This window comes from Pseudooceanicola batsensis HTCC2597 (assembly GCF_000152725.1).
GTDB classification, from domain to species: Bacteria; Pseudomonadota; Alphaproteobacteria; order Rhodobacterales; family Rhodobacteraceae; genus Pseudooceanicola; species Pseudooceanicola batsensis.
Genome location: NZ_CH724131.1, coordinates 81,394 through 136,918, shown reverse-complemented (window position 1 = coordinate 136,918; position 55,525 = coordinate 81,394). Strand labels below are relative to the sequence as shown.

Sequence of the window (55,525 nt, the reverse complement as noted above, 5' to 3'; positions counted from 1 at the left end):
CGTTGCGCGGCAACAGGTTGAGGCGTCCGGGATCGAACGCGAAGAACAGTGTCAGGGCTGTTCCGAGATCGAGTTCCTGTCGCGCCGCAATCCACCGCAGCACGGCGACGTCGGTCTTCATCGGTTCGATTCGCCGGATGAAGCTGCAAAGCATCTCCGGTTTCAGTTTCTTCAGCATGGAGATTTGGCGGTCAGGCGCCATTCCCATCCAGTCTTTCTGCACAATCGCAAGCATTTGCCCGGCCTTCCCAGTTCGGGATTATCTTTTTTTGTTCCCACGGCATGATGCCGATATTGGAAACGTTACATCCGAATGCGGCGAAACTTTGACGGCACAACCTTTACGGTACGACAAGATAAACATTTGCGATTTTGATTTTATGAAAAAGGTCAATTCTCACCACCTGCGGTGGAGATATTGGCTCATCGCCGTGATCCCGCTATATCGCAGGGATGTTTGCAGATTTCCTTTCGCGGCTGGTCCGCCCCGATCCCGCGCCGCTCGACGAACTCGATGCGCGGCTTGCCCTGACGGCCCTGCTGGTCCGGGCCGCCCAAAGCGACGGCCGTTTCGATTCCGACGAACGCGACGTGATCCGGCGGATCGTGCAGGACCGCTACCGCCTCGACCCCTGGGCCGCGGGGCAGTTGCTCGCGGAAGCCGAGCAACTTGAGGGCGAGGCGCCCGACACCGTCCGCTTTACCCGCGCGATCAAGGAATCGGTGGCCTACGAGGACCGGCTGGGGGTGATCGAGGCGCTGTGGCGCGTGGTTCTCGCCGATGGTCAGCGCGACCCCGAGGAAGACGCGCTGCTGCGCCTGACCGCGTCGCTGCTGGGGGTGAGCGATCAGGACAGCAACGCCGCGCGGCTCCGGGTCGCGCGGGGATGATCGCCTCGCTGCCGATGTACGACCGGCCGGAGACGGCCGGGGCGAACGATCGGTTCTGGGATGGCGTGCGCGAACACCTCGCAGAACGCGGCATCGCGGCGCCGGAACGGCTGAGCCGGGGCGAGGATCTCTGGTCCTGCTGGGAAAACCCCGATCTGTTCCTGTCGCAGACCTGCGGCCTGCCCTATCGCAGCCGCCTGCACGGCAAGGTCCGGATCGTCGGAACGCCCGATTACCGGCTGGAGGGCTGTCCCCCGGGGCATTACGCCTCGTGGATGATCGTCCGCGCCGACGACGACCGGACCGAGCCGCACCACTGGCGGGAGAAGCGCTTCGTCTTCAACGAGGCACGGTCGCAATCCGGCTGGGCCGGTCCGCTGGCCCACGCCCTCCGGCTTGGGTCCGGCTTCGCGTCGATGCGGGAAAGCGGATCTCATGTCGCCTCGGCCCGGGCGGTGGCCGAGGGCGAGGCCGACATCGCCGGCATCGACGCGCAAACCTGGCGCATGATCGAGGCCTGCGACCCCTGGGCGGATCGTCTGAGGCGCATCGGAACCACGCCACCGACGCCCGGCCTGCCGTTCATCACGGGGCCGCACACGCCGCCCGAGACCGTCGCGGCCCTGCGTGCGGCGATCGGCGCGGCCATCGCCGCGCTCTCCGCGGGGGACCGGGCGGTGCTGCATCTGCATGACATCGTGACCATCGACGCGGCGGATTACCTGGCGGTGCCGACGCCGCAGGCATAGGTCTCGCGGTCCTGCATTCCGCGCCGTCATATCGGTCGCGACGGTTGCATTCGGGGCGTTTGTACGTCCTATTTGGCGGACCCCGATCCGGAGACGCCCCGCCTTGCCACACTCACCCGTCATCGAAATCCGCGACTTGCACAAGAGTTACGGCGCGCTGGAGGTCCTCAAGGGCGTCTCGCTGACCGCGCGGCGGGGGGATGTCGTGTCCCTCATCGGGTCGTCCGGCTCGGGCAAGTCCACGCTGCTGCGCTGCGCCAACCTGCTCGAGGACAGCCAGGAGGGCGAGATCCTGTTCAAGGGCGAGGCCGTGCACTGGCGCGGTTCGGGACTGGGCCGACGGCCGGGGGACGCAAAGCAGGTGCTGCGGATCCGCACGAACCTGTCGATGGTGTTCCAGCAGTTCAACCTGTGGTCCCACATGACGATTCTGCAGAACGTCATGGAGGCGCCCGTGACGGTGCTGGGCCGCGACCGCGCCGAGGTCGAGGAAAAAGCGCGCGGCTATCTGGCCAAGGTGGGCATCGGCGACAAGGCGGACGCCTGGCCGGCGCAGCTCTCGGGCGGGCAGCAGCAGCGGGCGGCCATCGCACGGGCGCTCTGCATGGAACCCGAAGCGCTGCTCTTCGACGAACCGACCTCGGCGCTGGACCCCGAACTCGAGCAGGAGGTGGTGAAGGTGATCAAGGACCTCGCGGCCGAAGGGCGCACCATGCTGCTGGTCACCCACGACATGCGGCTGGCGGCGGACGTCTCGGACGAGGTGGTGTTCCTGCATCGGGGGCTGATCGAGGAACAGGGCGCGCCGGACGCGCTTTTCGGCTCTCCGGGTTCGGAGCGGCTGCGACAGTTTCTGTCGGCGACCACCTCGGCGTGACACCGCGCGGGGGGCGGCATGTCCTGCCTGTTTTGCCGTCTGACGCATCGTAAAGGGGCGGCTTGCGCAAAAATAAGGCGAAAGCCTCTTGTCTTGGCCGTTTTTGTTGCCAAGGCTGTCGCACCATGAGCGGCGAGACAGCCGCAAGAACAACCGGGAGTACCGAATACATGAAGACACTGATGATGACCGCCGCCTTCGCGCTGTCCGCCGGCATGGTCACGGCAGAGAGCCACTCGATGACTGTCCGCCTCGGCACGGAAGGCGCCTATCCTCCGTTCAACATCATCGACGACAACGGCGAAGTGGCCGGGTTCGAACGCGAGGTCGGAGACGAACTCTGCGCGCGGGCCGAACTGACCTGCGAATGGGTGACCAACGACTGGGATTCGATCATTCCAAACCTCGTCTCGGGCAACTACGACGTGATCATCGCCGGCATGTCGATCACCGACGAACGCGACGAAGTCATCGATTTCACGCAGAACTACTTTCCGCCCGCGACCTCGTCCTATCTCGCGATGAGCGAAGACGCCGATGTGGAAGGCGGCGTGGTGGCCGGGCAGACGGCGACGATCCAGGCCGCGCATGTGGCCGAGAGCGGCGCCACGCTGATCGAGTTCGCGACGCCGGACGAAACCATCGCGGCCGTGCAGAACGGCGAGGCCGACGCGGTCTTTGCCGATACCGACTTTCTCAAGCCCTTCGTCGAGGAATCGGACGGCGAGTTCATGTTCGTGGGCGAGCCGGTGCAACTCGGCAAGGGCATCGGGCTCGGCCTGCGCGAAAGCGATACCGAGCTGAAGGAAAAGTTCAACGCGGCGATCTCCTCGATGAAGGAGGACGGGTCGCTCAACGAACTGCTGGTCAAGTATTTCGGCGAAGATACGCAGACTTACGAATGACACGGGCCGGCGGGGTCCGCGAGGCCCCGCCCCTTTTCTAGCACGACAAGATGTTCGCGTACTGCGCCGATCCCGATAGCCTCGAAGGCCTGCGCTGGTTTGCCTGTTACCTGACCACGGGCAAGCACATGCTGTTCTATCAGAGCTTCGGCTTCGTGATCGTGCTGATGCTGATCACCGCGCCGATCGCGCTCGGCGTGGGGTTCGCGGGGGCGCTGGCCTCCCGCTCGCATGTGGCGCCGCTGCGCTGGCTGGGGACGGGCTATACCTCGCTCGTGCGGGGGGTGCCGGACATCGCATTCTTTCTCTTCATGCCGCTCGCGCTCGATCAGGGGCTGGAATGGCTGCGGCACAAGGCCAAGTGCCCGGACTGGGACGGCCCGATCCGGCAGGGCAGCGACTTTGTCGTCTGCGCCGAGGCCAAGCTGCCCCTGTCCTCGTCTCCGCAATGGGTGCATGAGTACTACGGCATCGTCCTGGGCATCGCCGCCTTCGCCTTCGTCTTCGGGGCCTTCGCGGCCTTCGTCCTGGCGGGCGCGATGAATGCCGTGCCCAAGGCGCAGATGGAAACGGCGGAAGCCTACGGCATGACCCGCCGGCAGGCGACCTGGCGGGTGCTCGTGCCGCAGATGTGGATCTATGCCCTGCCCGGCCTGTCGAACCTGTGGATGATCCTGATCAAGGCGACCCCGCTTCTCTTCCTGCTCGGGATCGAGGACGTGGTCTACTGGGCGCGGGAGCTGGGGGGGCGCAAGACCTCGGCCTATGACTATCCGCATGGCGACTGGCGGCTGTGGTACTTCCTGGGGCTGCTGGTCTTCTACCTGCTGCTGACCAGGATCTCCGAGATCGGCTTTGCCCGCCTCGCCCGCCGGCTGTCGCGCGGCCAGGCAACCCTGGCGGGCGCCGAGGGGGCACGGGCATGAGCTGTCTTCAGACCATCGCGGATTACGGGCTGCGGTCGATCGGCATCGGCGAACGGCTGCTGCCGCGCTCGGATTTCACGCTCTGCCAGCAGTTCACCCTGATCGGGTCGGGCCTGATCTGGAACATCTACTTCGCGGTCTTCGCCCTGGTGCTCGGGTTCGGGCTGTCGCTGGCACTGGCCTTGGCGCGGAACGCGGCCACGCCGGTGCTGAGCAAGCCCGCGCAGTGGTTCATCTTTGTCTTCCGCGGCTCGCCCCTCTTCATCCAGTTCTTCCTGTTCTACGAGGCGTTCACGCTGCTGCCCAAGAACGGGATCGACCTGAACCTCGGCTTCGTCGAGATCACCGCCGGCACCCGCTGGCTGACCCGCGCGGGCGCCGGGGCGCTGATCGTGCTGTTCCTCAATACCTCGGCCTATGCGGGCGAGATCTTCTATGGCGCGCTGCGATCCGTGCCGAAGGGCGATCTGGAGGCGGCGGATGCCTACGGTTTCTCGGGCTGGAAGAAATTCCGGCGCATCACCTTTCCGACGATGCTGCGGTTGGCCTGGCCCGCCTATACGAACGAGTCGATCTTTCTGACACATGCGACCACGCTGGTGTTCTTCTCGTCTTTTCCGGCTTGGCAGCAGAAGGGTGACGCGCTCTATTACGCCAACTATTTCGCGGACAAGACGTTCAATCCCTTCGTGCCCTATCCGATCCTCGCCTTCTACTTCATCCTGCTGAGCCTCGCGATCATCCTGTTCTACGGACGGGTCTACCGGCACCTGAACCGGTACCTGCCGCAGGAGAGGCGGCCGCGGCTTCGGGTCCGGCCCCAGATGGTGCGCTGAGCCATGAGCCTTGGACATGTGCGGACCTTCCGCGTCGCCGCCGCCGACCTGAACGGCCAGATGCGGGGCAAGCGGCTGCCCCGGTCGGCCTTCGACAAGCTGGCCGAGGGATCGGTCCGGATGCCGCTTTCGGTGCAGAACGTCGATATCTGGGGGGCGGACATCAAGGACAGCCCGCTGGTCTTCGACAGCGGCGATGCGGACGGGGTGCTCTTGCCGACGGACCGAGGGCCGGTGCCGATGCCCTGGCTCGACACGCCTTCGGCGCTGGTCCCGATGGAGATGTACGACGACCGCGGCACGCCCTTTCCCGGCGACCCCCGCCATGCGCTGAAATCGGTGCTCGAGCGGTATGCCATGCATGGCTGGACGGTGCGGGCGGGCATCGAGATGGAGTTCTACCTGGTGGACGACAGCGGCGCGGCCCTGCTCCCGCCCGAGAACCCTCAGTCCGGCCGCCCGCTCCAGGCCAACGCGATCCTGTCGCTGCGCCAGCTCGACGCCTTCGACGCTTTCCTGTCCGCGGTCTACGAGGCCTGCGACGACATGGAGATCCCGGCCCAGTCGACCATTTCCGAGGCCGGGCTTGGGCAGTTCGAGATCGACCTCGACCACCGCGAGGCGCTGCGCGCTGCCGATGACGCCTGGCTCTTCAAGGCCCTGATCAAGGGGATGGCGCGCAAGCACGGCATGGCCGGCACCTTCATGGCCAAGCCGCTGGAGAACGAGGCCGGCTCTGGCATGCACGTGCATTTCTCGATCCTCGACCGGCAGGGGCGGAACATCTTCGATGATGGCGGCCCCGAGGGCACGATCCTGCTGCATCACGCGGTGGCGGGCTGTCTCGAGGGTCTCGCCCCCTCGACGCTGGTCTTCGCGCCGCACGGGCCCTCCTACGACCGTTTCGTACCGGGCGCCCATGCGCCGACCGGCGCGGCCTGGGCCTACGAGAACCGCACCGCCGCGCTGCGGATCCCCGGCGGGTCCAATGCGGCCCGCCGGATCGAGCACCGCGTCGCGGGTGGCGACAACAATCCCTATCTCGCGCTGGCGGCGATCCTCGGGGCGGCGCTGATCGGGCTGGAGGACGGGCTCGTTCCGCCGCCGCCCATCTCGGGCAACGCCTATGACATGGACCTGCCGCAGATGCATGGCGACTGGCTGACGGCGATCGAGGCCTTTGAACGGGACCCGCTGATCGAACGGATTTTCCCCGGTCAGCTGATACGCAATTTCGCGCTGACCAAACGGCAGGAAATGGCCCGCATCTCCGAGGTGCCGCCCGAGCAGCACTGGCACACCTATCTCGAGACCGTGTGATCCGCGCCCGGCGGCTCGCGACACGGCCCCGGCGGCGTTCCCGCCCTTGCCGCCGCCCCGCGCCTCAATTACGGTCTGCGCGAACCAAGCATCTGGTGTTTCATGCTGATCGGCATTCTGCAATGCGGCCATTTCCCCGACGAGCTGTTGGGGGAGACAGGCGATTATGACGCGATCTACGAGCGTTTTCTTCATGATCAGGGCTTCGACTTCGCCCACTACCCGGTGGTCGACGGGGTCTTTCCGGAGGGTCCCGAGGCCTGCGACGGCTGGCTCATCTCGGGCTCGAAGCACGGCGCCTACGAAGACCATCCATGGATCCCCCCGCTGGAAGAGCTGATCCGCGCCATCCACGATGCCGGACGGCCGCTGGTGGGCATCTGCTTCGGGCACCAGATCATCGCCCAGGCGCTCGGCGGCAAGGTCGAGAAGTTTCCCGGCGGCTGGTCCGCCGGCCGCAAGATCTATCACTTCGCCGACGGCGACCGGGCGCTCAACGCCTGGCACCAGGACCAGATCACCGATCTGCCCCCGGGCGCGGTCCGGCTTGCCTCGTCCGACATCTGCGTCAACGCCGCCCTCGCCTATGACGACCGCATCTATTCGATCCAGCCGCATCCCGAGTTCGGACCGGTCGAGATGAAGGGGCTGATCCGCGTCCGCGGCTCGCTCCTGCCCGATCACGTTCGCGCCGCCGCCGAGGCCGGTCTCGAGGCGCCCGTCGCCAACGAGGCCGAGGCCGACCGCATCGCCGCCTTCTTCCGGAAGGCCGGCGCATGAGCGACGACTGGACCACGCAGATCCCGGCGGCCGCGCAGGCCTATCTGGAAAACCGCCGCCTCGACGAGGTGGAGTGCATCATCTCGGACCTGCCGGGCATCGCCCGCGGGAAGGCCGTGCCGGCTTCCAAGTTCGCGCGCCAGCAGTTCTTCCATCTGCCCAATTCGATCTTCTTCCAGACCATCACCGGCGACTGGGGCGAAGCCGCCGGCGACGAGGGCTTCATCGAGCCCGACATGACCCTGCGCCCCGATCTCTCCACCACCAGCGCCGCGCCCTGGACCGGCGACTGGACGCTGCAGGTGATCCACGACGCCTACGACCGCAAGGGTAATCCGATCCCGTTCTCGCCCCGCAACGTGCTGAAACGGGTGGTCAGCCTCTACGAGGCGCAGGGCTGGAAACCGGTGGTCGCGCCCGAGATGGAATTCTATCTCATCGCGCGCAATCTCGACCCGGCCAAGCCGATCCTGCCGATGACCGGCCGCTCGGGGCGGCCCGCCGCCGCGCGCCAGGCCTATTCCATGACCGCCGTGGACGAATTCGGCCCGGTGATCGACGACATCTACGACTTTGCCGAGGCGCAGGGGTTCGAGATCGACGGCATCACCCAGGAGGGCGGGGCCGGCCAGCTCGAGATCAACCTGCGCCACGGCAACCCGGTCAAGCTGGCGGACGAAGTCTTCTATTTCAAGCGTCTGATCCGCGAGGCCGCGCTGCGCCACGACTGCTTCGCCACCTTCATGGCCAAGCCGATCGGGGACGAGCCCGGCAGCGCCATGCATATCCACCACTCGATCCTCGATCTCGAGACCGGGCGGAACATCTTCACCGGCCCCCAGGGCGGCGAGACGGACGCCTTCTACAGCTTCATCGGCGGGCTGCAGCACCACCTGCCGCAGGTGATCCCGCTGCTGGCACCCTACGTCAACAGCTACCGCCGCTACGTCAAGGATCACGCCGCGCCGATCAACCTCGAATGGGGTCGCGACAACCGGACCACGGGCATCCGGGTGCCGATCTCCGACCCCGCCGCGCGCCGGGTCGAGAACCGGGTGGCGGGGATGGACTGCAACCCCTATCTCGGAATCGCCGCCTCGCTCGCGGCGGGCTATCTCGGCCTGATGCGCGAGGAACGGGCCGAAAAGCAGTTCCGCGGCGACGCCTACGAAGGCGAAGGCGACTTTCCCCGCACCCTGGGCGAGGCCCTGAACGAAATGGAAGAGGCGACCGGCATCGCCGAAGTCCTGGGCGAGGAATTCCTGCGCGTCTACTCCATCGTGAAACGCACGGAATACGAGGAATTCCTCGGCGTCATCAGCCCATGGGAGCGGGAACACCTCCTGCTCAACGTCTGATGCCCTCGCCGCCCGCTCCGAACTCCGGGACAGCGCGCCGCCCCCCTGCTTCTTTGGTCCGGAAAATATCCTCGCCGAAGGCATCGCCCGCAGGGCGATCCCCCGCGCCCGCGCCATGAACCTGCTCCACGCCAACGACCGCGCGGGCCGGTATCCTCCCAGCTACTACGCCGCGACCGCCCCCCTGCCCGACGAGGCTCCCGCGCTTCGGGGCCGCCATCGCGCCGACCTCTGCGTGATTGGCGGCGGCTACACGGGGCTTTCGGCCGCGCTGCATGCGGCCGAGGCCGGGCTGTCGGTCATCCTGCTCGAGGCGCAGCGCCTCGGGTTCGGCGCCTCGGGGCGCAACGGCGGGCAGCTCGGGTCGGGCCAGCGGCAGGACCAGATGGCATTGGAGAAGATGGTCGGGCTCGAGGACGCGCGGCTCTTCTGGCAGCTCGGCGAAGAGGCCAAGGCCTTCACCAAGTCGCTGATCGCGAAGCACGATATCGACGCCGCTCTGAAACCCGGCATCGCCTGGACCGGGGTCAGCAAGGGCGACGTGCATCACCTGCACGACTATGCGGCGCATCTGAACGCGCGCTACGACTATCCGCATGTCCATATCCCGGACGAGGCGGAGTTCCGGCGCATCATCCCCTCGCCCGCCTATGCCGGCGGCGTGATCGACCGGGACGCGGCGCATCTGCATCCGCTGAAATACGCGCTCGGCCTGGCCCGTGCCGCGCGGGCGGCGGGGGTGCGGATATACGAGCGGTCCGAGGTCCGGCGCCTCGACCACGGCGCCCCCGCCCGCGTGCGGACCGGCTCGGGCCATGTCGAGGCCGATCACGTGATCCTGGCCTGCAACGGCTATCTGGGATCGCTCGACCGGAGGGTGGCGGCCCGCGTGATGCCGATCAACAATTACGTGATCGCGACCGAACCGCTCGGCGACGCGGCGGCGCGCGTGCTGGGCGAGGATATCGCCGTCGCCGACAGCAAGTTCGTGGTGAACTACTACCGGCTCTCCGAGGACAGGCGCCTGATCTTCGGCGGCGGCGAAAGCTATGGCTACAGGTTCCCCCGCGACATCGCCGCCAAGGTCCGCAAGCCGCTGTCCGAGATCTATCCGCATCTGCGCGATGTGCGCATCGATTATGCCTGGGGCGGAACTCTGGCCATCACCATGAAACGGCTGCCCTTTTTTGCGCGGCCGGCTACCAATGTCCTGTCGGCCTCGGGCTATTCGGGCCACGGCGTGGGAACGGCCACCCATGCGGGCTGGCTGATGGCCCGGGCGATCCGGGGGCAGGCCGAGGGATTCGACGCGATGGCGCGGCTTCCGGTCCTGCCCTTTCCCGGCGGCCCCGCCCTGCGGACACCGCTTCTGGCGGCGGCGATGTCCTGGTTCGCGCTGCGCGACCGCCTGGGGGTGTGACCGCGCCCGCGTGTCGCGGAGATTTCATTTGGCTGTTGCCCGGTCATCGTTTAGTTTTTCCGAAAGAAGAGTTCAGGAAAGCCGAAAAGATGACCCTGCCGCCCAGCGTATACGACGCAGAGCCCATCCCCGACGCCGCCCGGGCCGAGATCGAACGGCTTCTGCAGTCGGGCGATCTCTTTCGCTACACCGCCCCCGAGAACGCGCCGGTCACCCTGCTGGAGACCGAATTCGCCGAGATGATGGGAACCCGCTATGCGCTGGCAGTCTCGTCCTGTTCCGCGGCGCTCTTCCTGTCGCTCAAGGCGCTCGGCCTGCCGCGGGGGGCGCGGGTGATGATCCCCGCCTTCACCTTCGCCGCCGTGCCGTCCTCGATCGTTCATGCGGATTGCGAGCCGGTGCTCTGCGAATGCGGCGACACCTACCGGATCGACCTCGAGGATTTCCACGCCAAGCTGCCCTCGGTCCAGGCGGTCATCATCTCTCACATGCGCGGCCATACCTCGGACATGGATGTCATCATGGCGGCCTGCGATGCCGCCGGCATCCCGGTGATCGAGGATGCGGCGCATTCGCTCGGCACGCTCTGGAACGGACGCAAGATCGGCACCATCGGCAAGATCGGCTGCTTTTCCTTCCAGTCCTACAAGCTGGTCAATTCCGGCGAGGGCGGGATCCTGATCACCGACGATGCCGATGCCGTCGCCCGGGCGATCATCATGTCGGGCGCCTACGAACACATGTGGAAGAAGCACCGGGCGCGGCGCGGCGACAATTCGACCGATCTGGTCGATGCGCTGGAACGCTGGCAGAACAGGCTGCCGCTCTACAACCTGCGCCTGTCGAACCTCAGCGCAGCGATCGCCCGGTCGCAATTGCCCGAGGTCGCGCGCCGGGTCCGGGACGGCCGGCGCAATCACGATCACGTCGCGGCCATCCTGCAGCAGTCGCCCTGGCTGACGGTGCCGCCCAAGCTGCCGCAGGAAGAGCGCGCGCCGGATTCGCTCCAGTTCAACCTCGTCGGCATGACCGACGACGAGACCCGTGCTTTCCAGGAGGCCGCCGCCGCGCGGGGCGTGAAGGTGCAGGTCTTCGGCATGTCGACCGACAATGCCCGCGCCTTCTGGAACTGGCAATTCCTGGGCGAACTGCCAGAGTTGCCGCGCACCCGGGCGATGCTGATGCGGGCCTGCGATACCCGCCTCCCGGCCCGGCTGACACTCGCGGAATGCGGCACGGTGGCCGAGGCGCTGACATCCGCGGCAGAGGACGTCATGGGCGAGGTCAAGGCCTACGGCACCTGACGCCGGGCACCACGCCCGGCGTGCCGATTACGTCCCCGCCCTCAGCCTGCGGTCTCCTGATGCCGCAGGTAACGGGCGAATTCCGGATCCTGCGCCACCCATCTGCCGTTCAGCTTGTGGACCAGCCGGTTCCGCGTCAACGTCTGCAGCGCGCCCGAGACGCGCCCCTTGCTGACCGTCTCCTCGCCGAGCGCCTTGGCGAAAGCCTCGCGCGCAGCGGTCGAGGTCAGCTGCTGGCCGCCCCGCGCGATCTCGAGCAGGACGGCCCGCGGCAGGGGGGCGAGATCGGCCCAGATGCGCGGATAGCCCTGCCGTTCGGCATAGTCCTCGACCAGCATGGCATGGGCCTCGCGCAGGCCCAGCCCGGGGCGCAGCGCCATGGTTTCAAGCGCGCGCCGGAAGGCGTAGGGGGAGCGTCCGACCTCTTCGAAGAAGGCCATCGCCTCGGTCAGGTCGGCCGCCCGGCCCGAGGCCGCCTTCTGGGCCTTGAGGATATGCGCGACGAAATCCATGCCGAGCGGCGGCATGGTTTCCTGCAGCCCGTATTGCAGGAACGGCGCCTCTCGGGCACTGAAGAGCGCCTGCAGGCCGTCGAGGGAGGACCCGGTGAAGACCGCCTTGATCGCCGGTCGCCGCTTGTCGAGGCTCGTCCGCAGCCCGGCCACGAAGTCGCGATGCTCCGGTCTGGCGAGTTCCTGCACCTCGTCCAGAAGCAGCAGGGCGGGCTTTTCGGGCGAGGCGGGAAGCTCGCCCAGCAGGTCGTCGAGCTTCAGCAGGGCGGCGGCGGGCGGCCGGTCCGTCTGGCCGAGAGGAACGTCGATCTCGCCGCCGATGCCCATGGGGGCCACGCGCAGCCTGGGCCGCATCTGCTGAAGCGCGGCGCGGGTGCGGGTCCAGAGACCGGGCGTCTCGAGCACCGCCCGGATGGCGTGGGCGGTGACGATGGCCGGCGGCTCGGGTGCCTGCCAGTAGCTGACATATACCACCGTGAGCCCCCGACGGGCGGCCTCGGGCGCAATGTCGTGGATCAGGAACTGGGTCTTGCCGGTTCTGCGGGGACCGAACAAGGTCAGCGCATCCGCCCCTCCCCTGAGGAACAGCGACAGGACCGCGTCGCGGAATTCGGTCCGGGGAAAATGCCAAAGGTCGGTCTGCATGGGTCTGATGGTATGCAGATGGTCTGCGTTTGTACAGACTCATGCAGACCGGCGGATGGTCTGTGTCTCTACAGACCCACGCAAACCTCGGGGCCTTGCCGGGCCGGGACTGCCGCCAGGGAAAGAGATTGGGCCACGCGCGATGTCCAACCCGGGCCCCGACCAGGTTCTCGTGACAGCGGAACTGCGGGACGAGCGGCGGCGTGGTGTGGCGCGATCGTCCTCGGGTCGCGCCCGCGGCGGAGCTTGGCGCGGGACGAGCCGGAGAGCCCCGGCCCGGACCGGGGATGACGGTGGAGTGGAGTGGCGGGCGCCGGCCTCAGTCCACGAAGGCCTTTTCGACCACGTACTCCTTGGGATCGGAATTGGCGCCCTCGCGCAGGCCGTAGCCTTCCAGCAACTCCTTGATCTCCAGGTTGAACGCGAGATTGCCGCAGACCATGGCACGGTCGTTCTCGGGAGAGATCGGCTCGACACCCAGATCGGTGAAGACCTCGCCCGAGCGCATGCGGTCGGTGATGCGCCCCATCCGGGGGCTCTCTTCGCGGGTGGTCGTCGGGTAATACCGCAGCTTGGAGAGGTTGTCCGCCCCGATCAGTTCGTTCAGCAGTTCGTCCTTGCGGATACCGTCGATCAGTTCGGCGCCGTAGGCCAGTTCGCCGACCTCGCGGCAAGTGTGGGTGATGATCACCTCGTCGTAATCCTCGTAGGTCTGCGGGTCGCGCAAAAGCGAGGCGAAGGGGGCAAAGCCGGTGCCGGTGGCGAAGAACCAGATGCGCTTGCCCGGCAGCAGGGCGTCATGGACCAGCGTGCCCACGGGCTTGGGGCGCAGGATGATCTCGTCGCCCACGGCAAGATGCTGGAGCCGCGAGGTCAGCGGGCCGTCCTGCACCTTGATCGAGTAGAATTCCAGTTCCTCGTCCCACGATGGCGAGGCGATGGAATAGGCGCGCAGCAGCGGGCGGCCGGTGTCGCCCATCAGGCCGATCATCACGAATTCGCCCGACCGGAAGCGCAGCGAAGCCGGCCGCGTGCAGCGGAAAGAGAACAGACGGTCTGTCCAGTGCTTCACATGGGTCACGGTCTGCGCGTCAGGCAGCGTCGGAACTTTGGGGATCGCTTGTTCTGTCACGGTCGCCTCGGTCATGTCGTCTCGGGCCATCGGTGCCCCCTCTAGCGTTTCATTCAGACAATGGAAAGCGGCTCAGCCGGTGCGCAGCCGCGACTGATAGTCATGGGCGCGCCAGTCGGAGCGGAAGCGCCACTGGTCCGCGGGCTGCCGTGCGGCCAGATCGTCCGAGATCTCGACCTCGTCGAAGCCGGAGCGCCGGGCCATGGCGTACTGGTCGGCGATCACATGCCCCGCCGCGCGCAGCTTGCCGGCATAGCCCCGGCGGCGCAGCACGCGGGCGATGGTGAAACCGCGGCCATCCGCAAAGCTGGGAAATGCCACCCGGATCAGGCGCGGGTCTGCGTCGAGGGAGACCTCTTCCGGATCGGTCTCCGGGGGCAGGTCGAGGATCTGGTCCTCGCCGATCTCCGCGGCCCAGTCCGAGCCCGCGAAACCTTCGTCCGTCACGATCACGGTCATGCCGCGCCTCCTCTGACCATCTTGCCGTCCACGAAGTGGATGCCACATTCGTTCTTGTCCTCGCCCCGCCAGCGTCCGGCCCGGGGGTCTTCTCCCGGCGCCACGGGCGAGGTGCAGGGCGCGCAGCCGATCGAGGGATAGCCCCTCGCCACGAGCGGGTGCCTGGGCAGGCGGTTGTCTTCCATATAGGTCCGCACATCCTCGGGCGCCCAGTGGGCCAGCGGGTTGACCTTGATCCGGTGCGGGCCGTCGGCCTCGAAGAATTCCAGATCCGAGCGCGTCGCCCCCTGGAACCGCTTGCGCCCGGTGATCCAGCCGTCGAACTCCCTGAGCGCACGCTGCAGCGGCCGTGTCTTGCGCAGGTCGCAGCAGGCGTCCGTATCGACCGTATGCAGAAGGTCGTCGGGGTCTTCCTTCTGCAGATCCAGCGGATTGGCCCGGACGATCCGCAGGTCCTTGAGGTGCAGCCGTTCCGCCAGATCCGCCTGATAGTCCAGCGTCTCGCGGAACAGCATCTGCGTGTCGATGAACAGCACCGGCGTGGAGGGATCGACCATCGAGACGAGGTGCAGCAGGGCCACGGATTCGGCGCCGAAGGACGACACGAGCGCGATTTTCCCGGCCTCGGGGTCGCGCAGGGCCCCCTCGAGCACGGCGGTCGCACCGTGGTGCCGGTAGCGGTCGTTGAGCACGCGCACCCGCTCCTCCTGCTCGGGCAGGACGGGCGCGCTGAAATCCATCGCGGCTTCAGGCGGCATGGGTCTTCGCCTTCTCGTCCTCGTAGAGAGCGGCCTTGAACGGATCCGCGCCGAGGCGGCGGTAGGCCATCAGGAAGGTTTCCCCCGGGCCCTCGCGCAGGTCGAGATAGGCGCGCACGATCCGCTCGATCGCGTCGGTGATCTCGTCATAGGCGAAACCGGGCCCGGTGCGCGAGCCGATCTCGGCCGTCTCGGTGCCGTCGCCGCCGAGGGTGATCTGATAGTTCTCGACCCCCGCCCGATCGAGCCCGAGGATGCCGATATGGCCGACATGGTGATGCCCGCAGGCGTTGATGCAGCCCGAGATCTTGAGCTTGAGCGGCCCGACGTCGTGTTCCAGCTTGAGCTGGTCGAAGCGTTCCGCGATCTCCTGCGCGACCGGGATCGACCGCGCCGTGGCGAGGGCGCAGTAGTCCATGCCCGGGCAGGCGATGATGTCCGAAATCAGCCCCACGTTCGCCGTGGCCAGATCCGCCGCGCGGAGCGCCTCGTGCAGGGCCGGCAGGTCGGACTTGTGGACATGCGGGAAGATGACGTTCTGTTCATGGCTGATGCGCAGTTCGTCGTGGCCGTACCTCTGCGCGAGCTCGGCCAGCGCGCGCATCTGGTCCGAGGTCGCGTCGCCGGGGGTCGCCCCGTGCTTCTTGAGCGAGACGGTCACGATGGCATAGCCCTCGGACTTGTGTTCGGCGAGGTTGGTGTCTGCCCAGGCGCGGAAGACCGGATCGCGGTCCCGCGCCGTCTCGTAGGCCTCGACCGGCGCGTTGCGGAAAGCCGGCGGGGCAAAGTGCTCCTCGATCCTGGCCAGCATCTCCTGATCGACGCCTGAGAACAGCGGCTTGAGCTCGGCAAACCGCGTCTCGACCTTCTCGCGGATCGTGTCGATGCCGTTCTCGTGGACGGTGATCTTGATCCGCGCCTTGTACTTGTTGTCGCGGCGACCGAGCGTGTTGTAGACGCTGACGATCGCCTCGAGATAGGGCAGCAGGTCCGCGGGCGGAAGAAAGTCGCGGATGACCTTGCCGATCATCGGCGTCCGGCCCAGCCCGCCGCCGACGAGCACCTCGTAGCCCGGCTCGCCCCTGTCGTTGCGTACCATGCGGATGCCGATGTCATGCGCCTTGACCACCGCCCGGTCGTTCGGAGACCCGGTGACGGCGAACTTGAACTTGCGCGGCAGGAACTGGAACTCGGGGTGGTCGGTGGACCACTGGCGGATGAGCTCCGCGACGGGACGCGGATCGGCGATCTCGTCCGCGGCGGCGCCGGCGAAATGGTCGGCGGTCACGTTGCGGATCGTGTTGCCGGAGGTCTGGATCGCGTGCAGTTGCACCTCGCCCAGTGCGTCGAGGATGTCCGGCACATCCGGCAGCTTGGGCCAGTTGTACTGGATGTTCTGACGGGTGGTGAAATGGCCGTAGCCCTTGTCCCACCTGTCCGCGATCATGGCCAGCTGGCGCATCTGGTCGCTGCGCAGCGTGCCGTAGGGGATGGCAACCCGCAGCATGTAGGCGTGCAACTGAAGGTAGAGACCGTTCATCAAGCGCAGCGGCCGGAATTCGTCCTCGGTCAGCGATCCGTCGATCCGCCTTGCGACCTGGGCGCGGAACTGCGCGTTCCGCTCGTCCAGGAAGGCTTGGTCGAAATCGTTGTAGCGATACATGGTGCGGGTCCTTTCGGTGCCCCGGCCCCCGTGCCGGGGCCTCGTGGGCGCGTTTCGGTTCTGCATCTGGTCGGCGGCGGCGTGCCGGCCGGAGGGGGTCAGCTCCGCGAGGGGCCCTCGGCCTGCTTGCCGTGGCGGTAGTTCGAGGGGCCGGTCCGGCGGAAATCCTCGCGGAAATGCGTCGGCTGCGGGCCGGCGTCGCCGGGCGCCATATCGGCGAGATAGGCGCCCACGATCTCGGACTGGCGGCGGCTGGCGTCGAGCAGCCGCACCTCGGCCACGGCCTCGTCGGTCAGCAGTTCGGCCTCGTTCAGATCCCGGGTCCAGCGGTCGTCCTCGGTCAGGTAGACGACATCGCCTTCCAGAAGGGCGTTGGCGGTGACGACTTTGGGTGTGAAGCTGCGCGGCATCAGGCCTGCTCCCGTCTTTCTGTTGCGGCTCCGGCGGCGATGCCGGGGATCACGGTGACCTCCGCGCCGGCGGCGCGAACGGCGGTTTCCAGTCTCGCGGCGCCGGGACGGGACGACAGATAGAGAACGTGCCGCCCTCCCTTCGCCCGCCGCGCCAGGAGTTGCGGCAGCGGTGGCACGGTGGCCGTCTCGTGCAGCGTGATGAAGTCGGCCTCGCGGCGGGCCAGTTCGAGAATCCCGGGGGCGATGTCATCGTCGTGGACCACCACGTCGGCCGTATCGAGCGCCCGGCGGGTCTTCATTACCAGAAGATCGGGATCGTCCGAACCGGTCCAGGCCAGCGTGACCCGGTCGGGCCGCGCGTTGCCGTCGCGATGCGCCCCCAGCAAGGCCGCAAGGGCGGAGCGCAGGTCCCGGCCGGCGGCATGCGCCTCGGGACCGGCCCGATCGAACCAGTCGGCCCAGAACTCGCGGCGCGGCGCGCCGTGGGGCAAGGCCTCGGCCTCGTCCCGGAAGGCGGCGGCGGCGGCGGCCAGAGGACCGGTCGAGACCGGCAGGTCCTCTTCCAGCCGGGCCTTGATCCGGCGGGCCAGCACGGGGGCCGCCCCTTCGGTGCCGATGGCCACGGTCACCGGCGCGCGGTCGACCATGGCGGGGGTGATGAAATCCGATGCGCCGAGGTTGTCGACCACGTTCGTCAGAACGCCCGCCGCACGGGCGAAGGCCAGCGTCCGGGCGTCCATCGCGTCGTCCTCGTCGGCCGCGTAAACCAGCGAGGCGCCGTTCAGGTCGCCGCGCTGCAGGTCGCGCCGGGCCAGCCGCAGGCGGCCCTGACGCGCCCAGGTGTCGATTTCCGGGGCGGGATCGCGCGAAAAGACCTCGATCCGGGCGGGCGTCTTCATCAGCAGGCGCAGCTTGGCCAGCGCCGCCGCCCCGCCGCCGGACAGCAGGACGCGCGCCTCCGCCATGGCCAGGAAGATCGGAAAGTGCTGCATCGGGTCGCCTTTCGGGCTGGATTGACACCCCTGAGAATAGGAAATAATTCCCCCTCAGCACCATGGGCGCAGGCAAATAAGGACACCGTCCCGCCACCCGCCCCGTTTTGGTCCGGAATCCCGGTGCCGAAGGGAAAACAGGAATGGCTGACCGGATGGATGAGCTCGACCGGAAAATCCTTTTGCAATTGCAGCAGGACACGACCCCCTCGATCGAGGAAATCGCGCGCAGCGTGGGCTCTTCCAAGACGCCGGTCTGGAATCGGATCCGCAAGATGCGGGACCGCGGCATCATCAAGCGCGAGGTGGCGATCCTCGACGCCGACGTGCTGGGGTTCGAGGCCTGCTTCTTCGTCCTGATCCGCACGTCCGAGCACGACGCCGAGTGGCAGAACACCTTTCTTCAGGCGCTCAGGGACCGGGCCGAGGTGCAGGAGGCGCATCGCCTCGCCGGGGATATCGACTATGTGCTGAAGGTACGCGTCCCGAATGCCCGCGCCTACGACACGTTCTATCAGGCGCTGATCTCGGAGGTGAAGATCCACAACGTCACGGCACTGCTGTCGATGGAAGAGATCAAGTCGACCACGGCGCTGCCGCTCTGACGGGCCGGACGGACGCCCGGCCCCGATCCCGCACCTGCGGGCATGCTCAGGGCTCGAGGCCCAGCCGGGTCCTGATCCGGGCAAGAATCTCGCGCAGCTCTTCCGGGCTGTCGCGGACCTGCTCGACGCCGGACTTGAGCAGGGTCTTCTGCAGATCGCCGATCTCGGAGGCGTCGATCATCTCGATCACCCGGTCGACGTCGAAACCCTCGACGGTCAGCACCTCGGCCAGTTCCTCGACGCTCATCCCGGTCTCCTCAGCGATGGCCCGCAGGTCCTCACCGGCCTCGGCCGCGGTGTCGGCGGTCGCATCCGCGGCAGCATCGGCAGCGGTCTGTGCGACTGTGGCAACATCCTCCGCAGCATCAGCCGCGGCCTCGGCCGCATCCGCGGCTTCGTCGGCCGCCTCCCTGGCACTGTCGGCCGCGTCCCCGGCCTCCGCTTCCACCGTTGCGACATCGGCCTCGGCGGCCTCTTCCACGCTGTCCGAAGCGCCGTTCGCCATCTCGGTGGCCCGATCGACGGTCTCCTGCGCCGCTCCGGCGATCGTGTCCGCCGTCTCGTCGACCGTGTCCGCGGCGATGGCCGCAGCGCTACCTGCGCTTTCGCCGACGGTGTTCGCGGCCTCCGAAACCGCCCCCGAGACGGCGTCGGCCACGGCATCGGCAGAGGCGGTCGCCGCCTCTCCGGTCTCGGCCGCGGCCCCGGAGGTCTCTTCCAGGGCCTCGGGCGCGGTGATTTCCGCCTCGTCCGCCGCGACCGTGGTCTGTGCCTCCGACATCCCGGCCTGCTGGCCGGGCATCCGGACGACCCCGGTGGCGATCAGCGCGCCGACGACCACGACCAGGGCGACGACAATTGCCAGTATCTTGCCCATTTCTCATTCCTTTCCAGAAAGTTGAATCGCAGTTCCAGCACGTGACACGGCCCGTCGCGGCATTCGTCCGGAATCGGATTTGCGTGGAGCAATCGCCCATTTGCCGCTTGAAAGAAAGCCCCGTCGCGACTAGTTTACGCGCTCACGTTATTAGGCCATGAGAGGACCAGAGAGATAGCCCGCAGACCCCACAACGCGCCGCCGACCCGTGACACGGGCCCCCGCGTGAACGACCGAATCCGCGCCCCCGAAGTCCGCCTGATCGGAGCCGAGGGCGAAAACCTCGGTGTCGTCACGCCCGAACGCGCCATGGCGCTGGCCGAACAGGCCGAACTGGATCTCGTCGAGATTTCGCCCAATGCCACGCCGCCGGTCTGCAAGATCATGGACTTCGGCAAGTTCAAGTACGAACAGCAGAAGCGGGAATCCGAAGCCCGCAAGAAGCAGAAGACCATTGAGGTGAAGGAGGTCAAGTTCCGGCCCAACACCGACACGCACGACTATGACGTCAAGATGCGCAACGTGGTCAAGTTTCTGGAAAAGGGCGACAAGGTGAAGGTCACACTGCGGTTCCGCGGCCGCGAGATGGCGCACCAGAACCTCGGCCGCGAACTGCTGGAACGGGTCGCCGAAGACGTCAGGGAGATCGGCAAGGTCGAGAACATGCCCAAGATGGAAGGCCGCCAGATGATCATGATGATCGGACCGGTCATCAAGTGACCGCCGGCCATCCTCCTGCGATACGGGCGGCCCTGCGGGGCCGCTTTTCGTTTCCGCAGGGGGGGAGGAGCGATCGACGCTGTCCTCCACCGGGGCAGGTTCCAGAAACGCTCTCCGCAATCTTCCTGACCCGGCCGTGCGAGATTGTTCCGGCGCACCGATCTCGTGTCGCCCCGCAGCCCCCTCAGGTCCGCCCCGCCCTGGGTTGCGGCCGCGAGGGGATCTCCTTGAGCAGGCCGCCCACCCCCATTCCGGCGATGTCGTCGGCCGTCACCGGCAGCGCACAGGCGATGCGTGCCAGCACCCAATCTGCCCCGTTCAGCGCGGGAGAGCGGGCGCAGCCGGGCAGGCCGATGACAGGCCGGTCGTTCAGCTGACCGAGGAACAACAGGTTGCCCGGGTCCACCGGCATCCCGAACCGCTCGATCCGGCCGCCCGCCGCGCGGACGGCCTCGGGGGCGATGTCATGGGGGTCGGAGGTCGCCGAGCCGGTCAGGATCAGCGTGAGGTCGGCGGCGGCACCGCCGGTCAGGGCCGACTCGATCTCGGCCTGCCGATGCGGGACGGTCACGACCTCGCCGAGCGTCATGCCGAGCGCCGCGAGGCGGCTTTCCATCGCCGCCACCCCCTTCTCCCCTGCCCCGCCGGGGATCTCGGTGACGATCAGGCGCGCCGTGGCCAGCCGGACCGGCGCGACCCGGATGGCGGCATCGCCGCGCAAGAGCGTCTCGGCCTCGTCCACCGCGGCAGCGGGCACGGCATAGGAGATGATCTTGACCGTCGCGACCATTCCGCCTTCGCTCATCTGCCGATGATCGGGAACCGTGGCGAGCGTGAGCATCGGATCGATGCGGTTCAGTTGGTTCAGCCGGTCGGGGTCCAGTCTGGCCACACCGGGCGCGGTGGCCAGCAGGTTGACGCGGCCGGTGAAGGCCCGCGTCAGCCTCAGGTGCGCGGGCCCGGGGTCCGGCACGAGCGCCTCGGCGATGCGGGCGGCGGCCTCGTCCTCGGGCACGTCGCCGGGTTCGGGACGGGCGACGATGACCTCGTCCAGCCCGAGTGCCGCCAGGCTGGCGACATGCTCTCCGGTAAGGATCAGGCCCTTGCGCAGCTTGCCCGACGAAAGCGCGACCGAATGCGCCAGCGTCGCGCCTTCGGCCTGATGCAGGGGGACCGGTCCGAACTTCACCTCAGGCGCCTTTCCTCAGAACCTGCGTGATCTCGGCCATGATGGCGACGGCGATCTCGGCGGGACCCGCCGCGCCGATGTCGAGCCCCACGGGGGCGTGGATGCGGTCGATCTCGGCGCCGGTGAAGCCCTTTTCCTCAAGCCGGGTGACACGCTTGGCATGGGTGCGGGTCGAGCCGAGCGCACCGATGTAGAACGCCTCGGAGCGCAGCCCGATCTCGAGCGCGGGGTCGTCGATCTTGGGATCATGCGTCAGCAGCACGAGGGCCGTGCGGGTATCCGGCGCGATATCGGCCAGGACCTCGTCGGGATAGGCGTCGCGGATCGTCTCGCCCGGAAAGCGGCTTCCGGCGGCGAAGGCGGGACGCGGGTCTATGATCAGCGGATCGTAACCAGCAAGGCGCGCCATGGGGACCAGCGCCTGCGCGATGTGGACCGCGCCGACGATGGTCATGCGCAGCGGCGGGTTGTGGATGGCCACGAAGGTCGCGCCATCCTCGAGAAAGCCCGAACGATCCGCACGGAACCGGTCGGTGAAGTCGTCGCGACCGGCGAGGCGCCCGCTCCAGTCGGCGGTGTCGACCACATGGGCGACGGGGGTCCGGGCGGCCCGCGCTGCGCACAGGTCCTCGAGAGTGTCGACCGGCAGGCCCTGCGGGAAGCCGACCGGCTGCAACAGGATGCGGATCGTGCCGCCGCAGGCGAGGCCCACGGCAAAGGCATCGTCGTCCGAGACACCGTAGGTCAGGACCGCGCTCCTGCCGCTGTCGATCGCGTCGAACGCCTCGGTGATCACCGCCCCCTCGACGCATCCGCCGGAGACCGATCCGGCGAGTTCCCCCTCTCCCGACACGGCGAGCATCGCCCCGACCCGGCGGGGGGCACTGCCCCAGGTCTCGACCACCGTGGCAAGCGCCGCGCCCTTGCCGGCCTGGTGCCACGCGAGAGCCTGTTCGGGTATCTGGTCCATGTCGCGATCCTCCGATCGCGACTCTGGCAGATTATTCGGCCGGCCCCAAGGGCCGCCGTGCATCCCGCCGGGATCCGCCTGCCGGGACCCCGGCCCCGGTCGCATAAAGGCAATCGAAAGACCTTGAGGGTAGGGTCGAAACACACGGCCCGTTTCACCTTCATGGTGCGCCCCATCCCCGGCCGGGCCGAAGAAAGGCCGGGCAGTTCGACTGCCCGGCCCCATACCGTTCCCATCGACGGCGATCAGCTTCCGGAGAGGAGTCCGGTGATGCGGCGTACCGCGGCCCGGCGGTTCGCCCGCTCCGCATCGGCGGTCCGGACCTTGAGGTCCGTTTCCCCGTAGCCCTGGATCACCATGTTTTCCGGCGGCACGTCGAAATACTCGGTCAGGGCGAGAGCCACGCTTTCGGCCCTGCGGTCGGACAGCGCGAGGTTGTAGCTGCCCGACCCCACGGCGTCGGTATGCCCCTCGATCAGGAAGATCTCGCCCGGGTTCTCCTCGATCCGTTCGCGCATCAGCTGACCCAGCCGCGCCAGTTCCTCGGCCTCCGCGGGCCGGATCACGGCAGAGCCGGTTTCGAAGTTGATGTTGTCCACGTCGATTTCGGGAACCAGCTGGCGCACGGCATTGATGTTGCGCACCTGGCTGAGCGAAAAGCGCCGATCAACCGCCTCGGGCGCACGGGCCTGAAGCGCCGCCCGAAGCTCGTCCTCCTGGGCCGACTGGAAGTCGATGCGGTTGCGGGTGTCGGTCACCTGCGGCAGTTCGTTCACCTCGACCTCCTGCGAGTCCCGGGTGTCGTCGAACAGCACGACCTCCTGCCCGTCCGGAAGAATCCGGGTGCGGCGCAGGACGGTGCCGTCCGCCGCGCGGATCGTCTCGATCGTGACGCCGTCGTCGCGGGTTGCGACCGTGCGGGTCGAGCCGTCGTCATAGGCATAGGTCTTTACGTCCGTGCCCGGCTGGAACATCAGAACGTCGTCGTTGCGATAGACCTTGTAGCTGCCGTCGGGCTGCTGCACCACGACCCGGTCGCCGGAATTCGAGACGACCTCGGAGCCGTTCTTGAGGATCTCGTTCACGGCCAGCGCGCCCAGCCCGAAGAGGGCGATCTTGCCAGCGGCACTGAGCCCCTCGGAGTCGGAGGTGTTCGCAGTGGTCGTGGCAGTCGCACCCGTGTTGGCCTGAGGCGCGTCGACGTCGGTCTGAAACTCCTCGGTCGAGGCACGGGCACTGTCTTCGGTCACCTCGTTCTCGACCAGTTCGGCACCCTCGGTACCTTCGGCAGCCGCCGCCATGGCCGCGCTCTGTGCTTCGGCGGCGCGCGCCTCGGCCTCGGCCTGGCGCTCGGCGAGCTCCTCGTTGTCGGCGGTCAGTTGCTCGACGTCCTGGCGCAGACCCTCGACGGTCCGTTCAAGCTCGGAAGCCTCCTCCGAGGTCTCGGCGGTCTCGTTCGCCGTGCCCTCTTCGTCCGGCGATCCGGCGGGGGCGGGATTGGCGACCTCGGTCTCTTCGGTCCGTTCGCCTTCCGCAGCTTCTTCGGCGGCCTCTGCGGTTTCACCGTCTGCCGTGCCTGTGGCAGAGGCGTCCGCCCCGGCCGTCGTGGTGGCGTCGGCATCGCCGGCAGGCGCATCCGTTGCATCGGCTGCCGTGTCGGCGTCGATGGCGCCTTCGGCGGCGTCCGTCGCCTCGGCCGTGTGGGAGGCCGGCTCGTCATGCTGCGCGGCTTCGGATGCGGCGGCGTTCTCCTGCGCGGGGTCGGCGGCGGCGTCGGCCGGCGGTGTCTCCTCGGCCATTTCCGGCGCGTCGCCCACGGTGGCTTCGGCCTCGGCCTCGGCCTGGGCGGTCTGCGCTTCGGCATCGGCCCCGGCAGCCGGCGCCTCTGCTGCGCCCTCGGTCTGGGCGGCCGGTGCGGCGGCGGTGTCCTCGGACTCGTCCGCCGGGGCCTCGGCCGCGTCTTCATCCTCGTCCGCGCCGGTAAGGTCGTTGATGCCATCGGTCATGGCGCCGACGGCGCGGTCCAGCAGACCTTCCTCCTCGACCTCTTCCTGATTGCCCGCCTGATCCGAAGCCTCGGCCTGCTGGGCCTGCCCCTGCTCGGCGGCTTCGGACTGGCGCTCGGCCAGTTCGGCACGGAGTTCGTCCAGTTCCTCCTCGGACATGTTCGAGGTATCGCCCCCCAGTTCGGCCTCGAGCTCGGCCGCGGTCTGGGCCATGGCGACGGGCGGAAGGGTCAGGCTCAGGCTGAGCACGATTGCGGTGGTGGATTTCAAAAACCTGGTGTTCATTTCTGCGGTCCTTTCCATGCCGCACGCGTGGCGGCGTTCGAAAGGCTAACGCGGCAGAGGGCCACGAGGTTCAATGATATCGGATAGCAACAGACCTTTCAGGAGCTTAGGGCCGATATCAGGCGATCCTTCTCGCCCCGGTCGTCGGGACGCGACAGCGCCTCGGCAAGGTCCTCGATCGAGGCGATGGAATGGCCGGCGCGAAAGCTGTCGACATGCGGCAGCATCGCCGCGATACCGCGCGCCCGCGGCGCGAAACCGTCCCACCTGAGCAGAGGATTCAACCAGATCAGCCGGCGGGACGAGAGATGCAGACGCTGCATCTCGTGGCCGAGCGCCCCCGGGTCGCCCCGGTCGAGCCCGTCGGTGATCAGCAGGACAACCGCCCCCTGCCCCGTCACGCGCCGCGACCAGTCGCGGTTGAAATCGTGCAGGCAGTCGCCGATGCGAGTGCCGCCCTCCCAGTCCTGCGCCTCGGCCCCGGCGGCGGCCAGAGCGGCATCCACATCGCGGGTCCCGAGGTGCCGGGTGATGTTCGTCAGGCGGGTACCGAAGGTGAAGGCATGGACCTTTGCCCAGCCGTCACCCTTCTGGTTCGCGAGCGCGTGCAGGAAGTGCAGGACCATGCGGCTGTATTGCGACATGGAGCCGGAGATGTCGCAGAGCGCGACGAGGGCGGGCCAGCGCGGCCGCGGCAGGCTGCGGTGCAGGTCGCGCACCTCGCCCCCCTGGCGCATGGCGGCCCTGAGGGTGCGGGCCGCGTCGATCCGGGCGCCGCGCGGGCTGGACTGGCGGCGCGACGGGATCGGTCTGACCGGCAGGGTCAAGCGGGCCAGCATGCGCTTGGCCCGCGCGATCTCATCGGTCGACATCTGTTCGAAATCGAGCGTCCGCAGCCGCTCTTCCTCGGACATGGTCAGGGAGGCGTCGATCTCGATGCGGTCGGTGTCTCCGCCATCCTCCTCGGGCTGCTCGACGGGGTGATCGGCCCCGTCCAGAAGCGCCTCGGCGGCGCGTTTCTCGGCGGCCTCGGGCTGGCGCTCCTCGGCCACGCCGCGCACGGCCGGGAGCATCATCGCCATCATGTGCTCCATGTAGCGCGGATCGCGCCAGTAGAGCCGGAAGAGCTGGGAAAAGACCTGCCGGTGCTGCGGCCTGCTGACGAAGCAGGCGTGCAGCGTCCAGTAGAAATCCTGCTTGTCGGTGAACCCCGCCGCCTCGACTGCGCGGATGGCGTCGAGCGTGCGACCCGGCCCTATGGGCAGGCCGGCCTTGCGCAGGGCGCGGGCGAAATGGGTGATGTTCTCGGCCAGTTTCGGGTTCTCGGGCAGATCGAGCGGGGCGTATTCCGGCATGGGTCACGCGGGCGGGGGATTTTGCATCCCCCGCCACCCCCTGCAGAGTATTCCGGCAAGATGAAGCATCATGGCCCGCGATTCATCCGGCGGGGCCGAGGGTGGCGCGCGCCTCGTCGAGGAGGCGCTTGGCCTCGGACCCTTCGAGCCTTGCGATGTCGTCCTGGTACTTCAGGATCGCACCGAGGGTGTCGGCGATGGTCTGGGGCGACAATTCCACAACATCCAAAGCGAGCAGGCATTTGGCCCAGTCGATGGTTTCGGCGACGCCGGGGCGCTTGAAGATATCCTCGGTGCGCAGGCGCTGGACGAAGGCCACCACCTCGCGCGAGAGGCTTTCGCCGGCGGCGGGGGCGCGGGCGCGCAGGATCTCCATCTCGCGGGGGAAGTCGGGGTAGTCGACCCAGTGATAGAGGCAACGGCGCTTGAGCGCGTCGTGCACCTCGCGCGTGCGGTTCGAGGTGACGATGACGATCGGCGGCTCGGGGGCCTTGATGGTGCCGAGTTCGGGGATCGTGACCTGGAAGTCCGACAGCGCCTCGAGCAGGAAGGCCTCGAAGGGCTCGTCCGTGCGGTCGAGTTCGTCGATCAGGAGGACGGGGGCGCCGGCGGGGTCGGGCCGCATCGCCTGAAGCAGGGGCCGTTCGGTGAGATAGTCGGCGCTGAAAAGCTCGGCCTGGAGCATCTCGCGGTCGGCGGCGCCCGCCGCTTCGGCGGTGCGGATGGCCACCATCTGCGCGGGAAAGTTCCATTCGTAGACGGCCGAGGCGGCGTCGAGCCCTTCGTAGCACTGCAACCGGATCAGGCGACGACCCAGCCCTGCGGCGATGGCCTTGGCGATCTCGGTCTTGCCGGTGCCCGGCTCTCCTTCGAGGAAGAGGGGCCGGCCGAGCCTGAGCGCGAGAAAGACCACCGTGGCGAGCGCACGCCCGGCCACGTAATCCTGCCCGGAAAGCATGGTCTGCACGTCTTCGATGGTTGTCGTCTGGGTCATGGGATCCTCCGCCGCGACAGAACTGCATGGGCGAGGCGTGCGGTCAAGGCCACGAGATGTAGCGGCCGGTTCGGCAGCGACGGCGACACGTTGACGACCGCGCGGTCAGATGCGAAAGTCGCATCAACGAAACAAGGGCGCACCGGGCGGGCAGGTCCGGATCCGCGCCGAGAGTGGCGACCGGGACAGGCGGCGATGAAACGACGGCCCCAGCAGGCGGGGATGCGGCGATGCGTATCACGGCTGTGACATGCGTGAAGAACGAGGGTCCGTTCCTTCTCGAATGGATCGCGTTCCACCGTATCATCGGCGTGACCGATTTCCTGTTCTATTCCAACGATTGCGACGACGGCACGGACCGGATCCTCGAGGCGCTGGCGGCGGCGGGGGTCGTCAGCCACATGCCGAACCCGGCCGAGGGGCGCAATTATCAGATGGAGGCGCTCAAGGATGCGCGAAAGCAGCCGGTCGTGGCCGAGGCCGACTGGCTCTGGGTCGCGGACGTGGACGAGTTCCTGAACATCCATGCGGGAGACCACACGATTCCGGCGCTGATCGCGGCCTGCGGCGATCCCCAGGCGATTTCGGTCAACTTCCAGTTCTTTGCCAATGCCGGGGTTGAACGGTTCGTCGACCGGCCGGTGATCTCGCAGTTCTCCTACAGCCACAACCCCGACATCTGGTGCGGCGACTTCGCGATCGAGGTCAAAAGCCTGATCCGGAGGGACTTTCCCCTTCAGTACTACGGCGCGCACCGGCCCTTCTTCCGCGCCAAGCTGCCGCCGAAGCGGCGACCGCGCTGGACGGACGGTTCGGGCCGGCCGGTGCCGCACAAGTTCCTGGTGGCGGCGAACGACAGGCGCATCCGCAAGTTCCCGGCCCCCGGGGCGCGGCATTTCGCGACGCTGAACCACTATGCGCTGCGGTCGCTCGACAGTTACCTCGTCAAGAACGACCGCGGCGATGTGAACCGCGAGCATCGCGCCTTCGACGACACCTACTGGCGCGAGAGGAACGACATGGCCTTCGAGGACCGGTCGATCCGGCGCTACCTGCCCCGGCTGGAGGCCGAGATCGACGTGCTGAAGGCGATGCCGGGGGTGGGCGCGCTGCATGAGGAGGCCTGCAAGCGGCACGAGGCCAAGCGCGACGCGCTGCTGGGCAAGCCCGAGTTCATCATGATGCAGGCGCAGCTGAAGGCGGCCGGAACGCTCTGCCCGGCGGAGGAAAGGCTGCGCGCCACGCTCGGCCTGCCCGCGCTGCCCTCGCCCTTCGGGAGGAACGCGGCATGAGCGGGGCCGCAAGGGTCGTCAACCTCGGGCTGCCCAAATCCGGGACGACGACGCTGGGGCGGGCCCTGCGGCGGTCGGGCATGACCACCGCCGATCACCGCATTCAGGACCGGCAGGCGACCGCCCAGGCCTCCGCGGGGGCCTATGTCGCCGATCTGCTCTATGCGGGGTATTTCGGCTCGGGCGATCCGCTGGAGAAACTGGCCGGGTTCGATGCGCTGAGCGAGATCTCGGTGCTGCGCGAACGGCAGCCGGCCTGGCCGCAGATGGATCACGGGATTATCTCGGCGATCCGCGACAGGCATCCGGAGGTGTATTTCGTGGCCAGCTGGCGCGACCCGCGCGAGATTAGCGAATCGATGCTGAACTGGACCAACATGGTGGCGCGGATGGAGCGCGCGGCCCTGCCCGGCCTGCCCGTGGGCTACGGCGCCGGAGAGGCCGAGCGCATCCGGTGGATCGAGGCGCATTACGCCTTTCTCGAGACCGTCATGTCCGGGGACAGGCGGTTCCTGATTCTGGACGTCGCGGCCCCGGACGCGCGCGAACGGCTGGCGGGGTTCCTCGGCCGCGACCTGCCGTGGTGGGGCCAGGCCAACCGCAACCCGCGGGCCAAGGCATCGCGGGACGGGGCCACGGCCGGATGAAGATCCACCTGCATATCGGGCTCGAGGGCTGCGGGACGATCCGCCTGCAGGACATCCTGGCCGACAAGCGGGCGCAGCTGGAAACCAAGGGCGTGCTGTTTCCCCGCTCTGCCGGCGCCAAGAACCACACGCGGCTCTTCATGGCGACCTCGGCCCCCGACAACGTGGACCCGCTGCGCTTCAACCGTGGCTTCATCACCGAGGACAAGCAGAACGCCCTGCGCGATCAGCTTGTCGCCTCGCTGCGGAAAGAGGTCGCGCGGGCCGATCCCGAGGTCATGATCCTGTCGGCCTCGCAACTGGCCTCGGGCCTCGTCGAGACCAGCGAACTCGAAGGGCTGCGCGACCTGCTGGCCGAGTTCGGCACCGACATCACCGTGACCGCCCATGTGGACGAACCCGCGAGGCTTCTGGCGCGGGCCTATGCCGCGCAGGTCATGGAAGGACGTGCGCGGGGGCTCGAGCTCGAGCTGCGTCTGCTGGAGGCAGAGGACTGGTGGGAGGCCTGCCTCGCGGCGATGCCGGAACCGGTGCCCGAGCAGGGCATCTTCCTGCGCAACCAGGCGCCGGCGTTCTGGCTGGATTACACGCGGCTCGTGCAAAGGTGGGAAGAGGTCTTCGGCAGCGGTTCGGTGCGGCTGCGCAGTTATGACCCGGCGCTCTGGCGGTCGACCGGGGCGGTGCAGGAACTGCAGGCGGCGTTCGACATCAGGGACCAGATCGGCAAGGCCGGGGCGGTCGAGGCGACCGCCGAGCCCTCGGCGGAATGGGTCGCGCGGTGCCGCCAGATGAACGACGCCCTGCTGCGGCTGCTCGCGCAAGGCAAGCACGTTCTGCCGCGACCGGTCTGGAAGCGGTTCCTGGACGATCTCAGGGTCGACGGGCCGGCGATCGACCCGGGCGCGCTGGCCTCCGTGTCGCGCCGCTTTGCCCCGGACCTGGCCGAGCTCTGCAAGGCGCATCCCGGCCTCGATGCGGACCATCTCGTTCCGCCGGCGATCGGGCCGGACTGGGATGAGCCGCCCTCCCGCAACGGATTTCGCGCCTCGCAATACCTGCTCGCCTCGCTCTGGCGGATCGAACGGGCGACCGCGGAACACGCCAGGACGATGATGGCGGATGTGGCGGAACTGAACGGCGCGGCCCCCCCGGAGGACAAGGCGGAGGCGCTCGCCGGCCTGTCGCCCGAGGCGCGCAGGATCATGACTCCGCTGGCGATCGAGAAGTTCGCGACGCTCGCCCGGTCGAGCTTCCGGCCGCACAACCGGCTGGGCCAGGTGAACGAAGAGCACCTGGACGCCCCCTTCTCCCCGGCGCCGCCCCGCCGGCCGCCCCACGGCAGCAGCGGGCGCGTGATCGTCGGCTGCATGAAGAACGAGGCGCCCTATATCGTCGAATGGATCGCCTATCACCGGGCTGTCGGGTTCGACAATTTCCTGATCTACACGAACGGCTGCACAGACGGCACCGACGCCATCCTGAAACGGCTGGACGAAATGGGTGTGGTCCACCACCGGGACAACGACGGCTGGACAGGCAAGTCGCCGCAAACCCACGCCCTGGACGCAGCATTGAACGAGCCGGTGCTGCGGAACGCGGAGTGGATCGCCCATATCGACGTGGACGAATTCGTGAACGTGCGCTGCGGCAACGGCACGCTCGACGACTTTCTCGCGCGGGTGCCCGACGCCACCAATGTCGCGATGACCTGGCGGCTCTTCGGGCATGGCGGCGTGACCGAAATCGCGGACGAGCCGGTGATCGGCCAGTTTACCGAATGCGCGCCGAAGTTCTGCCCCAAGCCGCACACGGTCTGGGGCTTCAAGACGTTGTTCAAGAATATCGGCGCCTATGCCAAGCTGTCCTGTCACCGGCCCAACAAGCTGAGCGAGGAGAAGGCCGCCCAGGTCCGCTGGGTCAACGGGTCCGGCCTGAACGCCACCCGCGAACTCGCCCGGAACGGCTGGCGCAGTTCGAAACGGTCGATCGGCTACGATTTGATCCAGCTGAACCACTACGCCCTGCGCTCGGCCGACAGCTATCTGATCAAGCGGCAGAGAGGCCGCGCGCTGCATGTCGACCGGTCGATCGGGCTCAACTACTGGATCCGGATGGACTGGTGCGACCACACCGACGTGACGATCCAGCGGAACCTGCCCCGGCTGCGGGCCGAGATGGACCGCCTGCTGGCAGACCCGGAGTTGCGGCGCCTGCACGAGACGGGCGTCGCCTGGCACAGGTCGAAGGCGGCGGAACTGCACCGCATGCCCGAATTCCAGGATCTCTATGACCGGGCCCTCTCCATCCGCCTGAACGAGATGGAGCGCGTGGCTTATGCGCTGGCACAGGATCTCGAGAGTTGATGACGACGACGGAAGAGTTTCCCGACCACTCCGAGCAGTTTCCGGGCTCGAGCGACCCGCTCAAGCGGGCGGAGCTGGCCGAGATGGGGCGCCCCTCTCATGTCACCTCGCACGGGGTGCGGTTTCCGACGGACATGCCGCCGCTCTTTCCCCGTGTCCGCAACCTGCTGGCCCACGACGAGTATGAGGAACGCGAAACCAAGGCGGCGCTCAAGGTGGTACGGGCGGGGGACCGGGTCGTCGAACTGGGGGCCGGCATCGGGTACATGTCGGCCATCGTCGCGAAGAACTGCGCGCCCAGCCAGGTGCATGCGTTCGAGGCCAACCCGGCGCTGATCCCCTGCATCCGTCGCGTGCATTCCGAAAACGCACTCGACAACATCACGGTGCACCACGCCCTTCTGGACGAGGAACGGGGGTCGCGAAAATTCTATGTCAGGCGGAATTTCGTCGCCTCCTCGACCGACCGAGAACCGATGCAGGGCGTGGTCGACATCGCGGATGTCCCGGTTCTTCCCGCGCGCCAGACCATCGCCACGCTCGCGCCCGACGTGCTGATCTGCGACATCGAAGGGGCCGAGGTCTATCTTCTGCCCCAGTTCGACCTGAGCCAGGTCCGCGTGGCCATCGTGGAACTGCACCCGCAGCACATCGGCCTCAACGGGGTGAAGACCGTGTTCGATACGATGCATGCGGGCGGGCTGGTCTACAACCCCCGGCGGTCGATGGCCAAGGTCGTCACCTTCTCGCGGCCCGAATGATGCGCTGCCTCGCGATCCTGACCGTCCGGAACGAGGCCGCATTCCTGCTGGAATGGCTGGCCCATCACCGCGCCTGCGGCTTCACCGACTTCCTGGTCTTCTCGAACGACTGCCAGGACGGCACGGACAGGATGCTCGACCGTCTGGACGAGATGGGGCTTGTCACCCATGTGCGGAACGACGGGCCCTATGACCAGGGCGGCATCCAGTTCACCGCCTACAAGGCCGCGGACCGGATGGAGATCGTGCAGGAGGCGGATTGGCTGCTGACGCTGGACGTGGACGAGTTCGTCAACATTCATGTCGGCGACCAGACCCTGAGCGCCCTCTTTGCCGCCCTGCCCGAGGCGACGGCCATCACGCTGACCTGGCGTCTCTTCGGCTGCGGCGGCCAGGCAAGCTACCGCGACGAACCGGTCACGCAGACCTTCACCAAAGCCGCCCCGGCGGTGATGTACTGGCCGTGGCGCGCGGCGATGTTCAAGACGCTCTACCGCAATGACGGCACCTACCGGAAACTCGGGGTGCACCGGCCGCGGGCGCCGGATCCGGACCGCCTGCCGGGCGCGCGCTGGTTCGACGGCGAGGGGCGCGCGCTCGACGACAAGTTCCGCACGACCCGCATCTTCAGCACTTACGGCCGGCCGAACTACGGGCTGGTCCAGCTGAACCACTATCCGCTCGGCGCGATGGAGAGCTATGTGCTCAAGGCGGCAAGGGGCCGCGCCGTGCATTCCGACCACATGCTCGGCGTGGATTACTGGGTCGAGCGGAACTTCACGCAGGAGGAGGACCGCTCGATCCTCGGGATGGCGCCGGCGATGACGGAGGAACTCGACCGTCTCCGGGCCGATCCGGTGCTGGCCGACCTGCACGCCGCGTCCGTCGCCTGGCGGCGCGACCGGTTCGAGACGCTGATGAAACAGGAACCCTATCGCGCGCTCTTCGGGCGCCTGCTCATGACTCCGCCGACGCGGGCGGTGCCATTGAACGAGGCGCGGTTTCTGGTACGCTACGCCAATCTCGCTCGGCAGGAGGGTGCCGAGGGTTCGGCATAGGTCCGCCGACGCCCTTATTTCAAGCGTCGCAGCCCATGGCCCTGCCCGAATCCCGAGACAGATTGCAGCCGGGTAGACGGCACAGAGGATAAGTATGGACGGGAATTTTCCCCACGGCGACCTTGCGGGTCTCGACAAGCCCGAGTGGACGCGACGGATCATGGAACAGGCGGACAGCCGCGGGGCCTCAGACAGGCTCGGACGCCGGCATTTCGCCGCCTTCGTCAAGTCGGGTCCGGTGCTGCTGGTCAGCTTCGAGACGGTGCAGGGGATGCGCGGACTGACCGATTCTGCCCGGCCCATCGGCTGGCAGCTGTCGCAGAAACTGGGCTGGTCCAGCCTGCTGCTGGCCTGCGACGGCGACACCTGGTTCCGCGCGAAAGAGGTCTATGCCTATTTCGACCAGCTGGTGGACGAGGGCTTCTTCGACGAATTCGAGACGGTGGTCTTCTACGGCGCGGGCCCCTGCGGCTACGCGGCCGCGGCCTATTCCGTGACCGCACCGGGCAGTCGCGTCGTCGCCGTCCAGCCGCAGGCGACGCTGGATCCCCGGGTCACCGAATGGGACGACCGCTTCACGCACATGCGCCGCACCGATTTCCGCGACAGATACGGCTTTGCCCCCGACATGATCGACGCCGCGGAACGCGCCTATGTCATCTACGACCCGGCCGAGCCGCTCGACGCGATGCATGCCGCGCTCTTCACCCGGCCGAATGTCACCAAGTTCCGCATGCCCTACATGGGCGAGGCGCTGCAAAGCCACCTGCTGTTCATGAAGCGGCTCTTTCCGCTGATCCAGGCGGCCGCCGAGGACCGGCTGACCGCGCGCTACTTTGCCGGGCTCTACCGCGCGCGGCGCAACCACCTGCCCTACCTGCGCCGCCTGCTGACACGGCTGGAGGCGAAGGAACGCTCGGGGTTGGCCGTGCGGCTCTGCCGCCACGTGACCGAACGCTTCTCCGCACCGCGTTTCGCGCGGCGGCTCCGGCAGCTCCAGCAGGCGGCGGCGGAATAGGCGGCCCGGGCTTTCCCTTTGTCGCGCGCTTGTGTAATCGCGTGACATGACCCGCTCGATCACGATCCGCCGCCCCGACGACTGGCACCTGCATCTGCGCGATGGCGCGATGATGGAAGCCGTCCTGCCAGAAACCGCCCGGACCTTCGGCCGCGCCATCATCATGCCGAACCTCGTACCGCCGGTCGTGACGGGGGCGCAGGCCGCGGCCTACCGCGACCGCATCCTCGCCGCCCTGCCCGAGGGAATGCAGTTCGAGCCGCTGATGACGCTCTACCTGACCGAGGACACCGACCCCGAGGACGTGGCCGCCGCTTATCGCGACGGGATCGCCCGGGCCGTGAAACTCTACCCGGCGGGCGCCACGACCAATTCGGCCTCGGGGGTGCGGGACTTCGACAAGGTGCGCCCGGTGCTCGAAAAAATGGCCGAGATCGGCATGCCGCTCTGCATGCATGGCGAGGTCACCGCGCCCGAGGTCGACATCTTCGACCGCGAGGCTGTGTTCATCGATACGGTGCTCGACCCGATCCGACGCGCCACGCCCGGGCTGCGCGTCGTGATGGAGCATATCACCACCTCGCAGGCGGCCGATTACGTGCGCTCGAACGACACCGACCTCGGAGCGACGATCACGACGCACCACCTGTTCATCAACCGCAATCACATCCTGGTCGGCGGGATCAGGCCGCATTACTATTGTCTGCCCGTCGCCAAGCGCGAGGAACACCGCCGGGCTCTCGTGGTCGCGGCCACATCGGGCGACGCGCGGTTCTTTCTCGGGACCGACAGCGCGCCGCATCCCGATCACCTCAAGGAACATGCCTGCGGCTGCGCCGGCTGCTTCACGGCGACCAACACAATGCCGCTGCTGGCGCACATCTTCGAGGCCGAAGCGGCCCTCGACCGGCTCGAGGGCTTCGCCTCGCTGCACGGTCCCGCCTTCTACGGCCTGCCGCCGAACGAGGATACGATCACGCTGACCCGGGGTGACAGGCCCACGGTCTTCCCCGAGAAGATCGAGGGCGGCGCCGGTCCCGTCACCGTCTTCGACCCGGGCGTTCCCGTTCACTGGTCGGCCTGATCCTCGGCCCGACCCAGATATCCCCGCCGGTAGCATCCGGCGTCTCAACCGGCAGAAAGGTCCGATCATGATCCCCAGTTCCTACCCCGCACAGGACGAGATCGCCCGCCTCACCGCAGGCATGCTGCTGGATATCGAGGCGGTGCATTTCAACTCCTCCGATCCGTTCACCCTGGCTTCGGGCCTGCCGTCGCCGACCTATATCGACTGTCGCAAGCTCATCTCCTTTCCGCGGATCCGCTCGACGCTGATGGATTTCCTGACGCTCACGGTGATGCGCAACGCCGGGCTCGAGGCGTTCGACAACGTCGCGGGCGGCGAAACGGCCGGCATCCCCTTCGCCGCCCTCGTGGCGGAACGCATGGCCCTGCCGATGACCTATGTCCGCAAGAAGCCCAAGGGCTACGGTCGCAATGCCCGGATCGAGGGAACCATGTCCGAGGGGCAGCGCGTGCTGCTGGTCGAGGACCTGACGACGGACGGCGGCTCGAAGATCTCCTTCGTCGATGCGATCCGCGAGACCGGGGCGAGCTGCGCGCATACGGCGGTGATCTTCTACTACGGCATCTTTCCGGAAACCGGGAAGACGCTCGGCGACCACGGCATCACCCTGCATCACCTCTGCACCTGGTGGGACGTTCTCGAGGCCGCCCGCCGCCGCGAGGTGTTCGATCCCTCGACGCTGGACGAGGTCGAATCCTTCCTGCGCACGCCGCGGGCGTGGCAGGACGCCCGGATGAAGGGCTGACGATTCGAACCGGTGCCGCGCCCGGGGACCGGCCCCGGCCCGGTCCGGTCCGGGGGTCCGGCCCCGTGATCCTATCCGAAAGCTGTAGATTCGGTCGCAAGGCGGTATTTTTTCAGCAGGTCCCGAGCGTGACCGATTTGCACAGCACCGCACCAGATAGCTGATTGCCCAAGACAAGCGCCACCAGATATGGTAGCCAAGAAACATACTTCGTTATCCACAGGATATCCAGATTGCCTGCTCCGCGCCGGCTCCGCTATCTGAAATCCTTACCGGCGGATTAACGCATCGGCAGCGATCTTGGGGACTGACCGGACGAACCGCCGGGCGCTGGATACAGGCATGAAATCGGGGGTGCGGGTGCGTCGACGGACGCATCCGGCCGTCCGGTTGCAGGACACGGGTTTGGGCACCAAATGAACGATCTTTCGTACTTCAACGCCAGCGGGCAGACCACGCCGGATATCGCACAGGCCGACACGGTTCCGCATTCGATCGAGGCCGAACAGCAGCTGCTGGGCGCGCTTCTGACCAACAACGACGTCTACGACCGCATCGCCCAGCTCATCGGGCCCGAGCACTTCTACGAACCGGTCCACGGCCGCATCTTCGAGGTCTCGGCCGCGCGCATCGCCAAGAACGCGCTGGCGACGCCGGTCACGCTCAAGGCCTTTCTCGAGAATGACGAGGGCCTGAAGGAACTGGGCGGTCCCGCCTACCTCGCCCGGCTGGCCGGGTCCGCCATCGCCGCCTATGCGGTGCGGGACTATGCGCAGATGATCTACGATCTCGCGATCCGCCGGGAACTGATCCTGCTGGGTCAGGACATCGCCGCCGAAGCGCAGCGCATGGACGTGCAGAACGAACCCAAGGAACAGATCGTCAAGGCCGAGCAGAAGCTTTACAAGCTGTCCGAACAGGGTTCGGCCGAGACGGGCTTCCAGTCCTTCCTCTCCGCCGTCACCGATGCGGTCAACGTGGCCAACGCCGCCTATCAGCGCGACGGCGGGCTGGCGGGGGTCTCGACCGGGCTGATCGACATGGACAAGAAGCTGGGCGGGCTGCACCGGTCCGACCTTCTGATCCTCGCCGGCCGCCCGTCGATGGGCAAGACCTCGCTGGCGACGAACATCGCCTTCAACATCGCCAAATCCTATCGCCGCGGCGCCCTGCCCGACGGGTCCGAGGGGGCGGTCGAGGGCGGCGTGGTCGGCTTCTACTCGCTCGAGATGAGCGCCGAGCAGCTGGCGGCGCGCGTGCTGTCGGAAGCGGCCGAAATCCCGTCCGAGAACATCCGGCGCGGCGACATGACCGAGGGCGAGTTCCGCCGGTTCGTGGATGCCGCCAAGGCGCTCGAGGCGTGCCCCCTCTTCATCGACGACACCCCCGCCCTGCCGATCGCGCAGCTGGCGGCGCGGGCGCGGCGGCTCAAGCGGACCCATGGGCTCGACGTGCTGATCGTCGACTACCTGCAGCTCGTCCGCGGCACGGCCGAGAACCGGGTGAACGAGATCGCCGAGATCTCGATGGGGCTCAAGGCCATCGCGAAGGAGCTGGACATCCCGGTGATCGCGCTCTCGCAGCTCTCGCGTCAGGTGGAAAGCCGCGAGGACAAGCGGCCGCAGCTGTCGGACCTGCGGGAATCCGGCTCGATCGAACAGGATGCGGACGTCGTGATGTTCGTGTTCCGCGAAGAGTACTATGTAGAGCGCGAGAAGCCCTCGGACGACAAGCTCGACGAGATGGCCGTCTGGCAGGAGCGCATGGAAAAGCTGCACGGCAAGGCCGAGGTGATCATCGGCAAGCAGCGGCATGGGCCCATCGGCACGGTGGAACTGAGCTTCGAGGGCCGGTTCACCAAGTTCGGCAACCTGGTCAAACCCTGGCAGCAGGGCGAGGAGCCGGGCTACTGAGCCTCAGTCCCCCGCGGAGGGCCGTTGCCGGAAGAACGCCGGGACACCGGATGCGGATCGGACGGATCGCCGGTCGCACCGGGACGTGCCGGATCGGGACGTCGACCTGTCGAACACGGTGAGATTTCGCTGACGTGCACCCGGCCCGGTTCCACGTGGGAATGCGGCTCCGATCGGGCGCTCCGCGTATCTCGGGGACCATGGGGCCGGCGGTCTCCGCCGCGCCCCCGATCTCTCGGGGACAGGGGCCCGCGACATGGAGCCGCGTCCGGCCGGCGCGGGACGGGGCCGCGCTGAACCGCCGCGGCGCGCGGCGCCGGGAATTCCCCTTGCACGCCTGCAGGCCTGCCGTCAAAAGACGGGCATGAGTACCGCACGCATGACCGTTGACCTCGATGCGCTTGTCGCCAACTGGCGGGCGCTCGACGCCGCATCCTCGCCCGAGACCGAGACGGGGGCCGTCATCAAGGCCAACGGCTACGGGCTGGGCGTGCAGCCGGTCGCCCGCGCCCTGGCCCGGGCCGGGGTGCGCCGCTTTTTCGTCGCGGTGGCCGAGGAAGGGGCGGCGGTGCGCGAGGCGGTCGGGCCCAATGTCGAGATCAACGTCTTCTCGGGCCACATGCGCGGCGACACGGACATGATCGGCGATCTGAACCTGATCCCGATGCTCAATTCCGTCGACCAGATGCTGCGGCATGTCGAGGCGCTGCCGGGCCATCCGCTGGGCATCCAGCTCGATACCGGCATGAACCGGCTCGGGATGGAGCCGGAGGAATGGATGGCGGTGCGCGAGACGGCACTGGACCTGTCGCCGAATTTGATCATGTCGCACCTCGCCTGTGCCGACGAACCCGACCATCCGATGAACATCCGCCAGCTGCGGCAGTTCAAGGCCATGACCTCGGGGCTGGGCGGCGTGCCGCTGTCGCTGGCGGCGACCGGCGGCATCCTGCTGGGGCCGGAGTATCATTTCGACGTGACCCGCCCCGGGGTGGGCCTTTTCGGCGGCCTGCCCTTCGCCGATGCGGAACCGGTCGTGCGGCTCGACCTGCCGGTGATCCAGATCCGCGAGCTCGAGGCGGGCGAGACGGTCGGCTACGGCAACACCTGGACGGCCCCGGACCGGACCGTGATCGCCACGGTCGCCGCGGGCTACGCCGACGGCATCCACCGGCTCATGGGTCCGCGGACCTCGCTCTATGCCGGCGACACGCCCTGTCCGGTCCGCGGCCGGATCTCGATGGACCTGATCGGCGTCGACATCACGCACCTGACCGAGGAACCGCAGGGCCTGACCCTGCTGGGCCCGCAACAGACCGTCGACGTGATCGCCGAAAACGCGCAGACCATCGGTTACGAGGTGCTCACGTCGCTGGGCGGCCGGATGTCGCGCCGCTACAAGGGGGCCTGAGCCCGTGACGCGCCTGCTGGGAGGTATCGGCGCGCAGGTGCTGGCCGTGCTGGCGGCCGTCGGTCGGGTGGCGATATTCGCCGCGGTGACCCTGCGCCACCTCGTGACGCCGCCCTTCTACGGTCGCGAATTCCTCGGCGCGCTTCTCAACATCGGATGGCTCTCGCTGCCAGTGGTCGGGCTGACGGCGGTCTTTACCGGCGGGGCGCTGGCCCTGCAGATATATGCCGGCGGATCGCGGTTCGACGCCGAGGCCGTGGTGCCGCAGATCGTCGCCATCGGCATGGTGCGCGAGCTGGGGCCGGTGCTGGTCGGGCTGATGATCGCCGCCCGGGTGACCTCGTCCATCGCGGCCGAGATCGCGACGATGAAGGTCACCGAACAGATCGACGCGCTGGTGACGCTGTCGACCCATCCGATGAAATACCTCACGGTGCCCCGGGTCCTGGCCGGGCTGGTGACGGTGCCGCTGCTGGTCGGCGTGGGCGATATCATCGGCATCTTCGGCGGCTATCAGGTCGCGGTCCGGTCGCTCGGGTTCAACCCCGCGACATACCTGCAGAATACCGTGGACTTCCTCGAACCGCTCGACGTGCTTTCGTCGCTGGTCAAGGGCGCGGCCTTCGGGGTGATCGCGACGCTGATGGGATGCTATTCGGGCATGAACTCGGGGCGGGGCGCCCAGGGTGTGGGCGCCGCGACCAAGTCGTCGGTCGAGGCGGCGTCGGTCCTAATCCTCGCCGCGAACTTCCTGCTGACGGGGGTCTTCTTCTCGGCATGATACGCTACGAGGACGTTCACAAGAGCTTCGGGCCGAACCGGGTCCTGCGGGGGCTGACCCTGGATGTGCCGCGGGGCGAGAGCATGGTGATCATCGGCGGATCGGGCACCGGCAAATCGGTGGCGCTGAAGTGCGTGCTGGGGCTGGTGGAGCCCGATGCCGGCACGATCCTCGTCGACGGCCGGCCCGCGGCAGAAGGCGACCGGGAGGCCTTTCTCGCCCGGTTCGGAATGCTCTTCCAGGGCGGCGCATTGTTCGATTCGCTGCCCGTCTGGCAGAACGTGGCCTTCCGCCTGATGCGCGGGGCGCTTAAGCGGCCCAGGGCCGACGCGCGCGAAATCGCGATCGAAAAGCTGCGGCGGGTCGGGTTGACGCCCGAGGTGGCCGACCGATTTCCGGCGGAACTCTCGGGCGGAATGCAGAAGCGGGTCGGTCTCGCGCGGGCCATCGCAGCCGATCCGGCGATCATCTTCTTCGACGAACCCACCACCGGGCTCGACCCGATCATGGCGGGCGTGATCAATGACCTGATCCGTGAGATCGTGGTCGAGATGGGCGCCACGGCGGTCACGATCACCCATGACATGACCTCGGTCCGCGCCATCGCCGACCGGGTGGCGATGCTGCACGGCGGGATCATCCGCTGGACCGGCCCGGTGGCCGAGATGGACACGTCCGGCGACCCCTACCTGGACCAGTTCATCCACGGGCGCGCCGAAGGACCGATCGCCGCGGTGCGGTGACGCCGCCCGCGGTCGTCCTCCACTCTCGCCCCGCGCAGCCCTTCGATCCCGCGACCGGCGCCCGACTTCCCCTCGCCGCGGCCAGGGCGGCAGGGCAAGCCCCGCGTTGTCGCCCCCGGACTTGACCCGGGATCTCCCGGGCCCGTCGCGCCCTGTGACCGACGCCCTGCGCCCGGAGGCCCCGCCCGTCACGCGAAGCGGCCCGACGGCGCGCCCTCGTTCTCGGGCTCCACCCGTGGCTCTCGCAGACCCGTCGTGCGTCCGCAGACTCCCGCGCCCGACCGGAAGACGACACGTTATCCCGGTGTCGCCCCGGGACCCCGATCCATCACCGGCTGCGTGCTGGTCCGGCACGGCCGATCGCGCCGGCCCCGATATCGGGCGATTGACCGGACCTGCGGGATCGGCCACAAGATGCGGCATGGCGAAGCCCCAGATCTCCTATACCTGCCAATCCTGCGGCGCCCGCTTTCCCAAGTGGTCGGGGCAATGCGACGGCTGCGGCGAGTGGAACACCCTGCAGGAGGAGGCCCCGCTCTCGGCCGGGCCCGGCAAGGCGCTCAAGGGGGCACGGGGGCGGAAACTGGCGCTGACCGACCTGTCCGCGAAAGAGGCGCCGCCGCCGCGCACCGCCTCGGGGCTCGAGGAACTGGACCGGGTGCTGGGCGGCGGGCTCGTCCCGGCCTCGGCCATCCTCGTGGGCGGCGATCCAGGGATCGGGAAATCGACGCTGCTGCTCCAGGCGGCGGCGCGGTTCGCCTCCGGCGGTCTCAGGACATTCTACATCTCGGGCGAGGAAGCCTCGGCACAGGTGCGGCTCCGCGCGGCGCGGCTGGGGCTGACCGGAGCGCCGGTGCAGCTCGCGACCGAGACCTCGCTGCGGGACATCATGACGACGCTGGACGAGGAACGGCCCGATCTCGTCGTGATCGATTCGGTCCAGACCATGTGGTCGGACAATGTCGACAGCGCGCCGGGATCGGTCAGCCAGGTCCGCGCCACGGCGCAGGAGCTGACGACCTTCGCCAAGCGGCGCGGGGCGGCGGTGATCCTCGTGGGCCATGTGACCAAGGAAGGCCAGATCGCCGGGCCGCGCGTGGTCGAGCACATGGTCGACACCGTGCTCTATTTCGAGGGTGAGCGCGGGCACCAGTTCCGCATCCTTCGCAGCGTCAAGAACCGCTTCGGCCCGGCGGACGAGATCGGCGTCTTCGAGATGACCGGCGGCGGGCTGGCCGAGGTCACGAATCCCTCGGCGCTCTTCCTGTCGGAGCGCGGCACCCCCGCCCCGGGATCGGTGGTCTTCGCCGGGATCGAGGGCACGCGGCCGGTGCTGGTCGAGTTCCAGGCCCTCGTCGCGCCGACCCCGCACAGCCAGCCGCGGCGCACGGTCGTCGGCTGGGACGGCGGGCGGCTGGCGATGATCCTCGCGGTGCTGGAATCGCGCTGCGGCATCCCCTTCACCGGGCTCGACGTCTATCTCAACGTGGCGGGCGGGCTGAAGGTGGGCGAACCGGCCGCCGACCTCGCCGTGGCCTCGGCGATCCTGTCGGCGCGCGAGGACGTGGCGCTGCCGGCGGACTGCGTCGTCTTCGGCGAGATCTCCCTCTCCGGCGCGCTCAGACCGGTCGGGCAGATGGAAAACAGGTTGAAAGAAGCGGCAAAACTTGGTTTCTCCTCCGCCATAGCCCCGGCGGGTGGCAAGATTTCCGGTCGCGGGGACATGCAGCTTCGCGAGATGCCGGACTTGACGGCGGTGGTGGGCGAGGTATTCGGCGCGGGTTAGCGCAGGCGCGAGAGGGCGGGCAGATGGAAGGTTTCACAGTCATTGACGCCGTGGTCGCGGCGGTCATCGTCCTCTCGGCGCTGCTGGCCTATTCCCGCGGCCTCGTGCGCGAGGCGCTGGCCATCGGCGGATGGATCGCGGCGGGCATCCTGTCGTTCATCTTCGCGCCGCAGGTCGCGCCGCTGGTCAAGGAGGTGCCGTTCATCGGCCCCTTCATCTCGGACAATTGCGAACTGTCGATGATCACCGCCTTCGCCGCCGTCTTCGCGGTGGTCCTGCTGATCGCGTCGCTGTTCACGCCTCTCTTCGCCTCGGTGGTGCAACGCTCGGCGCTCGGGGGGCTGGACCAGGCGCTCGGGTTCCTGTTCGGAGTGGCGCGCGGGCTCCTTCTCGTCGCGATCGCGTTCTTCGTCTACAACACGATGTTCGCCTCCCAGCAGGCCGAGGTCGTCGACAACAGCCGCTCCGCTCAGGTCTTCGGCCAGCTGACGGCCGAGTTCGAACAGGAGGACCCGCAGGTCGCGCTCGGCTGGGTCACCCGGCAGTACGAACAGCTGATCGGCATCTGCGAAGCCTGATCCCTCGCGGCCCCGGTACGCTCAGGCGTCCCGCCCGGAGAGCGGTCGGTCGCGTCCAGCGTCCTTTCCCGCGCGGGGTCGTGCGGCCGCATACGCGCCGCCGCGTCGGGGGAGAGAAAGCGCGCGTCCCGGCAGGACCTGCGCGATCTGCGCCTCGCGAAAGCGCAGGACCGGCCCAACGCGCGCTTGGTTCACGCTCATACGGCGATCACTTTCTGTCCACCTGCGGCCCGGATATGTGATCCTTTCGTGACACCGCGTTTCATAGGTCTTAAGAGGGGCCCGAGACCGAACGGATTCGGAGCGCGCCTTGTCCCGCCAGACCCTGTCTTCCATGATCGCTGACACCCATTCCCATGACCCCCGGCTGCCCCGCCATCCCCTGGATGACGACAAGCTGCGGGAAGAATGCGGCATCTTCGGCGTGATCGGCGCCGCCGACGCCGCCAGCTTCGTCGCCCTCGGCCTGCATGCGTTGCAGCATCGCGGCCAGGAGGCCGGCGGCATCGTGGTGCACGACCCCGAGCACGGGTTCAACTCGGCCCGGCGGCTGGGTTACGTGCGCGACAACTTCACCTCGCCCGACCTGATGGAGACCCTGCCCGGTCCTCTCGGGATCGGCCACGTCCGCTATTCCACGACAGGCAACAAGGGCCATACCGCGATCCGCGACGTGCAGCCCTTCTTCGGCGAATTCGCCATGGGTGGGGCCGCGCTGGCGCACAACGGCAACATCACCAATGCCGAGGCCCTGCGGAAGGAACTGATCGAACGCGGCGCGATCTTCCAGAGCTCGTCCGACAGCGAATGCATCATCCACCTGATGGCGCGGTCGCTTCAGCGCAACATCCCCGACCGGATGGAGGACGCGCTGCGGCGGGTCGAGGGGGCATTCTCGGTCGTGGCCATGACCGGGACCCAGCTGATCGGGGTGCGCGACGCCCTGGGCGTGCGCCCGCTGGTGCTGGGCAAGGTGGCCGACGGCTATGCGCTCTCCTCCGAGACCTGCGCCCTCGATATCATCGGGGCCGAGTTCGTCCGCGAGATCGAGCCCGGCGAGATGGTCGTCATCACCGAGAAGGGCGTCGAAAGCCGCTTTCCCTTCCGCCGTCAGAACTCGCGCTTCTGCATCTTCGAGCATGTCTATTTCTCGCGCCCCGATTCCATCATCGGCGGGCGCTCGGTCTACGAAACCCGCCGGCAGATCGGTGTGGAACTGGCGCGCGAAGCCCCGGTCGAGGCCGATCTCGTCTGCCCGGTGCCGGACAGCGGCACGCCTGCGGCCATCGGCTACAGCCAGGAATCGGGCATTCCCTACGCCATGGGGATCATCCGCAACCAGTACATGGGACGGACCTTCATCGAACCGACCGAGCAGATCCGCAACATGGGCGTGCGGCTCAAGCTGAACGTGAACCGGGCGCTGATCGCGGGCAAGCGCGTGATCCTCGTCGACGACTCGGTGGTGCGCGGCACGACCTCGCGCAAGATCAAGGAAATGATCCTCGATGCGGGCGCGGCCGAGGTGCATTTCCGCATCGCCTCTCCGCCGACCGCCTGGCCCTGCTTCTACGGGGTGGACACGCCGCAGCGCGAAAAGCTGCTGGCCGCGACCATGTCCGAGGAAGAGATGCGGGATCATCTCGCGGTGAACAGCCTCAAGTTCATCTCGCTCGACGGCCTCTACCGCGCCGCCGGCGCGGCCGAGGGGCGCAACGATGCCTGTCCGCAATATTGCGACGCCTGCTTCTCGGGCGAGTACCCGGTAGAGCCCTCGGACATGATCGAACGCGGGTTCGAACTGAAAGCGGCGGAATAGCGGCGACCGACACGGGCATCGCGTGACTTTTCACCCGGTGCGGCCCATGCTGCGCGAACAACGATCGGCCGGGGCCGCATGACCCTCGACAGGCAGGATGAACTCGACGGGCTGAAGGACATCGGCCGGATCGTGGCGAACACGATGCGGGCCATGGCGAAAGCGATGGAACCCGGCATGACCACGCGCGAGCTCGACCGGATCGGTGCGGCGCTGCTCGAGCGCGACGGCGCGGTTTCGGCGCCGCGATCGACCTACGATTTCCCCGGCGCGACCTGCATCAGCGTCAATGAAGAGATCGCGCACGGCATTCCGGGGGATCGGATCATTGCGCGGGGCGATCTTGTCAACATCGACGTGTCGGCATCGAAGAACGGGTTCTTTGCCGATACCGGTGCGACCTTTCGCGTCGGGAGCGTGCAGCCGTCGCTGGAGCGGCTGTGCCGGGACGGGAAGCGCGCCATGCAGATCGGCATCGCACAGGTGCGCAGTGACAGGCCGCTGGCCGGGATCGGGCAGGCCATCGGGCGGTTCGCCAGGTCGCGCGGCTATTCCCTGATCCGCAACCTGGCGAGCCATGGCATCGGGCGCTCCCTGCACGAATGGCCGACCGAGATCGCGACATGGCCGACCCGCGGCGACACCCGGCGGATCCACAAGGGGCTGGTGCTGACCATCGAGCCCTTCCTGTCGCGGGGCGGCATGCTGGCCACCAATGGCGGTGACGGCTGGACGCTCTTCAGCCACCCGCCCGCCCCGGTCGTGCAATACGAACATACCGTCGTCGCGACCGATCGCTGCGCCACCATCGTGACGCTGCCCGGCTGAGCCTTTTCACCTGACCGGCCGCCCTGCGGCGGCGCGGCGGCGCCGTTCCGCCAGGCTCACCGCGACGTGACCCGCATCCCCTTTTCATTCGCCCCCCGATGCCGCATCCCCCGATCCGCGCCCGCGTGGCGCAAGAACAACGGAATGAAGGCAGACATGGCCGAAACACCCGAAAACGTGGCGAAACTGGCCACCAAGGAATCCGCCCTCGACCTCTCGGGCATCGCCCTGCTGGGCACGATGGTCGAAGCCGACGGGCCCAAGGCGCTGCTCCGGCTCTCGGGCGGCAACGTGCGCAAGGTCGCCCCGGGCGACCGGATCGGGCTGGCGCGGGTCCGGGCCGTCGGGGCCGGCATGGTCCAGATCTCCGGCCTCGCCGGCACCGAGACCCTGACGATGCCGCAGGGATAAGCGGCATCTTGACGGGTGCCGCCATCTCGGCCACACCGCCGGAATGACAGACCCTATCGCCCTCGTGACCGGAGCGTCGCGCGGCCTCGGCGCCGCGCTGGCCAAGGCGCTCGCTCCGACGCACCACATCATCGCCGTCGCCCGCACCGTCGGCGCGCTGGAAGAACTGGACGACGCGATCAAGGCCGCGGGCGGCAGCGCGACCCTGGCCCCGATGGACGTGACCCAGGCGGACGCGATGGCCCAGCTCTGCCGGTCGATCCATGACAGGTGGGGCGGCGTGGCACTCTGGCTGCACACCGCCATCCATGTCCCGCCCCTCTCGCCGGTGCCTCACATCGATGCCAAGGACTGGGCCAGGTCGGTCAATACCAACGTCACCGCCATGGGGCATCTGATCCCCTATGTCGCGCCCCTGCTGGGGACCGAGGGGCGGGCGGTCTTCTTCGAGGATGCCGCAGCGACCGAGAAGTTCCACGGCGCCTACGGCGCGACCAAGGCGGCGCAGATCGCGATGGCGCGGGTCTGGGCGGCGGAATGCAAAGCCTCGGGACCGCGGGTCGACGTGCTGACCGCCGCGCCGATGCCGACCGCGCTGCGGGCCCGGTTCCACCCGGGCGAGGACCGCTCCGCCCTGATCCACCCCGACCGGGAGGCCGCCCGCCTTCTGGGTCTGCTTGGCTGACAGGCCATGGCCGAGGATCCCGACAGCTACATCGCGGATCAGCCCGTCGCCCAGGCCAGGGCACTGCGTCGGCTGAGAAACTTCCTCGCCGACCGCATCGCCCACGCGGGCGTCGCCGTCGAGGAGGCCATGTCTTACGGAATGCCGGGGTTCCGCGTGCTCTCGGGCCCGGGTCGGGGGAAGATGCTGCTGGGCTATGCCGGATGGCAGGCGCATCTGGCGATCTATCCGCACTCCGGGTCGGTTCTGGCGCAGATGCATGCCGAGACCCGCGGGATGAGCCAGACCAACAGCGCGCTGCACGTCGCCATCGGAGACCTGCCGCCCGAGGCGGTCGTGGACCGGATGATCCAGCTTCGGCTGCAGGAGATCGGCCGACCGCCGGCACCGTGAGGCCGCGGCGATGCGACGCCTGCACCGCGGCTCCGGCTCGGACTTGCCCCGGGTCCGGGGCGCAGGTATGCAGGCCGAAACAGGCAGACGGGGCGATCCATGCGCATTCTTGTAACCAATGATGACGGCATCAACGCGCCCGGCCTGCAAATCCTCGAAGCGATCGCCGCCGAACTTGCGGGCGCCGAGGGCGAGGTCTGGGTCGTCGCTCCGGCGTTCGAGCAATCCGGCGTGGCGCACAAGATCTCCTACACCCACCCCACGATGATCTCGGAAATGGGAGAGCGGCGCTACGCGGCCGAAGGCTCGCCCGCCGATTGCGTGATGGCGGGGCTGCATGACGTGCTGAACGGGCAGGAGATCGACCTCGTCCTCTCCGGCGTGAACCGCGGCAACAATTCGGCCGAGAACGCGCTCTATTCCGGCACGCTCGGCGGCGCGATGGAGGGGGCGCTACAGGGCTGCCGGGCCATCGCCCTGTCGCAGTACCTCGGACCCGACAACTTCAACCTGGACAACCCGTTCGAGGCCGCAGCCGTCCACGGCGCCGAGGTGATCCGAAAGATAATCGCGGCCGAGCCGCCGAACGACGATCCCTACGGGCTCTTCTACAACGTGAACTTCCCGCCCTGCCCCGCGGACGAAGTGGCGGGCGTCCGGGTCGCGCCGCAGGGCATCCGCCCCTACACCCGCTTTTCGGTCGAGGCGCATCTGTCGCCCTCCGGGCGCCGCTTCCTCTGGGCCCGGGGAACCGACCAGCGCCAGGGATCGGCCGCGGGCACCGATGCGGCGGTCAATCTCGAGAACTACATTTCGGTCACGCCGATGCGCGCCGACCTGACCGCCCATGACATGCTGGAGCCGCTGAAAGCCATCGAATGACCGACCACGGGACGAGTGCCGAACGCAAGATGCAGTTCCTCTTCGCGCTGCGCTCGCGCGGGGTGACGGATGCCCGGACCCTGGCGGCGATGGAGAAGGTCGATCGCGGCGCTTTCGTCCGGGGCATCTTTTCCGACCGCGCCTACGAGGACATGCCGCTGCCGATCGCCTGCGGCCAGACGATCTCGCAGCCGTCGGTGGTCGGGCTGATGACCCAGGCGCTGCTGATCGAACCGCGCCACCGCGTGCTCGAGGTAGGCACCGGATCGGGCTATCAGGCGGCGATCCTGGCGCAGATGGCGCGCCGGGTCTACACCATCGACCGGCACCAGCGTCTGGTGCGCGAGGCCCAGGCGGTCTTCGACCGGATGGAGCTGGGCAACGTGACGACCTTCGTTGCGGACGGCAGCCACGGCCTGCCCGATCAGGCGCCCTTCGACCGCATCATCGTGACCGCCGCGGCCGAGGACGCGCCGGGGCCGCTCTTGGCTCAGTTGAAGATTGACGGTATCATGGTGCTGCCGGTCGGCCAGTCGGATACGGTGCAAAGCCTGATCCGGGTGCGCCGGCTCGAGACGGGGTACGATTACGAAGAGCTCCGGCCGGTGCGGTTCGTGCCGCTGGTCGAGGGGCTGGCCAAGGAAGATTGACGGCGCTACAGGCGCGCCGACGGGTAGCAGACCCCCCGGGGCAACGGGGCGGGACGAGGGATCGGACAGATGCAGCAGACAGCCACGACTACGGGGACCCGGACATGGGTGCCGCGGACCCTTCTGGCCGGAACGGCGATCCTGGCGCTGAGCGCCTGCGATCCCGTGGACATGGACCTGCGCGGCGGATTGGGCGGGTTCTCGACGACCGAGGCGGCGCGGGTGGCCACCATCGACCGGCCCCGGCCGGACGACCGGGGGATCATCTCCTATCCGAACTACCAGGTCGTGGTGTCGCGCCGGGACGACAGCGTCGCCGATGTCGCCGCCCGGATCGGCGTCGATGCGCAGACGCTGGCCGAATACAACGGGCTGCGGGTGGACGACCGGCTGCGCAACGGCGAGATCCTGGCCCTGCCCGGCCGGGTGACGGAACCCTCCCCGGCGACGGGCGCCCCCGGGACCGGCCCCTTCCTGCCCCCCGGACAGGTGGACATCACCGCCATGGCCGGCGCGGCCATCGACCGGGCGGGGGATCAGAGCATCGATGTCGCCACCCTGCCCCCGGCCGAGGACCAGCTGACGGCGCCGGAACCCGTGCGGCACCGGGTCGCGCGCGGCGAGACGGCCTTTACCATCTCGCGCCTCTACAACGTGTCCGTGCGGTCCTTGGCCGACTGGAACGGGCTGGACAGCGACTTCACCATCCGCGAGGGCCAGTACCTGCTGATCCCCGTCGCCGTCGACGACGCGGCCCCTCCTCCGGTCACCACCGAGGAGACCGTGCCGCCGGGCACGGGCACGCCGACGCCCGTCCCGCCGAGTGCAAGCCAGCCGCTTCCCGAGGAGCGGACGGAACCGATCACGCCGGCCGAGACCGCGGAGCGGACGGACACGGCCGGCGCCGAGCCCGCGACGGCCGCGCCCGACCTGAGCGACCAGCAGACCGCCGCGCCGAGCGCGGCGATGGACTACCCGGTGAAGGGCCGGATCATCCGCGAATACGCCCGCGGCCGGAGCGACGGAATCGACATCGCCGCCGATCCGGGCACGGCGGTGCGCGCGGCGGATGCGGGCACGGTGGCGGCGATCACCTCGGACGCGGACAATGTCCGGGTGATCGTGGTGCGGCACGCTGGCAAGCTGCTGACTATCTACTCGAATGTCGACGGAATCGCCGTTCAAGAGGGTCAGACCGTGGCCCGCGGCCAGAAGATCGCCGAGATCCGCTCGGGCGAGTCGCCTTACGTCCACTTCGAGGTCCGCAAGGGCCTCGAGGCGACGGACCCGATGGACTACCTGCAGTAGGAGGGTTTCGGCCTTCGGAGAGGGGAGATCCTCGGGTCAGGCCCGAGGATGCCGCCGGCGTCGGCTGGCCGGACGGCGGACCGACTGCCGCGACAGGCGTCTCCCGCTGCTCCGGAACGGGCTGTGCGCATACGGCGGGTCGCAAGCCTCGGCCCTTCCCCAGGAACTTGCGAACGGGTGCGAGATGGCCGGAGATCCTCGGGTCGGGCCCGGGGATGATGTGGGGATGGCGTGAAGAACGGCGCCGTTTGCCGCGGGTGGTCAGGGTGTCGGTCGGTGGATCGGCTTGGGTTGCGCCCCCCTCGGGGCGGCCGCTGCCCCGTTTGCGAAGGCCGGCCGCACGGGTCCCCGCACGAGACGGCAAGAGCGGAGGGGCCCTGCCCCTCCCTTAGCCTGCGGCCAATTCCCGCCCCGGGATATTTTCAGGACCAAAGAAGGATCAGGCGATCCGGATGCCGTGGCGGCCGGCGAGATCGGTGAAGAACTGCCAGGCGACACGGCCGGAGCGGCCGCCGCGCGTGGCCTGCCACTCGATCGCCTCGGCGCGGAGGGTCTCGGGGTCGATTCTCAGGCCATGCGCCGCGCAATAGCCCTCGATCATCGCGAGGTATTCGTCCTGCGCGCAGGGGTGGAAGCCCAGCCAGAGGCCGAACCGATCGGAGAGCGAGACCTTTTCCTCGGTCGCCTCGGAGGGAGAGATGGCCGTGGAGCGCTCGTTCTCGATCATGTCGCGCGGCATGAGGTGGCGGCGGTTGGAGGTGGCGTAGAAGAGCACGTTGTCCGGCCGGCCCGAGATGCCGCCGTCGAGCACTGCCTTGAGCGACTTGTAGTGCTGGTCATCGTGGCTGAAGCTGAGGTCGTCGCAGAACAGAAGGAACCGGTGCGCGGTGTCGCCGAGGATCTGCATGAGCCGGGTCACGGTCGGCAGGTCCTCGCGCTGAAGCTCGACGATCTTCAGGGAAATGCCGCGCGAGAGGATCTCGGCATGAACGGCCTTGACCAGGCTCGACTTGCCCATGCCACGCGCGCCCCAGAGCAGCGCGTTGTTCGCCGGGTAGCCCCCGGCGAACTGAAGCGTGTTGGCCAACAGCGTATCGCGGGCGCGGTCGATGCCCAGCAGCAGCGAGAGATCGACGCGGGCCACCTTCTCGACCGGGACCAGCCGTTCCGGTCCGGTGTGCCAGACGAAGGCGTCGGCCCGGTCGAAATCCGGCGAGGCGAGCGGCGCGGGGGCGATCCGCTCCAGCGCGGCGGCGATCCGGCTCAGGGCGTCGTCAGTCATTCCCGCGTCCGGAGGATCCGGTCTCGTCCTCGTGCAGCGGGTCTTCGGCCGCGACGATATCGGACATCTCTTCCTCGTCGTCATAGTAGCCTTCGGCGCGCAGGCGTTCCTCGCGCCGGGTCTCGACCCGGCGGACCAGCCAGATCGAAATCTCGTAGAGCCCGTAGACCACGACGAAGAGGATGATCTGGGTGATCACATCCGGCGGCGTGACCAGGGCGGCCAGGACCAGGATCGCTACGACGGCATATTTGCGGACATTGCCCAGCCCCTCGGAAGAGACCAGCCCCGCCTTGCCCATGAGCGTCAGCAGGACCGGAAGCTGGAAGCAGAGGCCGAAGGCGACGATGAACTTGATCGTCAGCGAGAGGTATTCCTGCGCGGAGCCCTGGAAGGCGATGCCGGCGACGCCGTTCTCGGCCGTTTCCTCGCCCAGGACCGAGCCGGGCTGCTGGAAGCCCAGGAAGAAGTCGAAGGCCAGCGGCGTGACGACGTAGAAGGCGAAGGCCGCGCCGAGGAAGAACATTCCCGGCGAGGCCAGCAGGAACGGCAGGAAGGCGTTCTTCTCCGTGCGGTAGAGGCCCGGGGCCACGAAGCGCCACATCTGGAAGGAGATGTAGGGGAAGGCGAGGATCAGCCCGCCCAGAAGCGAGATCGAGATGGCGACGAAAAAGCCCTCCTGCAGCTTGATCAGGATCAGGCCGCAGTCGCCGCTTTCGCCGCGGGCCGCCATGGCGTCGCAGAGCGGCTGGGTCAGGAAATTGAACACCGGGTTCCAGACGGTGAAGCAGATCACCATGCCGGCGATGAAGGCCAGCACCGACCGGATCAGGCGCGTGCGCAGTTCCGCCAGGTGTTCGATCAGCGGGGCGGAGCTGTCGTCGATCTCGTCTTCGGCGGTGGTCATGCCTTGTCCCCTGATGAGCCGGCGTCTGGCGTGGCCTCGGCCTGGGAGGCGCCGGCCGTCTCGACAGGCTCGTCGCCGGCGGGGGCGCCCTCAGCCGCCGTCGCCGCCTCTTCGTCGCGGCGCTTCTGGGCGCGGTCGGCGCTGGCGGCGTGAATCTTCTTTGCGGCCTCGGCCCGGTCCTCGGCCAGTTTGCCGGTATGGGAGTCGGGTTCCCACTTGGTGAAATCGGCGGCGTCCTTGACCTTGTCCAGCCCGTACTTGGCCGGGTTCGACATGCCGCGGAAGGCGTCGCTCGCCTCCTTCATGCCGGACTGGTCGGCGGCATCCTCCATGGCGCGGGAAAACTCCCGCGCCATCGCGCGCGCCTTGCCGACGTAGCGCCCCATGTTGCGGAAGAGGACCGGAAGGTCCCTGGGCCCCACAACGATGAGCGCCACGATGCCGATGAGCAGAATTTCGGTCCAGCCCATGCCGAACATGAGGGGTTACGCCTTGTCTTTTTCTTCCGGCGTCACGTCGCGGGCCTCTTCGGCCTGCGCGTCCTCCAGTTCCTTGCTGCCGTCGCTCACGCCCTTCTTGAAGGCGGTGATGCCCTTGCCGACCTCGCCCATGAGCGAGGAGATCTTGCCGCGTCCGAACAGGACCAGCACGACCACGGCGATCAGCAGGAGGCCCATGGGACCAATGTTGTTGAGCATGTCATCTCTCCCCTGAGAACCGGACGGCGGGCCGACCGGGTCGAAAGTCCTGACGTATCTAATGGGTCGGGGGCGCGAGGGGAAGGTGCAATCCTTGAATCGTGAGAGTTTTTGCCCGGTCCGGGCGCGGGCCTCTTCCGGTGTGCGAGGGGCGCTGCCCCTCTGCCGCGCGGCCGGGGGCCGCGCGCCATTCACCCCGGGATACTTGCCGGACCAAAGAAGATCAGCCCGTCACCGGGAAGACGAAGCAGCGGTCGCGGCGGATGGTGAGCCAGAGCGGTTTGCCAGGGCGCGGCAGGAAGACGTTCGGGACCACCGCGCGGATGGTGGAGCCATCGTGATCCATGCGGAACTCCACCAGGCTTTCGCGCCCCATGAAGCGGGCGCGGATCACCGTGCCGCGGGCGGGGGTGCCGTCCTGTGCCGTGGGCAGCGGGCCCGAGCCGTCGCGGTCGAAGTCGATCTTGAGGTGCTGCGGGCGGATCACGATCTCGACCTGCTGGCCGTCGGGCACGCCGGGGGCGAGGAAGCGACCGAAGGGGGTCTCGGTCAGCGCGCCGCGGACGGTGCCGCGGATGACGTTGATGTCGCTGAAGAACGAGACCGTCTGCTTGTCCTTGGGGGCGTTGTAGATGTTGTAGGGCGCGCCCTGCTGCACGATGCGTCCCTGCCGCATGAGGGCGATGTCGTCGGCCATGCGCATGGCCTCGTCGGGTTCGTGGGTGACGAGGAGGACGGCCGTGCCGGCCTCTTTCAGGATCGAGAGGGTGGTGTCGCGGATCTCGTCCCGCAGGCGGTTGTCGAGACCCGAGAACGGTTCGTCCATCAGCATGATGCGCGGGTCCGGGGCGAGCGCCCGGGCCAGGGCGACCCGCTGCTGTTCCCCGCCCGAAAGTTCGTGCGGCCAGGCGTCGATGAAGCGGCGCAGGCTGACCCGGTCCAGCATGGTCTCGACCCGGGCGCGTTTTTCCGCGGCCGGTCCGGCGAGGCCGAAGGCGACGTTCTCGGCCACGGACAGGTGGGGGAAGAGCGCGAAGTCCTGGAACATCAGGCCGATGCGGCGGCGTTCGGCCGGGACGCGGAAGACGGTGTCGCAGACCAGCGTGCCGTCGACCCAGATCTCGCCCGCGTCCTGCATCTCGACCCCCGCGATCATGCGCAGGGTGGTCGATTTGCCGCAGCCCGAAGGGCCGAGCAGGCAGGTCACCTGCCCCGGCATGATCGTGAGCGACAGATCGTCGACGACCGCGCGCCCGTCGAAACGGCGTGTCAGGTTGCGGATTTCCAGACGCGGGACGGGGGCCAAGAACTTTTCCGATGGATTTACTAAGGTTTCGGGGTGCGTAGCAGGGCGCGACAGGCGCGGCAAGTCTCAGTCGGTCAGGGTCACTGTGCCGGTGGCGCGGATGCGGCCGTTGACCTGGATCGCGATCCGGTGGGGGCCGGGATGAAGCCGGTAGGTGCTGGCATCCGCCGGCAGGCGGTGGCTCTTGGTCAGGGTGAGGGGCCGCCCCGCCCCGAGCCGCGCCATCTTGAGCCTGTGCACCTTGACCCGCTCCTTTCCGCCGGGCCGCGGACAGCGCATGACATAGTCGACGAGGACGGGGAGATCCTCGTCGCAGCGCAGCGTCACCGCGAAATCCAGCCTTTCGCCGATTCGCGCCGTCCCGGGCAGCGCGAGTTCGGCTTCGATGTGCCCCTCCACCCGGTAGCCCAGCAGCGTGAGCGCGCCGGAATGGCCCTTTTTGACAAGATCGCGCAGGGCGTGGCGCGTCATCCAGTCCAGTTCGCGCCGGTCCTGACGCCCCTCCTCGCGCCAGCGGATCAGCGTCGCGAGGACCGGGGCCGCGTCGATCTTGGAGAGGTCGTTGAGATGGTTGGCGACCGAGCGCGTGACGAAGCGGGCGGGATCGCCATGCAGCCGGTCGAGCAGCGGCAGGGGGCGGGCTGGGTCGGTCGCGATGCCGGCCCCCCAGGGCAGTTTTGGGCGGGATCCTTCCGAGACCAGCCGCCGGACGTGATAATTCGGATGCCCTGCCCATGCACCGAAACGGTCGAAGGTCTCATCGGGCCAGCGGTTGATGAAGTGCCGGATGGCATATTCCATGGAAAAGCGCTGCGTCAGGGCCTCGAGAAGGTCGAGGGCGCGGGTGCGGTGATGCTCGAGACCGTGGATGACGGCATAGTCGCCGAGGGGCGCGAAGATGAAGTCGCCGAAATCGTCATCGGTGCGTGTCGGGTCGAGCGGCGGCGGCAGCGCCGCCTCGATCATCGCGGCGGCGGCGGGGAAATCGGCCGGCAGGGCCGGACCGAGGCATTCGGCGATCCAGGCGATGCGCTGTTTCAGCTCGAGGTCGGGAAAGCGCCGCAGGCAGTTGCCCTCGAAGCCCGGGTCGAAGCCGGGGTCGACGGCGCGGAAAAGGCCGGCCAGATAGCCGACCTTCTCCGCGTTGAAGAGCTGATCCTTCAGGGAATAGCCGCCCGCCATCTAGATCGTCGAGTTGAAGGCGCCACCGTCGAGCAGGATGTTCTGCCCCA

Annotated in this window: 56 protein-coding genes (2 of these 56 running past the window's edge); 35 read left to right on the top strand and 21 right to left on the bottom strand. The window is 68.0% G+C overall.

What is annotated here, in order from left to right; translation table 11 throughout:
• Nucleotides 1-202, bottom strand: partial view of a hypothetical protein gene (locus OB2597_RS04790; protein ID WP_148234678.1) — the 5' end (the start) only. 305 nt of this gene lie to the left of the window's left edge; the window shows 202 of its 507 coding nt (coding positions 1-202); its start codon is at nucleotides 200-202; its stop codon lies off the left edge, out of view.
• A 251-nt stretch (nucleotides 203-453) separates the two neighbouring features.
• Between OB2597_RS04790 and OB2597_RS04785 the strand changes: the two genes are divergently transcribed.
• The 11 genes from OB2597_RS04785 (at nucleotide 454) to OB2597_RS04735 (ending at nucleotide 11,366) form a co-directional block, all read left to right on the top strand.
• Nucleotides 454-891, top strand: coding sequence for a tellurite resistance TerB family protein (locus OB2597_RS04785; protein ID WP_009804391.1), 438 nt, complete (start codon nucleotides 454-456; stop codon nucleotides 889-891).
• The gene (locus tag OB2597_RS04780) at nucleotides 888-1,640 is read left to right on the top strand and encodes a phosphate/phosphite/phosphonate ABC transporter substrate-binding protein (RefSeq protein ID WP_009804390.1); all 753 of its coding nucleotides are present in this window, start codon (nucleotides 888-890) and stop codon (nucleotides 1,638-1,640) included. Before OB2597_RS04785 ends, OB2597_RS04780 begins: the two co-directional genes overlap by 4 nt.
• A 103-nt stretch (nucleotides 1,641-1,743) precedes the next feature.
• Nucleotides 1,744-2,517 carry an ABC transporter ATP-binding protein gene (locus OB2597_RS04775; RefSeq protein ID WP_040609119.1) on the top strand — a complete coding sequence of 258 codons (774 nt, stop codon included), beginning with the start codon at nucleotides 1,744-1,746 and terminating at the stop codon, nucleotides 2,515-2,517.
• A gap of 170 nt (nucleotides 2,518-2,687) precedes the next feature.
• Nucleotides 2,688-3,422, top strand: coding sequence for a transporter substrate-binding domain-containing protein (locus OB2597_RS04770; protein ID WP_009804388.1), 735 nt, complete (start codon nucleotides 2,688-2,690; stop codon nucleotides 3,420-3,422).
• A gap of 50 nt (nucleotides 3,423-3,472) precedes the next feature.
• The gene (locus OB2597_RS04765) at nucleotides 3,473-4,348 is read left to right on the top strand and encodes an ABC transporter permease (RefSeq protein ID WP_009804387.1); all 876 of its coding nucleotides are present in this window, start codon (nucleotides 3,473-3,475) and stop codon (nucleotides 4,346-4,348) included.
• Entirely contained in the window at nucleotides 4,345-5,184 is an 840-nt protein-coding gene (locus tag OB2597_RS04760; protein WP_009804386.1) for an ABC transporter permease subunit, read from the top strand. The genes OB2597_RS04765 and OB2597_RS04760 overlap by 4 nt, the downstream gene beginning before the upstream one ends.
• Nucleotides 5,185-5,187: 3 nt before the next feature.
• Entirely contained in the window at nucleotides 5,188-6,504 is a 1,317-nt protein-coding gene (locus tag OB2597_RS04755; protein ID WP_009804385.1) for a glutamine synthetase family protein, read from the top strand.
• A 102-nt stretch (nucleotides 6,505-6,606) separates the two neighbouring features.
• Nucleotides 6,607-7,284 (top strand): type 1 glutamine amidotransferase, encoded by a 678-nt coding sequence (locus OB2597_RS04750; RefSeq protein ID WP_009804384.1) that lies wholly within the window; start codon nucleotides 6,607-6,609, stop codon nucleotides 7,282-7,284.
• A complete protein-coding gene (locus tag OB2597_RS04745; RefSeq protein WP_009804383.1) occupies nucleotides 7,281-8,642 on the top strand; it encodes a glutamine synthetase family protein in 1,362 nt (453 codons plus the stop codon). Before OB2597_RS04750 ends, OB2597_RS04745 begins: the two co-directional genes overlap by 4 nt.
• Nucleotides 8,643-8,757: 115 nt before the next feature.
• Nucleotides 8,758-10,062: an NAD(P)/FAD-dependent oxidoreductase gene (locus tag OB2597_RS04740; protein WP_009804382.1), complete on the top strand. Its 1,305-nt coding sequence runs from the start codon at nucleotides 8,758-8,760 to the stop codon at nucleotides 10,060-10,062.
• Nucleotides 10,063-10,151: 89 nt separating this feature from the next.
• Complete coding sequence (locus OB2597_RS04735; RefSeq protein WP_009804381.1) at nucleotides 10,152-11,366, top strand: DegT/DnrJ/EryC1/StrS family aminotransferase; 1,215 nt, start codon at nucleotides 10,152-10,154, stop codon at nucleotides 11,364-11,366.
• A 41-nt stretch (nucleotides 11,367-11,407) separates the two neighbouring features.
• Here the strand turns inward: OB2597_RS04735 and OB2597_RS04730 are convergent, their stop codons facing one another.
• The 7 genes from OB2597_RS04730 to OB2597_RS04700 form a co-directional block, all read right to left on the bottom strand.
• Nucleotides 11,408-12,523: an ATP-binding protein gene (locus OB2597_RS04730; RefSeq protein ID WP_009804380.1), complete on the bottom strand. Its 1,116-nt coding sequence runs from the start codon at nucleotides 12,521-12,523 to the stop codon at nucleotides 11,408-11,410.
• Between the two features lie 319 nt (nucleotides 12,524-12,842).
• Nucleotides 12,843-13,670, bottom strand: a complete 828-nt coding sequence (locus OB2597_RS04725; protein WP_040609488.1) for a ferredoxin--NADP reductase — start codon at nucleotides 13,668-13,670, stop codon at nucleotides 12,843-12,845.
• A gap of 57 nt (nucleotides 13,671-13,727) precedes the next feature.
• Nucleotides 13,728-14,114, bottom strand: coding sequence for a DUF934 domain-containing protein (locus OB2597_RS04720; protein ID WP_009804378.1), 387 nt, complete (start codon nucleotides 14,112-14,114; stop codon nucleotides 13,728-13,730).
• Nucleotides 14,111-14,872: a phosphoadenylyl-sulfate reductase gene (locus OB2597_RS04715; RefSeq protein WP_009804377.1), complete on the bottom strand. Its 762-nt coding sequence runs from the start codon at nucleotides 14,870-14,872 to the stop codon at nucleotides 14,111-14,113. The genes OB2597_RS04720 and OB2597_RS04715 overlap by 4 nt, the downstream gene beginning before the upstream one ends.
• The gene (locus OB2597_RS04710) at nucleotides 14,862-16,535 is read right to left on the bottom strand and encodes a nitrite/sulfite reductase (RefSeq protein ID WP_009804376.1); all 1,674 of its coding nucleotides are present in this window, start codon (nucleotides 16,533-16,535) and stop codon (nucleotides 14,862-14,864) included. Before OB2597_RS04710 ends, OB2597_RS04715 begins: the two co-directional genes overlap by 11 nt.
• A 98-nt stretch (nucleotides 16,536-16,633) precedes the next feature.
• Entirely contained in the window at nucleotides 16,634-16,945 is a 312-nt protein-coding gene (locus tag OB2597_RS04705) for a DUF2849 domain-containing protein (RefSeq protein ID WP_009804375.1), read from the bottom strand.
• The gene (locus OB2597_RS04700) at nucleotides 16,945-17,940 is read right to left on the bottom strand and encodes an NAD(P)-dependent oxidoreductase (RefSeq protein WP_009804374.1); all 996 of its coding nucleotides are present in this window, start codon (nucleotides 17,938-17,940) and stop codon (nucleotides 16,945-16,947) included. The genes OB2597_RS04705 and OB2597_RS04700 overlap by 1 nt, the downstream gene beginning before the upstream one ends.
• A 143-nt stretch (nucleotides 17,941-18,083) precedes the next feature.
• Between OB2597_RS04700 and OB2597_RS04695 the strand changes: the two genes are divergently transcribed.
• A complete protein-coding gene (locus tag OB2597_RS04695) occupies nucleotides 18,084-18,545 on the top strand; it encodes an Lrp/AsnC family transcriptional regulator (RefSeq protein WP_009804373.1) in 462 nt (153 codons plus the stop codon).
• A 46-nt stretch (nucleotides 18,546-18,591) separates the two neighbouring features.
• Here OB2597_RS04695 and OB2597_RS04690 read toward each other — a convergent pair whose 3' ends face one another.
• Nucleotides 18,592-19,422: a hypothetical protein gene (locus OB2597_RS04690; RefSeq protein ID WP_009804372.1), complete on the bottom strand. Its 831-nt coding sequence runs from the start codon at nucleotides 19,420-19,422 to the stop codon at nucleotides 18,592-18,594.
• Between the two features lie 225 nt (nucleotides 19,423-19,647).
• Here OB2597_RS04690 and infC point away from each other — a divergent pair, with 225 nt between their 5' ends.
• The gene (gene infC / locus OB2597_RS04685) at nucleotides 19,648-20,142 is read left to right on the top strand and encodes a translation initiation factor IF-3 (RefSeq protein ID WP_009804371.1); all 495 of its coding nucleotides are present in this window, start codon (nucleotides 19,648-19,650) and stop codon (nucleotides 20,140-20,142) included.
• A gap of 184 nt (nucleotides 20,143-20,326) precedes the next feature.
• On the opposite strand, the gene OB2597_RS04680 is transcribed toward infC, so the two are convergent.
• The 5 genes from OB2597_RS04680 to OB2597_RS04660 form a co-directional block, all read right to left on the bottom strand.
• On the bottom strand, nucleotides 20,327-21,331 hold the full coding sequence (locus OB2597_RS04680) for a molybdopterin-binding protein (protein ID WP_009804370.1): 1,005 nt from the start codon (nucleotides 21,329-21,331) through the stop codon (nucleotides 20,327-20,329).
• Between the two features lies 1 nt (nucleotide 21,332).
• Nucleotides 21,333-22,301 carry an XdhC family protein gene (locus OB2597_RS04675; RefSeq protein WP_009804369.1) on the bottom strand — a complete coding sequence of 323 codons (969 nt, stop codon included), beginning with the start codon at nucleotides 22,299-22,301 and terminating at the stop codon, nucleotides 21,333-21,335.
• A gap of 245 nt (nucleotides 22,302-22,546) precedes the next feature.
• Nucleotides 22,547-24,592: an OmpA family protein gene (locus OB2597_RS04670; protein ID WP_009804368.1), complete on the bottom strand. Its 2,046-nt coding sequence runs from the start codon at nucleotides 24,590-24,592 to the stop codon at nucleotides 22,547-22,549.
• A gap of 98 nt (nucleotides 24,593-24,690) precedes the next feature.
• Nucleotides 24,691-25,947: a vWA domain-containing protein gene (locus OB2597_RS04665; RefSeq protein ID WP_009804367.1), complete on the bottom strand. Its 1,257-nt coding sequence runs from the start codon at nucleotides 25,945-25,947 to the stop codon at nucleotides 24,691-24,693.
• Between the two features lie 82 nt (nucleotides 25,948-26,029).
• Nucleotides 26,030-26,941, bottom strand: a complete 912-nt coding sequence (locus tag OB2597_RS04660) for an AAA family ATPase (protein ID WP_009804366.1) — start codon at nucleotides 26,939-26,941, stop codon at nucleotides 26,030-26,032.
• 230 nt (nucleotides 26,942-27,171) lie between these two features.
• On the opposite strand from OB2597_RS04660, the gene OB2597_RS04655 reads away from it, so the two are divergent.
• The 22 genes from OB2597_RS04655 to OB2597_RS04550 all read left to right on the top strand — a co-directional run bounded on the left by OB2597_RS04655 (nucleotide 27,172) and on the right by OB2597_RS04550 (nucleotide 50,100).
• Nucleotides 27,172-28,233 (top strand): glycosyltransferase family 2 protein, encoded by a 1,062-nt coding sequence (locus OB2597_RS04655; RefSeq protein WP_009804365.1) that lies wholly within the window; start codon nucleotides 27,172-27,174, stop codon nucleotides 28,231-28,233.
• Nucleotides 28,230-28,880 carry a sulfotransferase family protein gene (locus OB2597_RS04650; protein ID WP_009804364.1) on the top strand — a complete coding sequence of 217 codons (651 nt, stop codon included), beginning with the start codon at nucleotides 28,230-28,232 and terminating at the stop codon, nucleotides 28,878-28,880. Before OB2597_RS04655 ends, OB2597_RS04650 begins: the two co-directional genes overlap by 4 nt.
• Nucleotides 28,877-31,243, top strand: a complete 2,367-nt coding sequence (locus tag OB2597_RS04645) for a glycosyltransferase family 2 protein (protein WP_009804363.1) — start codon at nucleotides 28,877-28,879, stop codon at nucleotides 31,241-31,243. Before OB2597_RS04650 ends, OB2597_RS04645 begins: the two co-directional genes overlap by 4 nt.
• Nucleotides 31,243-32,004, top strand: coding sequence for an FkbM family methyltransferase (locus tag OB2597_RS04640; RefSeq protein ID WP_009804362.1), 762 nt, complete (start codon nucleotides 31,243-31,245; stop codon nucleotides 32,002-32,004). Before OB2597_RS04645 ends, OB2597_RS04640 begins: the two co-directional genes overlap by 1 nt.
• Nucleotides 32,004-33,062 (top strand): glycosyltransferase family 2 protein, encoded by a 1,059-nt coding sequence (locus OB2597_RS04635; RefSeq protein WP_040609116.1) that lies wholly within the window; start codon nucleotides 32,004-32,006, stop codon nucleotides 33,060-33,062. The genes OB2597_RS04640 and OB2597_RS04635 overlap by 1 nt, the downstream gene beginning before the upstream one ends.
• 94 nt (nucleotides 33,063-33,156) lie before the next feature.
• The gene (locus OB2597_RS04630) at nucleotides 33,157-34,080 is read left to right on the top strand and encodes a phosphoadenosine phosphosulfate reductase (protein WP_009804360.1); all 924 of its coding nucleotides are present in this window, start codon (nucleotides 33,157-33,159) and stop codon (nucleotides 34,078-34,080) included.
• Nucleotides 34,081-34,126: 46 nt separating this feature from the next.
• Nucleotides 34,127-35,164 (top strand): dihydroorotase, encoded by a 1,038-nt coding sequence (gene pyrC, locus OB2597_RS04625; protein WP_009804359.1) that lies wholly within the window; start codon nucleotides 34,127-34,129, stop codon nucleotides 35,162-35,164.
• Nucleotides 35,165-35,231: 67 nt separating this feature from the next.
• Nucleotides 35,232-35,912: an orotate phosphoribosyltransferase gene (locus OB2597_RS04620; RefSeq protein WP_009804358.1), complete on the top strand. Its 681-nt coding sequence runs from the start codon at nucleotides 35,232-35,234 to the stop codon at nucleotides 35,910-35,912.
• 416 nt (nucleotides 35,913-36,328) lie between these two features.
• Nucleotides 36,329-37,825: a replicative DNA helicase gene (locus OB2597_RS04615; protein ID WP_009804357.1), complete on the top strand. Its 1,497-nt coding sequence runs from the start codon at nucleotides 36,329-36,331 to the stop codon at nucleotides 37,823-37,825.
• A 364-nt stretch (nucleotides 37,826-38,189) separates the two neighbouring features.
• Nucleotides 38,190-39,236 (top strand): alanine racemase, encoded by a 1,047-nt coding sequence (alr, locus tag OB2597_RS04610; RefSeq protein WP_040609114.1) that lies wholly within the window; start codon nucleotides 38,190-38,192, stop codon nucleotides 39,234-39,236.
• 4 nt (nucleotides 39,237-39,240) lie between these two features.
• Entirely contained in the window at nucleotides 39,241-40,017 is a 777-nt protein-coding gene (locus OB2597_RS04605) for an MlaE family ABC transporter permease (RefSeq protein ID WP_009804355.1), read from the top strand.
• Entirely contained in the window at nucleotides 40,014-40,760 is a 747-nt protein-coding gene (locus OB2597_RS04600) for an ABC transporter ATP-binding protein (protein ID WP_009804354.1), read from the top strand. Before OB2597_RS04605 ends, OB2597_RS04600 begins: the two co-directional genes overlap by 4 nt.
• A 421-nt stretch (nucleotides 40,761-41,181) precedes the next feature.
• Nucleotides 41,182-42,546, top strand: coding sequence for a DNA repair protein RadA (radA, locus tag OB2597_RS04595; RefSeq protein ID WP_009804353.1), 1,365 nt, complete (start codon nucleotides 41,182-41,184; stop codon nucleotides 42,544-42,546).
• Nucleotides 42,547-42,569: 23 nt separating this feature from the next.
• The gene (locus OB2597_RS04590; RefSeq protein WP_009804352.1) at nucleotides 42,570-43,124 is read left to right on the top strand and encodes a CvpA family protein; all 555 of its coding nucleotides are present in this window, start codon (nucleotides 42,570-42,572) and stop codon (nucleotides 43,122-43,124) included.
• A 334-nt stretch (nucleotides 43,125-43,458) separates the two neighbouring features.
• A complete protein-coding gene (purF, locus tag OB2597_RS04585) occupies nucleotides 43,459-44,943 on the top strand; it encodes an amidophosphoribosyltransferase (protein ID WP_009804351.1) in 1,485 nt (494 codons plus the stop codon).
• Nucleotides 44,944-45,021: 78 nt separating this feature from the next.
• Entirely contained in the window at nucleotides 45,022-45,771 is a 750-nt protein-coding gene (map, locus tag OB2597_RS04580; RefSeq protein ID WP_009804350.1) for a type I methionyl aminopeptidase, read from the top strand.
• A gap of 144 nt (nucleotides 45,772-45,915) precedes the next feature.
• Complete coding sequence (locus OB2597_RS04575) at nucleotides 45,916-46,182, top strand: methionine aminopeptidase (RefSeq protein WP_009804349.1); 267 nt, start codon at nucleotides 45,916-45,918, stop codon at nucleotides 46,180-46,182.
• Nucleotides 46,183-46,225: 43 nt separating this feature from the next.
• Nucleotides 46,226-46,867: an SDR family NAD(P)-dependent oxidoreductase gene (locus OB2597_RS04570; protein ID WP_009804348.1), complete on the top strand. Its 642-nt coding sequence runs from the start codon at nucleotides 46,226-46,228 to the stop codon at nucleotides 46,865-46,867.
• Nucleotides 46,868-46,873: 6 nt separating this feature from the next.
• Nucleotides 46,874-47,260, top strand: a complete 387-nt coding sequence (locus tag OB2597_RS04565) for an iron chaperone (RefSeq protein ID WP_009804347.1) — start codon at nucleotides 46,874-46,876, stop codon at nucleotides 47,258-47,260.
• 99 nt (nucleotides 47,261-47,359) lie between these two features.
• Nucleotides 47,360-48,142 (top strand): 5'/3'-nucleotidase SurE, encoded by a 783-nt coding sequence (gene surE / locus OB2597_RS04560; RefSeq protein WP_009804346.1) that lies wholly within the window; start codon nucleotides 47,360-47,362, stop codon nucleotides 48,140-48,142.
• Entirely contained in the window at nucleotides 48,139-48,792 is a 654-nt protein-coding gene (locus tag OB2597_RS04555) for a protein-L-isoaspartate(D-aspartate) O-methyltransferase (RefSeq protein ID WP_009804345.1), read from the top strand. Before surE ends, OB2597_RS04555 begins: the two co-directional genes overlap by 4 nt.
• A gap of 69 nt (nucleotides 48,793-48,861) precedes the next feature.
• Nucleotides 48,862-50,100 carry a M23 family metallopeptidase gene (locus tag OB2597_RS04550; protein WP_009804344.1) on the top strand — a complete coding sequence of 413 codons (1,239 nt, stop codon included), beginning with the start codon at nucleotides 48,862-48,864 and terminating at the stop codon, nucleotides 50,098-50,100.
• Nucleotides 50,101-50,539: 439 nt separating this feature from the next.
• Here OB2597_RS04550 and OB2597_RS04545 read toward each other — a convergent pair whose 3' ends face one another.
• From OB2597_RS04545 to OB2597_RS04515, 7 genes are all read right to left on the bottom strand, one after another.
• The gene (locus tag OB2597_RS04545) at nucleotides 50,540-51,382 is read right to left on the bottom strand and encodes an ATP-binding protein (protein WP_009804343.1); all 843 of its coding nucleotides are present in this window, start codon (nucleotides 51,380-51,382) and stop codon (nucleotides 50,540-50,542) included.
• A complete protein-coding gene (gene tatC, locus OB2597_RS04540) occupies nucleotides 51,375-52,289 on the bottom strand; it encodes a twin-arginine translocase subunit TatC (protein ID WP_009804342.1) in 915 nt (304 codons plus the stop codon). The genes OB2597_RS04545 and tatC overlap by 8 nt, the downstream gene beginning before the upstream one ends.
• Nucleotides 52,286-52,768, bottom strand: coding sequence for a Sec-independent protein translocase protein TatB (gene tatB, locus OB2597_RS04535; protein ID WP_009804341.1), 483 nt, complete (start codon nucleotides 52,766-52,768; stop codon nucleotides 52,286-52,288). The genes tatC and tatB overlap by 4 nt, the downstream gene beginning before the upstream one ends.
• 6 nt (nucleotides 52,769-52,774) lie before the next feature.
• On the bottom strand, nucleotides 52,775-52,987 hold the full coding sequence (gene tatA, locus OB2597_RS04530; protein ID WP_009804340.1) for a twin-arginine translocase TatA/TatE family subunit: 213 nt from the start codon (nucleotides 52,985-52,987) through the stop codon (nucleotides 52,775-52,777).
• A gap of 223 nt (nucleotides 52,988-53,210) precedes the next feature.
• The gene (locus OB2597_RS04525; protein WP_009804339.1) at nucleotides 53,211-54,293 is read right to left on the bottom strand and encodes an ABC transporter ATP-binding protein; all 1,083 of its coding nucleotides are present in this window, start codon (nucleotides 54,291-54,293) and stop codon (nucleotides 53,211-53,213) included.
• A gap of 66 nt (nucleotides 54,294-54,359) precedes the next feature.
• Entirely contained in the window at nucleotides 54,360-55,475 is a 1,116-nt protein-coding gene (locus OB2597_RS04520; protein WP_009804337.1) for a hypothetical protein, read from the bottom strand.
• Nucleotides 55,476-55,525: the 3' end of an SDR family oxidoreductase gene (locus OB2597_RS04515; RefSeq protein ID WP_040609113.1), read on the bottom strand. 730 nt of this gene lie beyond the right edge of the window; the window shows 50 of its 780 coding nt (coding positions 731-780); its start codon lies off the right edge, out of view — the gene reads right to left on this strand; the stop codon is at nucleotides 55,476-55,478.

Excerpts from the sequence above, each read along its gene's own strand:
- OB2597_RS04705 (WP_009804375.1), bottom strand. The coding sequence starts at position 16,945 with ATGCCGCGCAGCTTCACACCCAAAGTCGTCACCGCCAACGCCCTTCTG.
- OB2597_RS04575 (WP_009804349.1), top strand. The coding sequence starts at position 45,916 with ATGAAGGCAGACATGGCCGAAACACCCGAAAACGTGGCGAAACTGGCC.
- OB2597_RS04785 (WP_009804391.1), top strand. The coding sequence starts at position 454 with ATGTTTGCAGATTTCCTTTCGCGGCTGGTCCGCCCCGATCCCGCGCCG.
- OB2597_RS04550 (WP_009804344.1), top strand. The coding sequence starts at position 48,862 with ATGCAGCAGACAGCCACGACTACGGGGACCCGGACATGGGTGCCGCGG.
- OB2597_RS04620 (WP_009804358.1), top strand. The coding sequence starts at position 35,232 with ATGATCCCCAGTTCCTACCCCGCACAGGACGAGATCGCCCGCCTCACC.
- tatB (WP_009804341.1), bottom strand. The coding sequence starts at position 52,768 with ATGTTCGGCATGGGCTGGACCGAAATTCTGCTCATCGGCATCGTGGCG.
- OB2597_RS04660 (WP_009804366.1), bottom strand. The coding sequence starts at position 26,941 with ATGACCCAGACGACAACCATCGAAGACGTGCAGACCATGCTTTCCGGG.
- OB2597_RS04755 (WP_009804385.1), top strand. The coding sequence starts at position 5,188 with ATGAGCCTTGGACATGTGCGGACCTTCCGCGTCGCCGCCGCCGACCTG.
- tatC (WP_009804342.1), bottom strand. The coding sequence starts at position 52,289 with ATGACCACCGCCGAAGACGAGATCGACGACAGCTCCGCCCCGCTGATC.
- OB2597_RS04640 (WP_009804362.1), top strand. The coding sequence starts at position 31,243 with ATGACGACGACGGAAGAGTTTCCCGACCACTCCGAGCAGTTTCCGGGC.
- surE (WP_009804346.1), top strand. The coding sequence starts at position 47,360 with ATGCGCATTCTTGTAACCAATGATGACGGCATCAACGCGCCCGGCCTG.
- pyrC (WP_009804359.1), top strand. The coding sequence starts at position 34,127 with ATGACCCGCTCGATCACGATCCGCCGCCCCGACGACTGGCACCTGCAT.
- OB2597_RS04590 (WP_009804352.1), top strand. The coding sequence starts at position 42,570 with ATGGAAGGTTTCACAGTCATTGACGCCGTGGTCGCGGCGGTCATCGTC.
- OB2597_RS04725 (WP_040609488.1), bottom strand. The coding sequence starts at position 13,670 with ATGACCGAGGCGACCGTGACAGAACAAGCGATCCCCAAAGTTCCGACG.
- map (WP_009804350.1), top strand. The coding sequence starts at position 45,022 with ATGACCCTCGACAGGCAGGATGAACTCGACGGGCTGAAGGACATCGGC.
- OB2597_RS04730 (WP_009804380.1), bottom strand. The coding sequence starts at position 12,523 with ATGCAGACCGACCTTTGGCATTTTCCCCGGACCGAATTCCGCGACGCG.
- OB2597_RS04750 (WP_009804384.1), top strand. The coding sequence starts at position 6,607 with ATGCTGATCGGCATTCTGCAATGCGGCCATTTCCCCGACGAGCTGTTG.
- OB2597_RS04760 (WP_009804386.1), top strand. The coding sequence starts at position 4,345 with ATGAGCTGTCTTCAGACCATCGCGGATTACGGGCTGCGGTCGATCGGC.
- OB2597_RS04715 (WP_009804377.1), bottom strand. The coding sequence starts at position 14,872 with ATGCCGCCTGAAGCCGCGATGGATTTCAGCGCGCCCGTCCTGCCCGAG.
- OB2597_RS04630 (WP_009804360.1), top strand. The coding sequence starts at position 33,157 with ATGGACGGGAATTTTCCCCACGGCGACCTTGCGGGTCTCGACAAGCCC.
- OB2597_RS04650 (WP_009804364.1), top strand. The coding sequence starts at position 28,230 with ATGAGCGGGGCCGCAAGGGTCGTCAACCTCGGGCTGCCCAAATCCGGG.
- OB2597_RS04710 (WP_009804376.1), bottom strand. The coding sequence starts at position 16,535 with ATGTATCGCTACAACGATTTCGACCAAGCCTTCCTGGACGAGCGGAAC.
- OB2597_RS04700 (WP_009804374.1), bottom strand. The coding sequence starts at position 17,940 with ATGCAGCACTTTCCGATCTTCCTGGCCATGGCGGAGGCGCGCGTCCTG.
- OB2597_RS04600 (WP_009804354.1), top strand. The coding sequence starts at position 40,014 with ATGATACGCTACGAGGACGTTCACAAGAGCTTCGGGCCGAACCGGGTC.
- OB2597_RS04615 (WP_009804357.1), top strand. The coding sequence starts at position 36,329 with ATGAACGATCTTTCGTACTTCAACGCCAGCGGGCAGACCACGCCGGAT.
- radA (WP_009804353.1), top strand. The coding sequence starts at position 41,182 with ATGGCGAAGCCCCAGATCTCCTATACCTGCCAATCCTGCGGCGCCCGC.
- OB2597_RS04655 (WP_009804365.1), top strand. The coding sequence starts at position 27,172 with ATGCGTATCACGGCTGTGACATGCGTGAAGAACGAGGGTCCGTTCCTT.
- alr (WP_040609114.1), top strand. The coding sequence starts at position 38,190 with ATGAGTACCGCACGCATGACCGTTGACCTCGATGCGCTTGTCGCCAAC.
- OB2597_RS04670 (WP_009804368.1), bottom strand. The coding sequence starts at position 24,592 with ATGAACACCAGGTTTTTGAAATCCACCACCGCAATCGTGCTCAGCCTG.
- OB2597_RS04545 (WP_009804343.1), bottom strand. The coding sequence starts at position 51,382 with ATGACTGACGACGCCCTGAGCCGGATCGCCGCCGCGCTGGAGCGGATC.
- OB2597_RS04645 (WP_009804363.1), top strand. The coding sequence starts at position 28,877 with ATGAAGATCCACCTGCATATCGGGCTCGAGGGCTGCGGGACGATCCGC.
- OB2597_RS04665 (WP_009804367.1), bottom strand. The coding sequence starts at position 25,947 with ATGCCGGAATACGCCCCGCTCGATCTGCCCGAGAACCCGAAACTGGCC.
- OB2597_RS04555 (WP_009804345.1), top strand. The coding sequence starts at position 48,139 with ATGACCGACCACGGGACGAGTGCCGAACGCAAGATGCAGTTCCTCTTC.
- OB2597_RS04735 (WP_009804381.1), top strand. The coding sequence starts at position 10,152 with ATGACCCTGCCGCCCAGCGTATACGACGCAGAGCCCATCCCCGACGCC.
- tatA (WP_009804340.1), bottom strand. The coding sequence starts at position 52,987 with ATGCTCAACAACATTGGTCCCATGGGCCTCCTGCTGATCGCCGTGGTC.
- OB2597_RS04695 (WP_009804373.1), top strand. The coding sequence starts at position 18,084 with ATGGCTGACCGGATGGATGAGCTCGACCGGAAAATCCTTTTGCAATTG.
- OB2597_RS04765 (WP_009804387.1), top strand. The coding sequence starts at position 3,473 with ATGTTCGCGTACTGCGCCGATCCCGATAGCCTCGAAGGCCTGCGCTGG.
- OB2597_RS04675 (WP_009804369.1), bottom strand. The coding sequence starts at position 22,301 with ATGGACCAGATACCCGAACAGGCTCTCGCGTGGCACCAGGCCGGCAAG.
- OB2597_RS04770 (WP_009804388.1), top strand. The coding sequence starts at position 2,688 with ATGAAGACACTGATGATGACCGCCGCCTTCGCGCTGTCCGCCGGCATG.
- OB2597_RS04720 (WP_009804378.1), bottom strand. The coding sequence starts at position 14,114 with ATGACCGTGATCGTGACGGACGAAGGTTTCGCGGGCTCGGACTGGGCC.
- OB2597_RS04565 (WP_009804347.1), top strand. The coding sequence starts at position 46,874 with ATGGCCGAGGATCCCGACAGCTACATCGCGGATCAGCCCGTCGCCCAG.
- OB2597_RS04745 (WP_009804383.1), top strand. The coding sequence starts at position 7,281 with ATGAGCGACGACTGGACCACGCAGATCCCGGCGGCCGCGCAGGCCTAT.
- purF (WP_009804351.1), top strand. The coding sequence starts at position 43,459 with ATGATCGCTGACACCCATTCCCATGACCCCCGGCTGCCCCGCCATCCC.
- OB2597_RS04690 (WP_009804372.1), bottom strand. The coding sequence starts at position 19,422 with ATGGGCAAGATACTGGCAATTGTCGTCGCCCTGGTCGTGGTCGTCGGC.
- OB2597_RS04520 (WP_009804337.1), bottom strand. The coding sequence starts at position 55,475 with ATGGCGGGCGGCTATTCCCTGAAGGATCAGCTCTTCAACGCGGAGAAG.
- OB2597_RS04740 (WP_009804382.1), top strand. The coding sequence starts at position 8,758 with ATGAACCTGCTCCACGCCAACGACCGCGCGGGCCGGTATCCTCCCAGC.
- OB2597_RS04635 (WP_040609116.1), top strand. The coding sequence starts at position 32,004 with ATGCGCTGCCTCGCGATCCTGACCGTCCGGAACGAGGCCGCATTCCTG.
- OB2597_RS04570 (WP_009804348.1), top strand. The coding sequence starts at position 46,226 with ATGACAGACCCTATCGCCCTCGTGACCGGAGCGTCGCGCGGCCTCGGC.
- OB2597_RS04780 (WP_009804390.1), top strand. The coding sequence starts at position 888 with ATGATCGCCTCGCTGCCGATGTACGACCGGCCGGAGACGGCCGGGGCG.